Origin of the sequence: Shewanella litoralis, assembly GCF_009828585.1 — a bacterium.
Lineage (GTDB): Bacteria > Pseudomonadota > Gammaproteobacteria > Enterobacterales > Shewanellaceae > Shewanella > Shewanella litoralis.
In genome coordinates this window covers 1-57,671 of the sequence record NZ_WSRZ01000006.1, presented here as the reverse complement: position 1 = coordinate 57,671, position 57,671 = coordinate 1, and the positions used below count along the sequence as shown (strand labels likewise).

General features: G+C 43.8%; 51 protein-coding genes (1 of these 51 running past the window's edge). 25 read left to right on the top strand and 26 right to left on the bottom strand.

All coding sequences use genetic code 11. The annotated features are described in order from the left end of the window. From cobT to cobO, 4 genes are all read left to right on the top strand, one after another. A protein-coding gene (gene cobT / locus GQA99_RS07030) for a nicotinate-nucleotide--dimethylbenzimidazole phosphoribosyltransferase (protein WP_373291444.1) crosses the window boundary here: on the top strand, nt 1-1,036 show its 3' portion. It extends 59 nt beyond the left edge of the window; 1,036 of the gene's 1,095 nt are visible here — the last part of the coding sequence; its start codon lies off the left edge, out of view; it ends in the stop codon at nt 1,034-1,036. 9 nt (nt 1,037-1,045) lie between these two features. After that, nucleotides 1,046-1,831: an adenosylcobinamide-GDP ribazoletransferase gene (locus GQA99_RS07025; RefSeq protein ID WP_160053185.1), complete on the top strand. Its 786-nt coding sequence runs from the start codon at nt 1,046-1,048 to the stop codon at nt 1,829-1,831. Further along, complete coding sequence (cobU, locus tag GQA99_RS07020; RefSeq protein ID WP_160053184.1) at nt 1,831-2,361, top strand: bifunctional adenosylcobinamide kinase/adenosylcobinamide-phosphate guanylyltransferase; 531 nt, start codon at nt 1,831-1,833, stop codon at nt 2,359-2,361. Before GQA99_RS07025 ends, cobU begins: the two co-directional genes overlap by 1 nt. Before the next feature lie 142 nt (nt 2,362-2,503). After that, nucleotides 2,504-3,142, top strand: a complete 639-nt coding sequence (cobO, locus tag GQA99_RS07015) for a cob(I)yrinic acid a,c-diamide adenosyltransferase (protein ID WP_160053183.1) — start codon at nt 2,504-2,506, stop codon at nt 3,140-3,142. Nucleotides 3,143-3,422: 280 nt separating this feature from the next. Here the strand turns inward: cobO and GQA99_RS07010 are convergent, their stop codons facing one another. The 3 genes from GQA99_RS07010 to GQA99_RS07000 all read right to left on the bottom strand — a co-directional run bounded on the left by GQA99_RS07010 (nt 3,423) and on the right by GQA99_RS07000 (nt 5,313). Beyond that, entirely contained in the window at nt 3,423-3,761 is a 339-nt protein-coding gene (locus tag GQA99_RS07010) for a cytosolic protein (protein ID WP_160053282.1), read from the bottom strand. Nucleotides 3,762-3,999: 238 nt separating this feature from the next. After that, the gene (locus GQA99_RS07005; RefSeq protein ID WP_160053182.1) at nt 4,000-4,767 is read right to left on the bottom strand and encodes a substrate-binding periplasmic protein; all 768 of its coding nucleotides are present in this window, start codon (nt 4,765-4,767) and stop codon (nt 4,000-4,002) included. 189 nt (nt 4,768-4,956) lie between these two features. Next, complete coding sequence (locus tag GQA99_RS07000) at nt 4,957-5,313, bottom strand: winged helix-turn-helix transcriptional regulator (protein WP_160053181.1); 357 nt, start codon at nt 5,311-5,313, stop codon at nt 4,957-4,959. Between the two features lie 110 nt (nt 5,314-5,423). Here GQA99_RS07000 and GQA99_RS06995 point away from each other — a divergent pair, with 110 nt between their 5' ends. The 3 genes from GQA99_RS06995 (at nt 5,424) to GQA99_RS06985 (ending at nt 8,714) form a co-directional block, all read left to right on the top strand. Next, complete coding sequence (locus tag GQA99_RS06995) at nt 5,424-6,791, top strand: aldehyde dehydrogenase family protein (protein WP_160053180.1); 1,368 nt, start codon at nt 5,424-5,426, stop codon at nt 6,789-6,791. Nucleotides 6,792-6,856: 65 nt separating this feature from the next. Beyond that, nucleotides 6,857-7,636 carry a prolyl hydroxylase family protein gene (locus GQA99_RS06990; protein WP_160053179.1) on the top strand — a complete coding sequence of 260 codons (780 nt, stop codon included), beginning with the start codon at nt 6,857-6,859 and terminating at the stop codon, nt 7,634-7,636. A 496-nt stretch (nt 7,637-8,132) separates the two neighbouring features. Further along, a complete protein-coding gene (locus tag GQA99_RS06985) occupies nt 8,133-8,714 on the top strand; it encodes a hypothetical protein (protein ID WP_160053178.1) in 582 nt (193 codons plus the stop codon). Between the two features lie 85 nt (nt 8,715-8,799). On the opposite strand, the gene GQA99_RS06980 is transcribed toward GQA99_RS06985, so the two are convergent. From GQA99_RS06980 to GQA99_RS06965, 4 genes are all read right to left on the bottom strand, one after another. Further along, nucleotides 8,800-10,524: an RluA family pseudouridine synthase gene (locus GQA99_RS06980; protein ID WP_160053177.1), complete on the bottom strand. Its 1,725-nt coding sequence runs from the start codon at nt 10,522-10,524 to the stop codon at nt 8,800-8,802. 194 nt (nt 10,525-10,718) lie between these two features. Beyond that, nucleotides 10,719-11,096, bottom strand: coding sequence for a VOC family protein (locus tag GQA99_RS06975; protein ID WP_160053176.1), 378 nt, complete (start codon nt 11,094-11,096; stop codon nt 10,719-10,721). A 328-nt stretch (nt 11,097-11,424) separates the two neighbouring features. After that, a complete protein-coding gene (blaDIM, locus tag GQA99_RS06970) occupies nt 11,425-12,252 on the bottom strand; it encodes a DIM/SIM/IMP family subclass B1 metallo-beta-lactamase (protein WP_160053175.1) in 828 nt (275 codons plus the stop codon). Between the two features lie 54 nt (nt 12,253-12,306). Beyond that, nucleotides 12,307-13,617, bottom strand: coding sequence for an ABC1 kinase family protein (locus tag GQA99_RS06965; RefSeq protein ID WP_160053174.1), 1,311 nt, complete (start codon nt 13,615-13,617; stop codon nt 12,307-12,309). 254 nt (nt 13,618-13,871) lie between these two features. Here GQA99_RS06965 and GQA99_RS06960 point away from each other — a divergent pair, with 254 nt between their 5' ends. Beyond that, entirely contained in the window at nt 13,872-15,446 is a 1,575-nt protein-coding gene (locus GQA99_RS06960) for a tetratricopeptide repeat-containing sulfotransferase family protein (protein WP_229785921.1), read from the top strand. Nucleotides 15,447-15,547: 101 nt separating this feature from the next. On the opposite strand, the gene GQA99_RS06955 is transcribed toward GQA99_RS06960, so the two are convergent. From GQA99_RS06955 to GQA99_RS06945, 3 genes are all read right to left on the bottom strand, one after another. After that, nucleotides 15,548-16,723: an aspartyl/asparaginyl beta-hydroxylase domain-containing protein gene (locus GQA99_RS06955; protein ID WP_160053173.1), complete on the bottom strand. Its 1,176-nt coding sequence runs from the start codon at nt 16,721-16,723 to the stop codon at nt 15,548-15,550. A gap of 18 nt (nt 16,724-16,741) precedes the next feature. Further along, nucleotides 16,742-17,734: a sulfotransferase family protein gene (locus GQA99_RS06950; RefSeq protein WP_160053172.1), complete on the bottom strand. Its 993-nt coding sequence runs from the start codon at nt 17,732-17,734 to the stop codon at nt 16,742-16,744. 61 nt (nt 17,735-17,795) lie between these two features. Beyond that, on the bottom strand, nt 17,796-18,338 hold the full coding sequence (locus tag GQA99_RS06945) for an isochorismatase family protein (RefSeq protein WP_160053171.1): 543 nt from the start codon (nt 18,336-18,338) through the stop codon (nt 17,796-17,798). 132 nt (nt 18,339-18,470) lie between these two features. Between GQA99_RS06945 and GQA99_RS06940 the strand changes: the two genes are divergently transcribed. Beyond that, nucleotides 18,471-19,508, top strand: coding sequence for a T6SS phospholipase effector Tle1-like catalytic domain-containing protein (locus tag GQA99_RS06940; RefSeq protein ID WP_160053170.1), 1,038 nt, complete (start codon nt 18,471-18,473; stop codon nt 19,506-19,508). Between the two features lie 49 nt (nt 19,509-19,557). Further along, nucleotides 19,558-20,442: a cobalamin-binding protein gene (locus GQA99_RS06935; protein ID WP_268244224.1), complete on the top strand. Its 885-nt coding sequence runs from the start codon at nt 19,558-19,560 to the stop codon at nt 20,440-20,442. Nucleotides 20,443-21,050: 608 nt separating this feature from the next. Here GQA99_RS06935 and GQA99_RS06930 read toward each other — a convergent pair. Continuing rightward, nucleotides 21,051-21,590, bottom strand: coding sequence for a hypothetical protein (locus tag GQA99_RS06930; RefSeq protein ID WP_160053169.1), 540 nt, complete (start codon nt 21,588-21,590; stop codon nt 21,051-21,053). A 1,231-nt stretch (nt 21,591-22,821) separates the two neighbouring features. Between GQA99_RS06930 and GQA99_RS06925 the strand changes: the two genes are divergently transcribed. The 7 genes from GQA99_RS06925 (at nt 22,822) to GQA99_RS06895 (ending at nt 30,580) form a co-directional block, all read left to right on the top strand. Next, complete coding sequence (locus tag GQA99_RS06925; protein ID WP_160053168.1) at nt 22,822-24,081, top strand: efflux RND transporter periplasmic adaptor subunit; 1,260 nt, start codon at nt 22,822-22,824, stop codon at nt 24,079-24,081. 53 nt (nt 24,082-24,134) lie between these two features. Further along, a complete protein-coding gene (locus GQA99_RS06920) occupies nt 24,135-24,356 on the top strand; it encodes a hypothetical protein (RefSeq protein ID WP_160053167.1) in 222 nt (73 codons plus the stop codon). Between the two features lie 131 nt (nt 24,357-24,487). Next, nucleotides 24,488-25,186: an ABC transporter ATP-binding protein gene (locus tag GQA99_RS06915; protein WP_160053166.1), complete on the top strand. Its 699-nt coding sequence runs from the start codon at nt 24,488-24,490 to the stop codon at nt 25,184-25,186. Nucleotides 25,187-25,196: 10 nt separating this feature from the next. Beyond that, nucleotides 25,197-26,510 (top strand): ABC transporter permease, encoded by a 1,314-nt coding sequence (locus GQA99_RS06910; protein ID WP_160053165.1) that lies wholly within the window; start codon nt 25,197-25,199, stop codon nt 26,508-26,510. Nucleotides 26,511-26,532: 22 nt separating this feature from the next. Further along, nucleotides 26,533-27,741 (top strand): FtsX-like permease family protein, encoded by a 1,209-nt coding sequence (locus GQA99_RS06905; protein WP_160053164.1) that lies wholly within the window; start codon nt 26,533-26,535, stop codon nt 27,739-27,741. 92 nt (nt 27,742-27,833) lie between these two features. Next, a complete protein-coding gene (locus GQA99_RS06900) occupies nt 27,834-29,246 on the top strand; it encodes a sigma-54-dependent transcriptional regulator (RefSeq protein WP_160053163.1) in 1,413 nt (470 codons plus the stop codon). After that, entirely contained in the window at nt 29,246-30,580 is a 1,335-nt protein-coding gene (locus GQA99_RS06895) for a sensor histidine kinase (RefSeq protein WP_160053280.1), read from the top strand. The genes GQA99_RS06900 and GQA99_RS06895 overlap by 1 nt, the downstream gene beginning before the upstream one ends. An 88-nt stretch (nt 30,581-30,668) precedes the next feature. Here GQA99_RS06895 and GQA99_RS06890 read toward each other — a convergent pair whose 3' ends face one another. The 3 genes from GQA99_RS06890 to bufA2 all read right to left on the bottom strand — a co-directional run bounded on the left by GQA99_RS06890 (nt 30,669) and on the right by bufA2 (nt 32,985). Further along, nucleotides 30,669-31,478 (bottom strand): HvfC/BufC N-terminal domain-containing protein, encoded by an 810-nt coding sequence (locus GQA99_RS06890; RefSeq protein WP_160053162.1) that lies wholly within the window; start codon nt 31,476-31,478, stop codon nt 30,669-30,671. Next, complete coding sequence (gene bufB / locus GQA99_RS06885) at nt 31,475-32,419, bottom strand: MNIO family bufferin maturase (protein ID WP_229785922.1); 945 nt, start codon at nt 32,417-32,419, stop codon at nt 31,475-31,477. The genes GQA99_RS06890 and bufB overlap by 4 nt, the downstream gene beginning before the upstream one ends. A gap of 107 nt (nt 32,420-32,526) precedes the next feature. Continuing rightward, entirely contained in the window at nt 32,527-32,985 is a 459-nt protein-coding gene (gene bufA2 / locus GQA99_RS06880) for a BufA2 family periplasmic bufferin-type metallophore (RefSeq protein WP_160053161.1), read from the bottom strand. Between the two features lie 377 nt (nt 32,986-33,362). Here bufA2 and GQA99_RS06875 point away from each other — a divergent pair, with 377 nt between their 5' ends. Further along, a complete protein-coding gene (locus tag GQA99_RS06875) occupies nt 33,363-33,746 on the top strand; it encodes an MAPEG family protein (protein WP_160053160.1) in 384 nt (127 codons plus the stop codon). A gap of 91 nt (nt 33,747-33,837) precedes the next feature. On the opposite strand, the gene GQA99_RS06870 is transcribed toward GQA99_RS06875, so the two are convergent. Further along, nucleotides 33,838-34,110: a hypothetical protein gene (locus tag GQA99_RS06870; protein WP_160053159.1), complete on the bottom strand. Its 273-nt coding sequence runs from the start codon at nt 34,108-34,110 to the stop codon at nt 33,838-33,840. Between the two features lie 84 nt (nt 34,111-34,194). Between GQA99_RS06870 and GQA99_RS06865 the strand changes: the two genes are divergently transcribed. Beyond that, nucleotides 34,195-34,863: a uracil-DNA glycosylase family protein gene (locus GQA99_RS06865; RefSeq protein WP_160053158.1), complete on the top strand. Its 669-nt coding sequence runs from the start codon at nt 34,195-34,197 to the stop codon at nt 34,861-34,863. 6 nt (nt 34,864-34,869) lie between these two features. Here GQA99_RS06865 and GQA99_RS06860 read toward each other — a convergent pair whose 3' ends face one another. Both GQA99_RS06860 and glnD read right to left on the bottom strand, forming a co-directional pair. Continuing rightward, nucleotides 34,870-35,373 (bottom strand): YcxB family protein, encoded by a 504-nt coding sequence (locus GQA99_RS06860; RefSeq protein ID WP_160053157.1) that lies wholly within the window; start codon nt 35,371-35,373, stop codon nt 34,870-34,872. Between the two features lie 101 nt (nt 35,374-35,474). Continuing rightward, the gene (glnD, locus tag GQA99_RS06855) at nt 35,475-38,117 is read right to left on the bottom strand and encodes a [protein-PII] uridylyltransferase (RefSeq protein ID WP_160053156.1); all 2,643 of its coding nucleotides are present in this window, start codon (nt 38,115-38,117) and stop codon (nt 35,475-35,477) included. Nucleotides 38,118-38,194: 77 nt separating this feature from the next. Between glnD and GQA99_RS06850 the strand changes: the two genes are divergently transcribed. The 3 genes from GQA99_RS06850 (at nt 38,195) to GQA99_RS06840 (ending at nt 42,601) form a co-directional block, all read left to right on the top strand. Next, on the top strand, nt 38,195-38,908 hold the full coding sequence (locus tag GQA99_RS06850) for a 16S rRNA pseudouridine(516) synthase (RefSeq protein WP_160053155.1): 714 nt from the start codon (nt 38,195-38,197) through the stop codon (nt 38,906-38,908). A 64-nt stretch (nt 38,909-38,972) separates the two neighbouring features. Continuing rightward, nucleotides 38,973-39,929, top strand: a complete 957-nt coding sequence (locus GQA99_RS06845) for a LysR family transcriptional regulator (RefSeq protein ID WP_160053154.1) — start codon at nt 38,973-38,975, stop codon at nt 39,927-39,929. A 338-nt stretch (nt 39,930-40,267) separates the two neighbouring features. Further along, complete coding sequence (locus GQA99_RS06840) at nt 40,268-42,601, top strand: OmcA/MtrC family decaheme c-type cytochrome (protein WP_160053153.1); 2,334 nt, start codon at nt 40,268-40,270, stop codon at nt 42,599-42,601. A 316-nt stretch (nt 42,602-42,917) separates the two neighbouring features. On the opposite strand, the gene GQA99_RS06835 is transcribed toward GQA99_RS06840, so the two are convergent. The 8 genes from GQA99_RS06835 to punC form a co-directional block, all read right to left on the bottom strand. Then, on the bottom strand, nt 42,918-44,456 hold the full coding sequence (locus GQA99_RS06835) for an MFS transporter (protein ID WP_160053152.1): 1,539 nt from the start codon (nt 44,454-44,456) through the stop codon (nt 42,918-42,920). Between the two features lie 137 nt (nt 44,457-44,593). Continuing rightward, the gene (locus GQA99_RS06830; protein WP_160053151.1) at nt 44,594-44,932 is read right to left on the bottom strand and encodes a PBPRA1643 family SWIM/SEC-C metal-binding motif protein; all 339 of its coding nucleotides are present in this window, start codon (nt 44,930-44,932) and stop codon (nt 44,594-44,596) included. 134 nt (nt 44,933-45,066) lie between these two features. Then, entirely contained in the window at nt 45,067-47,979 is a 2,913-nt protein-coding gene (locus GQA99_RS06825) for a valine--tRNA ligase (RefSeq protein WP_160053150.1), read from the bottom strand. A gap of 33 nt (nt 47,980-48,012) precedes the next feature. Continuing rightward, a complete protein-coding gene (locus tag GQA99_RS06820) occupies nt 48,013-48,462 on the bottom strand; it encodes a DNA polymerase III subunit chi (protein ID WP_160053279.1) in 450 nt (149 codons plus the stop codon). Nucleotides 48,463-48,547: 85 nt separating this feature from the next. Continuing rightward, the gene (locus GQA99_RS06815) at nt 48,548-48,919 is read right to left on the bottom strand and encodes a hypothetical protein (protein ID WP_160053149.1); all 372 of its coding nucleotides are present in this window, start codon (nt 48,917-48,919) and stop codon (nt 48,548-48,550) included. A 9-nt stretch (nt 48,920-48,928) separates the two neighbouring features. Continuing rightward, entirely contained in the window at nt 48,929-49,621 is a 693-nt protein-coding gene (locus GQA99_RS06810; protein WP_160053148.1) for a hypothetical protein, read from the bottom strand. A 277-nt stretch (nt 49,622-49,898) separates the two neighbouring features. After that, on the bottom strand, nt 49,899-50,687 hold the full coding sequence (locus GQA99_RS06805) for a substrate-binding periplasmic protein (protein WP_160053147.1): 789 nt from the start codon (nt 50,685-50,687) through the stop codon (nt 49,899-49,901). Between the two features lie 195 nt (nt 50,688-50,882). Then, entirely contained in the window at nt 50,883-52,169 is a 1,287-nt protein-coding gene (gene punC / locus GQA99_RS06800; protein ID WP_160053146.1) for a purine nucleoside transporter PunC, read from the bottom strand. Between the two features lie 183 nt (nt 52,170-52,352). On the opposite strand from punC, the gene punR reads away from it, so the two are divergent. Next, nucleotides 52,353-53,255, top strand: a complete 903-nt coding sequence (punR, locus tag GQA99_RS06795) for a DNA-binding transcriptional activator PunR (protein WP_160053145.1) — start codon at nt 52,353-52,355, stop codon at nt 53,253-53,255. A gap of 294 nt (nt 53,256-53,549) precedes the next feature. Here punR and pepA read toward each other — a convergent pair whose 3' ends face one another. Then, a complete protein-coding gene (gene pepA, locus GQA99_RS06790; RefSeq protein WP_160053144.1) occupies nt 53,550-55,058 on the bottom strand; it encodes a leucyl aminopeptidase in 1,509 nt (502 codons plus the stop codon). A 273-nt stretch (nt 55,059-55,331) separates the two neighbouring features. Between pepA and lptF the strand changes: the two genes are divergently transcribed. Both lptF and lptG read left to right on the top strand, forming a co-directional pair. Beyond that, the gene (gene lptF, locus GQA99_RS06785) at nt 55,332-56,444 is read left to right on the top strand and encodes an LPS export ABC transporter permease LptF (RefSeq protein ID WP_160053143.1); all 1,113 of its coding nucleotides are present in this window, start codon (nt 55,332-55,334) and stop codon (nt 56,442-56,444) included. Further along, nucleotides 56,441-57,499 carry an LPS export ABC transporter permease LptG gene (gene lptG, locus GQA99_RS06780; RefSeq protein WP_160053142.1) on the top strand — a complete coding sequence of 353 codons (1,059 nt, stop codon included), beginning with the start codon at nt 56,441-56,443 and terminating at the stop codon, nt 57,497-57,499. The genes lptF and lptG overlap by 4 nt, the downstream gene beginning before the upstream one ends. The last annotated feature ends 172 nt before the right edge of the window (nt 57,500-57,671 follow it).

Sequence of the window (57,671 nt, the reverse complement as noted above, 5' to 3'; positions counted from 1 at the left end):
TGATGCAATTGAGCACAAAATTAATCAAAAAACCAAACCACTTGGTGCATTAGGGCAACTCGAGTCGTTGGCATTGCAAATTGCACGAGTGCAATACAGCCGTGATAAAACATCAATGAGTCATCAAGTTGCAGATGTGGCTTTGCACATCGCGAAGCCGACGTTGTTAGTGTTTGCTGCCGACCATGGTATCGCGGCATACGGTGTGTCAATTGCCCCGAGCGAAGTGACCACCCAAATGGTGCATAACTTTATTAATGGCGGCGCGGCAATTAATGTGTTTTGTCGTCAGGTAGGTTTTGCATTAGAAGTCATCGATTGTGGCATTTTACAGCCATTAACCACTGACTCAGGCGTGGTTAATCAACGCTTAGGTGCGCGTACCCAAGCCATGCATTTGCAACCTGCTATGTCGTTAGCTCAAGTCCGTCAGGGTTTTGAATTTGCAAAGCAATTAGTCGCAAGACATGTTGATAATGGCGCTACAATTATTGCCTTAGGCGAAATGGGTATTGGTAATACTAGTGCAGCTGCTGCGGTGATGGCGGCAGTGCTTAATCTTGATGTTCAATTGTGTGTCGGGCGCGGTACAGGTATTGACGATGCGACCTTGCTAAAAAAAGTCACATTAATTAATCAGGCAATTGATTTACATCGTAATGAACTGACGTCAATGGAGTCGATTCTAGCGCATTTAGGTGGTTTTGAGATCGTGCAAATGACGGGCACCATTTTGGCGGCTGCAGAGAAAAAAATATTAGTGGTAATTGATGGCTTTATCGCTACTGCTGCAGCATTAGTTGCGCTAAAATTGGCACCACAATCAAAAGATTATTTAGTGTTTGCTCATGAGTCGCACGAGCAAGGGCATAAGTTAATGCTGCAAACGTTGCAGGCAACACCGTTGTTGTCGTTAGGGTTAAGGTTAGGAGAGGGGACTGGTGCTGCATTAGCCTTACCTCTGATCCAAGCCGCTGCGAATTTTTACAATCAAATGGCCAGCTTTGATAACGCTGGCGTTAATAATGTGGTTTAAGGGAACAAGATGTCTGGCGATATAAAATGGTTGCGGCAGTTAAATTTATTTTTTGTGGCGATGAGTTTTTTTACTCGGATCCCGATGCCATCATGGGTTGTGATTGACAGTGATAAACTCAACAAGGCCAGTCGTTATTTTGGCCTAGTTGGTTTACTGATTGGCTTAATTTGCGCACTAGTGTTTTGGTTGGCGCAATTAATTTTGCCCGCCAGTATTGCGATTTTATTGTCGATGGTTGCGGGCGTGCTAATTACTGGTGCCTTTCATGAAGACGGCTTAGCCGATACCGCTGATGGTTTTGGCGGTGGCTGGACAGTGGAAGACAAGCTGCGCATCATGAAGGATTCGCGCCTGGGCAGTTATGGTGCCTTATCGTTAGGGTTGGTGTTATTGCTTAAATGGCAACTATTGGTTGAACTGGCGCTTTATAGCCCAATGGCTGCGGTTAGCGCGCTCGTTGCCGGACATACCCTGAGCCGCGTGGTGGCATCGAGCTTAATTTTCAGTGAGCAATATGTTCGCGATGATGCTAGCAGTAAATCAAAACCTATCGCCCAAGATCAACAATTAAACGATTTGTTTATTTTGATCGCCAGTGGCATTTTTGTGCTGTTATGGCTTAATGGCCTCGCGGCTTTCGTGTTGTTCATTACCCTGTGGTTAGTCCGTATTTTGTTGGGTGGTTTTTTCCGCAAACAGATTGGCGGTTACACCGGCGACACCTTGGGCGCCGCGCAACAAATTAGCGAAGTCTGCTGTTACCTGGTGATATTAGCGGTAGGGTTAAGCTAATGATCCATCTGGTGTTGGGCGGTGCGCGCAGTGGCAAAAGTCGATTTGCTGAGCAGCGTGTTGCCGAATACGCTGCCATCGGTTATTCGTGCGTTTATGTTGCAACCGCAACGGCGCTAGACCATGAAATGACTCAACGTATTGCCAAACACCAGCAAGACAGAGTGTTCAGCGCCCATAGCTGGACACTACACGAACAAGCTTTCGACGTTGCCCAAACCTTAAAGGCAATTGATAAGCCGCAACAAGTTATCTTAGTCGACTGCCTAACGCTGCTATTAACTAATCATTTACTCGACTCAAATCCAGAGCGTTGGCCACAACAAAAGTCGTTACTGCTTGAATGCCTCACTCAATTACACAGTGATGTGGTGTTAGTGAGTAACGAAGTCGGCTCAGGAATTGTGCCAATGGGCGAGCTCAATCGTCAATTTGTCGATGAAGCCGGTTGGTTAAATCAAGCTATCGCCAATATGGCCGATCAAGTAACGCTGGTGGTCGCTGGCTTGCCATTAGCATTAAAGGCATAGCATTAAAGCAATAATACTTCAGCGTACATGCAATCGATGTACAACAAATACCGCTTAATCAGATCCATTTGCAGCCAATCGCTCGTATTGTTGGCGTAATACAAGCGCATTTGGATATGAGCACATTGACAGGAATACAGCTATGACAACGGATAACCAACAAACTGAACAAACCAACGCTATTGATGCCACTAAAGCCGAGCGTCACAAAGCGCGCCAGCAAAAAGTAAAGCAAGGCGTAGATGCTCAAATTGCTGCCGCGCAAGATGAAAAGGGCATTTTGTTGGTGCTCACCGGTAACGGAAAAGGTAAATCAACCTCGGGTTTTGGCTCGGTTGCTCGCGCAGTGGGTCATGGTCATAAAGCGGCTGTAGTACAGTTTATTAAAGGCACCTGGGCTTGTGGTGAGCGTAATTTATTAGAAGGCGCAGGCGTTGAGTTTCATGTCATGGGAACCGGTTTTACCTGGGAAACTCAAGACAAAGAAACAGACACCCAAGCCGCAATGGAAGCTTGGATTGAAGCCGAAAAACTACTCAAAGACGAATCGATAAACATGGTGTTGTTAGATGAGTTAACTTATATGGTCAGTTATCACTATATCGACCTTGAGCGAGTGTTAACGGCTTTGAAAAACCGTCCTCCAATGCAGCATGTCATTATCACCGGCCGCGCCTGTCATCGCGACATTATTGAGTTAGCCGATACAGTGAGCGAGATTCAACCGATAAAGCACGCGTTTAATGACGGCATTAAAGCGCAACTTGGATTTGATTATTGATTTATTGCTGTTGTTTGATGTGATGTAGACCGCCGAATAGGCAGTCAAGCCTCTTCTCATTTTATGGGCAGAGGCTTTTTTATGATTTAAGTTTATTGATAAACATCATTTTTTCAAAGACTGCGCCCTTTTATCGTTGAACAAAGCAACGGAATTATCAATGTTTTCATTTGCAGCAAATTGGGTATATTGATTAGGTTTATTGATTAGGTATCTAGCTCATTTTGCCCCATTCCTAGCTAGGGGGGAGGCAATTCGCCGAATTCATACTGAATAATATTCAATCCATTCGAGTAATAAAGGTTTGTTCGCCATCCACAAAAGCCACAAAGCCATCGTAATAGATAAATACCCGGCCACGCCCCTCAACGAAGCAGGCAAGCTGTGGGTTCAAATCTTCTTCGATACCCTGTCTTTGTAACGTGCCGGTATCGGTGATTACGCCGCTGTGTGTAGGCAAATATCCATAAGTGCGCTTGGCTTGAGCAACCAAGCTCAATTCGCTGGCGGTAGAGAAGCAGGCGGGTATCGTACCGGCTTCTTCGATAAACATCGTTTTCAGTTCTTCAAAAGCTGTGATCACTAACCAGTCGATGCCGTTAACATGATGGATAAACATTGAGTTTCTCGGTAATTCTGTTGCGCAGATTTTAACATTATCAGAGGCAGAACCTAGTAGAGATTTAGTCATTCTGTGCAATTTACTGTCATTCACTAGGTCACTTTTAAACATACCTTTATCCAAAAGCGAGTTTCGGCCATAAAAGCAACAAGCAAACACCTGGGTCCCGGCTTAAAAGCATTGCCGGGACGACGAGAAGGGGTTACACGGTTTATTCCCAAATGAGTCTACTGAGTTATTCAGTAACAAGGGGGATAACACGAGGGGCGAACCAACGCGCGGTGATTTTTGCTAACTCGCCATTTTGTTTAAGCGTGTGAAGCGCCTGGCGCATGGTTTCGGCCAGTTTTTCGTCGGTGTCTTTGTGGGTAGAAATACCAATGGGCATGTTCACAACAGGTAATACAGCGGTAAAGTCGCTCAGTGTATAACCCATTTTTTTGATGTCTTCTGCAAAGCCAATTTCATTATTATAAATTAAATCAACGCGATCAAATTTGAGCATTTTTAGTGCTGCAGTTTGGCTTCTTACTAGGTACACATTAGGATGCTTACCATCAAGCTTTAGTCTATCTAACGCCGCATCATTGCGTGATAGTGCCAGGGTATAACGATTGATATCGCTTATTTTTTCAAGTTGAATGTCTGGACGATTACTTTTACGGTAAATCATGTCCTGTACAGTATAAAAGTCACCTATCCATTTAAAGTGCGCCAGGCGTTTATCGGTGTTGGCAATGGAGAAAATAAACGTATTTGGGTTGTGTTGGGCATTATAGTAAGCCCGGCTCCAGGGCATTATTTGGATGTCGATATCAAAATCGAGATAGGGCTGTGCTGCATGTAAAATATCGATAGCAAAACCGACTAATTCACCTTGTTGATTTTGCGATTGGAAGGGGGGATAAGATTCGGTATAAAAAATAATCTTGTCTTTCGCGCAAACCGTCGGTGGAATAAACACGCTTGCGACAATGATAAATACTAAGACAAATCTGATCATAAATACCTACTTCAATAAAATCAGCTGCGGATTGTAGGGTATGCCTACGTATATTAATAGCGACCATACAATTGTATTATTCGTTTACCTGTCTCATATTTTTTACTGCTTTGAATATTTGCTCTAACCGCTTTACGATATCAATGACTTAGATATTGTTCATTTTAGACGATACAACTGAAATCGCCATCACACGACATACTCATCCGCCCAGTCTTTTAAACGCTCTAAAATATCCAAAGCGGTGCGGCCTAGGTCAGTAATAGCATAAGCGACCGCAATTGGTCTGTCGTTAATCACATGACGTGTGACCAGCCCCTGTGCTTCAAGTTCTTTGAGGCGTTGGTCGACCATTTTTTTACTGGCGCCGCCTAACATGCGCGATAAATCATTAAAGCGTACTGGCTCATCTTGTAAGTGCCACAAAATAGACGCTTTCCATTTTCCGCCTAACACTCGCATTCCGCGTTCAACTGAGCAAGGTTCTGCGCATGGGTTGATAACTTTTTTTTGACCGTTATTCATTGTTTCAATTGTTGTTTTCATTATTCCAACTTGATTTACTCTAGGTTACTTAAAGTATACTGGTTGATTTTATATCCCACTGTATCAAAATAGGCGGTAATTAGACTAGTACCATTAAGGAATTTTTCTCCATGGCAGTATTAACTTCTTATGATGCAGGTAGCTACCATAAAGTGGTTGGGAGCGACACTATCCAAGCGACTGCAGTGGGCAGTGTTGATGCTTTAGCAATATCCGATCTTCCACAGGTTATAGCGCAAGCTAAAACAGCACAAAAAATATGGGCGAGCTTAACGTTAAGCGAGCGCCAACAGTATGTAGTTAAGGCTTATCAAGCCTTAGCCGAGGTGCAAGATGAACTGGCAGTATTAATTGGCCAGGAAATGGGTAAAGATTATCGCCGCGCCACTTATGAAGTAGGCGGCACGATTCAAAACGCGCCTTATTTTGCTGGTGAAATAGGCGATGCCTTGGCAGCTGAAGATCTTGGCAACAACACTCAATTGCAATATCGACCTTTAGGCATTGTCGCGGTTATTTCGCCTTGGAATTATCCGATAGCAATGGCAAATAACTTGCTGCTTCCTGCATTAATTGCCGGCAATAGTGTGATTTTAAAACCATCTGAACAAACGCCGCTAGTGGCACAGCTGTTTGTTGATACCTTAAATAAAGTGTTGCCTGCCCATGTATTGCAAGTGGCCCAAGGTGATAAAGCTCTCGGCCAGGCACTTGTGATCGCCGACATTAATATGGTGGCCTTTACCGGGTCGATGGCCGCAGGTAAGCATATTATGGCCAATGCAGCACCAGGGCTAAAACGCTTAGTGATGGAACTGGGTGGTAATGACCCAATGATTGTTATGGCCAGCGCCAATATTGATGCTGCAGTGCGTTTTGCGGTGGCAAGTTCGTTTGAGAATGCCGGACAAATGTGTACCTCAACCGAGCGTATTTACGTTGATGAGCGAATTGCCGATGAGTTTGAGCAAAAGGTGGTGCAACTGGCTAGCCGATATCAAGTGGGTAAATGGGACCAGGCACAAGTGAATATTGGCCCAATGGTTAATCCAACTCAGCACCAAAAAGTATTGCAACAATTGCAAGATGCTAAAGCCAAAGGCGCGCAATTTTTATTAGGCAGTGATGACTATCCTTTACCCTTTATTCAGCCAACTGTGGTCAGTGGATTAACCCCTGATATGCTGCTTGAGCGTGAAGAAACCTTTGGCCCAGTGGTGGCCATCAGCCGGTTTAATGACATTAACGATGCAATTACTCGAGCCAATGACAGTATTTATGGCTTAAGTGCGGCGGTATTTGGTGGGCAAGGTGCTAACGCGGTGGCCGAACAACTTGAAGCCGGCATGGTGGGCGTTAATCAGGGCGGTGGGGCAGGTAATGCGCCATGGGTTGGCGCTAAGCAAAGTGGTTTTGGCTTTCATGGTACGGCGGCGGGCCATCGACAGTTTGCCCAGGTAAGAGTGATGAGTTATTAGTTACTAGTCATTAGCTTATTGCTGGGTTCACAAAAAATCTTATTAAGTATTAAGGTCAGTTATTAATGAACAGCACAAATGAAAATTCAGCGTTTTATGTTATCGCCCACGAGCCGGGTGCCGAGCATCCAGCATTGCCTACCTGGGCAAATCATCAGGCTAATGCCGCGTCACTGAATGATGTTGGCGCAACGCCTGCAACTAAAAAAATGTTAGACGAAGTGCCAGGGGCGTTTCAGTTATTGAATGTATTGTCTGCCGATGAGTGCCAACGCTTAATTGCGGCAAGTGAGTCGATGGGCTTTTTGCCCGATGCTGCCGTGTCGTTACCGCGAGATGTTCGCCATAACGACAGTTTGACCTGGGTGGTTGATAACGCCACAGAGCAAGCCATTTGGAATAAAGTGAAGCACCTTATGACTGATGATTTGGGTATTTTTGCTGGCAAAGCGGCGCTGGGGTTAAACAATCGTTTTCGATTTTATCGTTACAATGAAGGGGATTATTTTAAACCGCATTCTGACGGTTCATGGCCTGGAAGCCAGGTGGTTGATGGCCAGCTAGTGCGTGATGCTTTTGGCGATCGTTATAGCCAATTAACCTTTTTAATCTTACTCACAGAAGACTTTGAGGGCGGCGCGACGCGCTTTTTAGTCAATGCCGACAATCCACATTTACCGGCAAAACGTGGCGATAATGTCAAACAAGTCGATGTAAGAACGCCTGCGGGGAGTGTATTGTGTTTTCCTCATGGCATGCATCCACTGCATTGTATTCACAGTTCTGAGCCGATTTATCATGGGGTTAAATACATCATTAGAACCGATGTCCTTTTTGAATTGTAATTATCGCTGAGTTGATGCTATTGAGCTCCTGTAATGATGTTGCAAATCAAAGTCTCATATTGAAAATGCCGCTATAAATAATGCGACACTTTTTGTTACTTTATCTATATAACTTGATATTCTTGCCATGACCTCCATGACCTCCATGACCTCCATGACAAGAGTATCAGGCTGAAAAGTAAATTAACTAGTTAAGAGTGTTATCGTGATAGTGCAGAGCAAAGAAATAAAAATATCAACACTGTAGGCAAAAAAATTGACCAAACAGATATTGAATATTGAAGCGAAAACGCAGGTTAACTGTTTGTTGCAAAGGCGTTTTTAATTATTGAAACATAGCATTTTAAAAGTACATTTGTGTTGATTGTGGATTGCTGATATACCGCGAGGGTACTGGGTTTGGTTAACGTTATTTAATGTAAAAACAATGCTTGCTATTTTTGTTGCGAGGCTGTTTAATTGCGCCGATTCTCACCCCGTATTATGGAGGCGTTAAATGAAATCAGTACTTTGTAGTTTGTTAATCGTTGGTGTTGCGAGCTTATCTGGATGTGCTTCAACTCAGAACACTTTTGCTTCAAAAATAAAAGCGGAAAGCGAAAAGAATCTAGATTTGTCCCAACAGTGGGAACAAGGTCAAAAGGACGTCAAAAAAGGCCAAGAACTACTTGCTGATGGTCGCGAAGCAATGGACAAAGGCAATGCACAAATTCGTGAAGGCGAAAAGTTGATGGCGCAAGCCGTACAAAATGCACAAAAGCAGCGCCAAGCATTTCAATCTATGGCGAGTTCGTTAACCGGTGCTCAAAATGGTAAGCGCGCAGCTGCAATCGTCGAGAGATTAGATGACATCGCAGACGATTGGGAAGATGCAGACGAAAATTATGTCGATGGCAAAGAGCTTGTCGAAGACGGCAATACCAATCTTGCTGAAGGCCAAAGTGAAACAGAACAAGGCCAAGCGCTGGTCACCAGTGGCAAGAGCAGAATGCAACAAGCTGAGTCTGCATATCAGCAACGCACAGGCCAGGGCCTTGTAGAGCAAATGCATTTAGAAGAGAAACCTAATAACTTCTAATTAGCCGTCGTTTTATTAACGCTAATGCATTAGTCAAAAACCGATATTGTTAATTCAATATCGGTTTTATTGTTTTTATCGTCCGTTATTCAAAATCCGCTTTAACTTCAAATACCATTGCTTCACCAGATTCTGGATGAGTTAACGCTAAATATTGAGCATGTAAATGTAAGCGGTTTGCTGCAACGCCATATAAATCGTCACCGACAATTGGCATGTGCAGACCATCATGATGAGCGCAATGCACACGTAATTGATGAGTCCGCCCCGTTTTAGGGTACAGATGCACTAAGGTGCGCTGGTTAAGGCGCTGATGCACTTGCCAAAATGTGTCCGCATGCTTGCCGTGTTCATAACACACTAGCTGTTTAGGTCGGTCATCTAAATCGACCCGCAATGGCAAACTAATATCGCCCTCACCCTGGCTCGGCACACCTTCAATTAATGCAATATAACGTTTGGTGACACTGCGCTGTATAAATTGCTGCTGTAAGGCTTTGTTGGCCTCTTTGGTTAATGCAATCACCATCAGCCCTGATGTTGACATGTCTAGGCGATGGACGATAAGCGGCCCTGTCGCATTGGGAAACTGTTGCTGCATGCGACTAAACACGCTGTCGGCAATATTTTTACCGGGTACTGATAATAGCTCGGCGGGTTTATTGATAATCGCCATCACATCATCTTGATAAATAATATCAATAGTTAAATCTTTGCCGGGATTAAGCAGCAATGGATCGGCGTCAACCTGCATACCCGCCAGCATGTGGGTTAAAATAGGCCGGCATTTTCCGTGGCAGGCTGGGTAGTAATTTTGATGCTGTTTTATTTCTGATTTTGGCGATGCGCCCCACCAAAACTCTGCCATCGCGACTGGGGTTAATTGCTGTTTAAAGGCATATTGCAGCAACTTAGGCGCAGCGCATTCGCCCGCACCGGCTGGCGGTAAGTGATTAGGTGCATCGTTAAATATATCGTTTAAGTCGCGTGCCTGGCCTGCAATATTTAAAAACTGATACTGGGCAAACAGCTTTTTTTGCAAGCTGTTAGACAGTTGTTTGCGTTGGCGCTTAAGGTGTTTTATTTGCTGCTGCAGCTCATTTAGCTGGGTTTGCGTTGCCGTGATTTGGCTTTGCCATTGCTGCTTTAATGCATTGAGCTGATGTTTTTGCTGCACGCTTTGGCGGCTAAGCTCAATTGATAAGGTTTTATGCTCATCATTGCTGATATCGGCCCAGGCTAATGCGTTATCGGCTTGCTCGCGGGCGAGCTTACGCTGTTTGCGGCTGTCGATTATCAAGGCACGTAATTGCTCAAGCTCACGTTCTGCTTGCTGTTGTTGCTGAGTTAACTGCGCGGTTAAGCTCGCCAGTAACGGGTCGCTTTCATGCTGGTGGAGTAACTGGTTAATCTGGTTAATCTGTTTGTTTTCTGCGTTAAAAAAACTGTCTTGGGTCAGCATATCAAACACTGGCGGCACAAAGGGCGGCAAGATATTTTGATCGGCTAATTTGCCTGAAAATGCCGCTAAAAATCCCAGTTGTCCGTGGGTGTTTTTCACCACCAACACCCCGAACATTTTACCAATTACCATGCCGCGATCGTTGTTGCTGTCTAGGCCAAAGTTATGCTGCCACGGATTAGCCTCAAGCAACTCCTGCTGTAATTGTTGAGCTGCCAGTATGGTTAATGGATGAGGTTGATAATAAAACGGGAAGGTAAAAGACTCAGGTAATCCTTGTTCTGCAACTGTGTTGTTGAACGCTATCGTATCAGTAAAAGGAATAAAACACGGATCGCTAACAGTCATTACATACACTCACAGCATAAAAGGGCGGCTATTTTACCCTGTCGTGCGTTGTGATGCATCAGTAACCTTGACTAAAGTGATGGCCTGACTGTGAACCAGGCAGGCCATCCTCGTTTATTAACTCTAGCTGAGCTAAGGTTAATTTTTGACGTTAATTCCTGAAGCTAATTTCTAAAGTGAATTCCTAAAGCTAATTACACTCGGTTCAGAGCACACAGCTTGTTGCCATCTGGGTCGCGCAGGTAGGCTAGGTATAATTCCATCCCTGCGCCTGATCGTATGCCTGGCGCGTCTTCACAGGCGGTGCCGCCATTAGCAACGCCAGCTGCATGCCATGCATCGGCTAATGCTGGGGTTTCTGCAGCAAAACCAAGGGTTGAGCCATTACCGTGGCATGCCGGCTCGCCATTAATCGGCTTTGTTAATAAAAATATGCCGGTTGGTGTCATGTAAACACAACGACCTTTTGGGTCAATTTTTCCTGGTGCAATGCCTAATGCGCCTAACGTGGCATCATAAAACTTTTTCGATATATTCATATCATTAACGCCGATCATAACGTGACTAAACATGGTGACTCTCCTTGTGTAAGTTCAATTGAACTGTAATTAACAAACTATTGTTATTGTGGTTTTGTCGCTAATCAATACTAATACCATTCCGCGTTAGTAAGTGATCTCTCAGCGAGAATTTAAAAGGGCTTAAACAAGGCGAATGACTGAATGAATAGTTATTCTCTTTCGAAGTCATGCAACGCAGTGTAAGCCCTTTTAAAACTCGCCTGAAAGGAATGCCCCAGCCGCTTTTGCTTTACGTTCTCGCTATTTGAAAGGGAACAACCATTACTACATAGCGACGCCTTAATCAAAAACCGCTGGACGCATTCTGAGTGGTCACTTATTAATGTGGAATGGTATAACCTTGAGGCTGTTGAGTCAGTAAATCCATGGTATGGCTTAGCAGTGAAGTATCACCTATTTTGCCATGCCCGGGGACGACAATTTTTGCTTGGGTAAATTGTGCTTGTACCTTTGCCACCGTCAGCGGCCATTGCTCTAGGTCTGCTTCGCCGGTATAGCCTAGCGTGCGAGAATTCAATGACTTAATCAAACAACCACCAAATAAAATCTGTTGCTTAGGCAGCCAAACTACTAGGTTATCGACCGTGTGACCAGCACCTAGGTCATACACTTCAATGAGTTGCTGCGCAAGCGTGTGTTGCTGAGTACTAAATGTGTGGCTTGCGCTGTTAAGCTTATTGGCGGTTAATAGACGTTGAGTTTTATCTGACACCCAGGTGGCGATACCTTGACTGTTAAGGTAGCCAATGCCACCTGCGCGGTCTTGATGTGAATGAGTCGATATACTGGCTGCAACAGTTAAACCTTGCTGGGTAATCCAATCAACAAGCTTAGCGGTATCGCTGTCTGTCCAGGGGGTATCAATAATAAACGCCTGCTTATCTTGCACCACTACGAGGCCATTGGACTCAACTAATCCAAAGCCGCTGACCTGTTTATATGACTGGTGTAAATACGCATCTGGCACAAGAGACAATAGGGTGAGTTCAGCGGGTTGCTGCTGTCGCTTTTGGGCTGCATCGGTGTTGCTTTGAGCAGGTTGTTGTTCGGTTTCATGGGCAAATGAAGGTGCACTGGTCATGAGTATCGACATGAGCATCGCTATGCTAATGATAGTGTAAAACCGCCAAAAATGATTCAATGTCATGATGATGCCTTGGTTGAGTATATGTGCAATTTAACAGGCATCATTACCGTGTTTTTAATCTCGATACTTAGAAAATAGCTCGCCAACGTTCACTTTAGCCTTGAGTTTAGCCGCCAGTAAATACATACCTGCTAATTTACGATGAATAAAAATAGCATCGGTTGGTGGTGTATGCCATTCATTTTGTTGAGTACTCATTGCTTTGCCTGCCTCGGTGATGCGTTTGGCTAAAGTGCTTTGGCCAAAATCATAGTCGCCATCAAAATATATTGGCTCGCAAGCTTGATAGAAAATATCAATGATTAATTGCTTATGCGCAGGGTCTATCGCATCTTGAAAAAAGCCAATTTGTTGCGCTGCAGCAGCCATTTGTGCTTTATCGTGCTTGAGTGCGCCCGCCATCAGCTGCTGATAACCTTGTGCTAATTTATCGCTAATACTGCGCGTAGCACCAAAGTCGAGTAAGACAATTTTCTCACTGTCAGCCTGATACTGAAAATTGGCAAAGTTAGGGTCCGATTGCAGTAACTTAAACTCAAATAACTCCTTAAAACACAATTCCATTAAGCGACTGGCAACGAGGTTGCGCACCTCTTGTGAGGCCTGGGCGACTGATTCAATGGGCGTACCTTCAACAAATTGCATGGTTAAGATGCTGTTATTGCTCAGCGCTGAGTACACTTTAGGCACAATAAAATGCGGATTATCACCAAGTTGCTGCTGATAAAGTGCGATTTGCTCAGCTTCAAAGTGATAGTCGGCCTCATTATGTAATTGCGCTTTGGCTTCGGCGAGTAAGGTATCAAGCTTAACGTTTGCCGGGATAAGCCTTGAAACTTTTAATAAGGTGGCAACGTTATCAATGTCGCTGTCGATGCTGTCTCGTACGCCGGGATATTGAATTTTTACCGCTAACTTTTCGCCCGTATCTAAATAAGCCAAATGCACCTGGCCAATAGATGCTGCGGCAAAAGGGCGCAATTCAAATTGGGCGAATGGCGCCAACCAATCGCGGCCCCATTGTTGTACCAGTAAGGTGGTTAATTGCTTGTGCGGCATGACTTTAGCGTCCGAGCGCAGTTTGGCGAGTACCTCTGCTAATTCTGGCGCGACGAGATCACCGGCATCCATTGACAACATTTGACCGACTTTCATGGCCGCACCGCGCAGTTGCGATAACTTTTCGGCCACATGACCAATGTTAGATGGCGTCATCACCAGTTGTTGTAGCTTAGGCGACTGGCCTTTACTAAGTTGCTTTGCCCCTTCAAATAATACGTTACCCGCCAAGCGCGATGCGAGCCCACCCATTTTTGATAAACGGGACAGACGGCCACTGGGGACTTTTACTTCATTATTTTTCATGGCAACTCACTATGCTTTGGGTGGCGAATATTAAAGACATGTATTTAACCTGAGCTTGGGATAATGGATGAGCTTTTGATATTTACAATACCATTGGAACATACAATGCTCTATGTCTATGTAATGCAATACGTAAGCATGGGCTATTTCGTTCAGTATTAAGATTAATATTGGGTTCAGTCGCCAGTGTGAGTTGTGATAACCTCCAAGACAATCAATTCAAGTTGATAAAATAATAATTAAAGGATCATGATGTGAGCGTTATTGAACAATATTTATCTCAGGCAGAGTCTCTTTTCCAATCTAAAAATTACTCGTCGGCTAGAATGTATGCTCGCAAAGTGGTTAAACGTGACCCTAATAATGCTTCAGCATTAACCATGTTGGGGTTAATTTATTTGCAGCAGCAACAACTGCAAGAGGCTGAATCACATCTTAAAGCGGCGCAAGCACTGGTGCCAACCTCAGTAAATGTACTGGCAGGTTTAGTGCGTATTAGTGAAGTAAAAGAAGACCATTTTGCGGCTTTGCAATTGTTACAGCAGCTATGTGAGCTTGAGCCGACTTCGCAGCAGTATCGTTATAAGCTGGCGATGGTTGCCACTAAAGTGGGAAACATGGCGCTGGCAGAGCAATGTTTTGACTGGTGTGTGAGCAATAATATGCCAGAACCTGCCGTAATGCTTAATTTAGGCCACATTCATAAAGCCAAAAGCAACACTGATATCGCCGCCGACTTTTACAAAAAATACATCAGCTTAAGCGGTAATCAATATGGTGTGGGGTATTGGAGTTTAGCCGATTTAAAGCGTTATCAATTTAGCGCTGATGATATTAGCGAGCTTGAACGCTGCGCAGGTGATACTCAGTTAAGTGCCAGCAATCATAGCTTGATACAATTTGCGTTATGTAAGGCTTTTGAGCAACACGAGCAAGTTGATAAAGCATGTCAGGCGATGTTAAAAGCCAATGAGTTAATGTCTTCTCAACGACCTTTTAAGCAGGCTCTGTTTTCAAACTTGGTGTTTTCATTGTTAAAACACCTGCCGTCAGCACAGATTGATCGACAGGCCGTGCATAGCCAAACCCCAATTTTTATCGTGGGTATGCCGCGATCTGGTACCACATTGGTGGAGCAAATTTTAGCGTGTCATACCCAGGTTGGTGCGACGGATGAACTGCCATTTATGGAGCGTTTTGCGCTGCAACTGGAAATGTCGGGCGGCTATCAAGCGCGGCTAAATAACTTAACCGCCACTGAGATGAATGCCTTTAAGGTAAAATATTTGGCTGAAGTGAATCACTATTTTGACGATGCACCTGTGTATGTGATTGATAAAAACCCAAATAACTTTTTGCATATTGGCTTGATTAAAAGCCTGTTTCCTCAAGCCAAAATCATCAATGTGGTGCGCAATACAGTCGATAATGGCTTAAGTGTGTTTAAACAATATTTTAGTCATGGTCATGACTATTCATACTCGCTCGATGGCATAAACACATATTGGGGCCACTATTTAGACATCATGGCGCATTGGGACACCCTATACCCTAATGACATCCTGCATGTGTGTTTTGAGCAGTTGGTTAATCAGCCACAGGCGCAAATTCAGCGAATGTTAGATTATTGCGGCTTAGAGACCCAGGCGCAGTGTTTTACGTTTTACGAGTCAAAGCGTGCGGTATTAACGCCAAGTGCCAGTCAGGTGAGGCAGCCGATGAACCCTAAGGCCATTGGCCAAAGTGATAAATACCGCGACTATCTGCCAGCTGAAATTGCCAAGCTAGACGCGATAGCTCAAAAAGCAGCGCAGCAGTTTTTTGGTTAACAACGATGTGACTTTATTCGCCAATACATAAACGATGGAATGTTAATAACAAAGGCGCCGATATGGCGCCTTTGTTATTTAATGATTTTTTAAGGGTGGTATTAACTCATTTTACCGTGGCAGGTTTTATAGCGCTTACCGCTGCCACAAGGGCAAGGGCTATTGCGTGTTGGCGGTGCTGTAATCTCCTGTTGATCTGCCGCCGTCGCCGAAGGTTTCATTACGCTCGCTTGAGATTGAGATTGAGATTGAGGTTCAGGTTTAGGTTGAGACGTAGGTCTAGGTTGAGCGGCTTGATGAGGCGGACTTTGACGAGTTTGGCTTAGTTCGATATTCATACACGCCACAATCACTAATTGCTCAAATGCTTTAACCGCAGAGCCAGAGTAGGTTAATTGTAGTGACGGCACCTGTTGCATGGCTTTTTTCATGGTGTGCTCACGCAGGGCATGATACTGCGGCCAACCTTGTTGCTGGCATTCAAACTGCAGCCATAGCATGCGCCAATCGGCAACAAAATCGGCAATTAATAGATTAAACGCATCAATTTCGGCCGCTGGATTTTGTGGATTATGCTTTACTTCTGCAAGCAGCTCGTTGGTTAAGTATTCCACTTCAGCGACCGGCATAATAATAGGCGCGTTATATTGCTCGGTGATGATTTCAGGCTGGGCCTCTGGCTGATAATCGAGACTGCTACAAGCTAATGGCGGCGTTTGCGAGGCAACAATTGCCCGTGAGTGGTTAAATATTGTTCGCCAGAATGCACTTGAACCTGCCAGGTCTATCACTAAATGAACTCGATATTGATCGCTGTTATTTTCAACTTTATGGTATTTCCACGAGTCGAAAATCCAACATTCTCCAGCTCCCATATGCACTTGCTTATCATGACAATAAAACTGAACCTGTTCGGTGGTGGTGATAGGAATATGCACTCGAACCCGTTTATACCAATGGTAATTAATGTCTGAATGCAATGGTACTTGTGCGCCTGGCGCTAAACGCATTAAGCGTGAACGACTCAATACTTCGCCAAATGAGGCCAATATTTGCTTAATATAGGGGCTTTTTTCAAGCGCGGCAGTTGGCTTCATTGGCCCTTTAAAATCGTTATTAAACTCACCATTGACCGATATTAATGGAATGGCCGAATTGCCTTGAAATCCCTCGTGGTGAGTCACCCAATCGTCTTCGGTAAATTGGCTAATTTCTTCAATGAGTTTAGGCACATCAAAGCGGTAAGGGAGCTGATAAAATTCATGAGGTAACTTCATTATATGACTCTCTATAAATTAACTTAATGCACCATGGCATTGTTTAAAACGTTTACCTGAGCCGCATGGGCATGGGCTATTACGTGGCACTGCAGCAAAGTCAGCCTTAGGCTGTGGCGGCGGTGCAACGTCATGCACTTGCCATTGTGCTTCAAAAACAGGTTGGTAATGTGCGCTCAAATGTTGATTAATATGATCAAGGGTATTGGCGATATTGGGCCATACTTTTTCAATGTCGTGATAATTGTCTAGCCACTTATTGGCTTTAGGTGTGGTAATCGTGTAGCGCGAATGCGGTAACGGTTGGCTGCATAGGGCGGCTAAATCTGGGTCAAACTCAATGCCAGTGAACTCACACAGTGCTTTCACTGTTTGCTCAGGTTGAGACACTAATTGGTCATACGACAACATGCACCAACGCTCGGTGGGTAACTTTTGCAATTGACTCATAATGGCATCGTTAGCCGCTTGCCATTGAAACGCCGCGATATTGTGCAACGGTTGTTGGTTTAATTTTTGCCAGTTTGGAGGTAATAACAGTGACCAGTGACGTTTATCCCAACCGGGAAGGTTAGGGTAGGTCACAAATTTATTAGAACGCCAGGCTTGCATAATGCTGCTGATATTTTCTTTGGGCTCGCGCACTAAGTATATAAACAACGCATCTGGAAATAGCGCATTAAAAAAATCAACTCGTAAGCTGTTTTTAGGGGTTTTCTCAAGCAGTCTAACCGATGATGTTTTAGGCTTTTGGCCTTTACTGTCTCGCAACTCATCACTAAAGCGTTGTTGTAATTGCTGAGCTAACTCATCGTCAATGTCGTCAGCGCTCAAGGCATTAGAGCTAAATTGACGATAGGCAATATTGAGTTTAGGAATGGTTTCAATCAATGCATGGCTTTCACCGCCAATAGTATGCAGCGATTGGCTTTTTGACAGCACTTCAAACAGTAGGGTACTGCCAGAACGTGGTGCGGATAAAATAATAATGGGCCGATCAAATGAGTGCATAGCAGTATGATGTTATTGTTATATTTGTGCTTAACATCATACTCATACTGGCATCATATGGCTACTTTATCAGCTTGAGTAATGCCTTAAAGCGCTCGCCTTGGGCAACATGTTGTAACTCAAACAATAGCGACTCAACGTTAGTGAGTTTAGCGCCATCGTTTAGCATCATTTGTACTCCTAGGGTTTTGTTTTCTAACTCTCTTGATGACACCGCATCGTTTACCACATGCACTTGAAAGTTGTTGGCCTGTAGGTCTTGGCAGGTTTGGTATACACACACGTGGGTTTCAATCCCTGCCAAAATAACGTTGCGACGGTTTAATGTGTTGAGCTGTTGCTTTACTTCATCACAATGCCAGCCGCTAAAATGTTGTTTTGCGATGGGTTGAGTCGTTTTTGAGAGTATTTGTGCTAACTCTTCACTCGTGTGGTCTAGTTTATCTGGCAGTTGCTCTAACCAAATAATAGGAATATCAAAAAGTTGCGCCCCTTGAATTAATACGGTCAGTTTTTGATGTAACATGGACGATTGTTGCATCACTTGGGCAAGCTTTCCTTGCACGTCAACAATCATTAATACACTTTGCTCTGCATTGATCATTTCGCGGTTCCTTATGCTGAGGGTTAATTGTCGAGTATTGGCCATTTTTTGTCGGGTTCAAATTGGCTTTTAGTCTATAGTGATGACAGGACGACTATGACTGGACGACTTAGGCAGGGAGCAAAGAAAGTGATGAAAAAACGAATTGTAATTTGTGCCGATGGTACATGGAATCGGCCTGAAAAGGATCTTGAAAAAGATCACGCGACCAATGTACTCAAACTTGCCCGAGCGATTAAACCACTAGGTGATGATGGTGTGCCGCAACAGGTGTTTTATGATTGGGGCATCGGCTCATATCATGACGCATTAATCGGCGGCGCAACGGGGCGTGGCTTACATAAAAACATTATGGATACCTACCGCTATATCGTGCAAAACTACTCCCCAGGTGATGACATTTATTTATTTGGCTTTAGCCGTGGCGCTTACACGGTGCGCTGTTTGTGCGGCTTAATTAATAATTGCGGAATAATCACTCGCCCCGATGCCAAATTGATTCAACAGGCATTTGAACACTATAAAATGAAATCGAAACCGTTTGCGCCAGAAGGTGAGCGCTCGGTTGAATTTAGACAACAACATTCTCATCCATCGCGCGAAGTGGCTTTTGTGGGCGTGTGGGATACCGTGGGCGCAATGGGCATCCCGGTGTCATTTTTAGGGCTATTTGAAGACAAAGATGAGTTTTACGACACCAAGCTTGGGCATAATGTTAAAGTGGCGCGCCATGCTTTGGCACTAGATGAACATCGTAGCGATTTTGAACCCACTATTTGGCAACCTCGCAGTGGCATTGATATTCAACAAGTGTGGTTTGCTGGAGCCCACAGTAATATTGGTGGTAGCTGTGCGCCTGATCGCGATGGTAGTACCTTGTCGGACATTGCCTTACAGTGGATGCTAAACCAAGCCAAAATGTTTAAGTTAACGGTTGAACTGCATTTGTCTGATACTTTGTTGCCTAATCCCATGGCTGATATTCACGATTCTTATCGTAGTTTTTATCGGGTTAAAAAACGTTTTCTACGTCAATTAGATCCAGAGTTAGTGCCGATTGTTTTACATAAATCAGTGAAAACTCGTTGGTTGAATGACAATAATTATCGACCTAAAAATTTAGTTAATTATATTGATCACTATGGTTGGCCAGATAAACTGGTCGAATAAGCCATTTTATCATTTTTGATCTGTTACTTAAGCTGTTAAGGATATCCTTTTGTTACGTTTATTTGTTTCGTTGTCGATGGCGTTTACGTTAATTATTTTACCAAGTGTACTCTCAACGGCTTTTGCAACAGTGTCGGCTAATGAGCTGTTGGTAAACGGTGCAGAGCCAGTAGTGCCCGCTAAACGAATTATTGCTTTGTCACCGCAAAGTGTTGAAATGCTTTACGCCATTGGTGCAGGGGATGCCATTGTTGCCACCACTGATTATGCCGATTACCCAGAACAAGCTAAAAATATCCCCAGCATAGGCGGGTATTACGGGGTGCAAATTGAGCGAGTCATTGAGTTAAATCCAGATTTAGTCGTCGTGTGGCAAAGCGGCAATAAAATGGAAGACATCAAGCAACTGCAAGATTTAGGCTTTAAGGTGGTTAATAGCGACCCTAAAACGTTAGCTGACGTCGCAAGCGACCTTGAACTGCTTGGCCAATTGACAGGACACGAAGCGATTGCCAATAAAGTCGCGGCAAATTATCGTCAGCAATTAGCCGATATAAAAAGTCAAAATCAAGCTAAGCCAGCGGTAAAAGTGTTTTATCAATTATGGTCAACCCCAGTTATGACAGTGGCTAAGGGGAGTTGGATCCAAAACTTGATTGAAGTGTGCCACGGTGAAAATGTATTTTATGACGCCGCCAGCGAATACCCACAAATTAGCATCGAAAATGTATTGCTAACCGGTGCAGAGGTGATTTTACAAAGCCAGGATGAAGGCAACGTATTAGGCATTAACTGGGCCGATTGGCCAGAGCTCCCCGCAGTAAAAAACCAGCATATTTATCAATTCGATGCAGACTTACTGCACCGCGCAACACCCAGAGCCATATTAGGTGTTAATGCGGTTTGTGAAGCGTTGGATAAAGTAAGAGGGTAGATGGGTTAAACTGGTGAGTTTGTGCACTGTTTCTTATGGCCTGCGGCCATACCAGAATGTTCAAACTTCGTTTGAAATAAGATCGCAAGGTTCCACCCTGCACGGGCCAAAAGGGGATCAACAGCAATCCCCTCTTGGATCACCCCTGCCGTTCCGGCAACATTTTCTGATGAGCGAAAAAATTGCGACGGAAAATTATTCAGCTTTTAACTTCGTCTGAGTGTTCTTCGGCCTTATTCGAAAATGCTAACGCTTCAGGTGGGGCGTCCCTTCCCCTCCAAAGCTAGCCCGCCATCCATGGCTAGCTCACGTCATTTTCTTCAACGGCCTCAAGTTCAGAGTTGAATTTGGACTGTTGCAAGCAAGATACGTATCTCATTTGTGCCCCAAAGTAGGTTACAGCCGGTAAGCAGCACAGCTAAATAACAAGCTATGTGGCCTACCTATACTAATCCATGAAAGGCACTAACTCATTGCTTTCAGAAAAACTGTGCAATTTAAACTTGATAATTACAGCGATGAGCATCAACACTTCTAACCGCTTAAGACAACGGCTTTTTCAATGTCTTAGTCCCATTCCGTATTGTGGCCTTTTTTAGCCTCTTATCCTAGAGCCTGTGTTCTATATAGAAGGAGTCTCGAATATTACAAATTTCTTTAAGCATTACATTTTGCTTTTCAAAGGCTTCCTCAAATATTGCAATGACCAGCTGCTCATCCGTAAATTTATCATCTGTATGCTCTTTTAGTAAGTACTGCTCAATCTCATTAATTAAATGGGGGGAAGCGTACTCATAAATTACTTTCACAATAATTGAATCTGCGGCAAGTAGTGCGTCGTAAACCTTGTGACTCGGGTATAACATTTCTACAGAGATGCCCGGTAAATTTTTGGTGAGGTTGAGTCTGTTTACAGCTAACTCCATCGCCTTATCTAAGTGTTCGGCTTTAAACTGAATTTTCCATTGGCTATACGCTAATACCGCCAAAATCAAACCTAGAAATGCCGCTCCGCCGCCCAGTATGGTGAATACCCATGACATTCTGTCGCTCCAAGTAGGGCTTACGGCGCCAATCAAGACAGCCAACAATGTTAAGCAGGTAACCGCTACTATTGCGAGTGCAGCGCCGTGTAATTTTTCCTTCATTCAATATTAATCCCTGTAATAGTAAGTTATACAATATGATGCTATTGAAGAGCTTTTACCAGTATTCCTTCTATTGTATCAATAGTGGTTTGATACAATAGAAGAACACCCAATCGATAACCGAATATATGCTCTAAATCTCCAATTGTTAAAAACTTTTGTAAAACTGAAAGATCGTTATAATGAACCAAATACATGTCATCTAGTGCGTAAATGGTATCGACATTATCTCATAGGTATTTTAATCCGAAACTCCTCGATTAGAGTTGGATATCTAACTAAACATTGTCCAAAAACGAGTTGGTCTTAGCTTTCAAATGCTCAAATTCAACTCTGAACTTGAGGCCGTTGAAGAAAATGACGTGAGCCCAGACATGGATGTCTGGCTAGCTTTAGAGGGGAAGGGACGCCCCATCTGAAGCGTTAGCATTTTCGAATAAGGCCGAAGCAGGCTACAAACGCGGTCAGAAGATGGATTGATCCACGTCGCGAAATTATCGCTTTTCAGATAATTTTGATGTGGCGGCTGGGAGCTCCAAGAGGGAACAGCCGTTGGTTTCCTCTTGGTCTGGTGTGGGCGAAGCGCCACGACGTTAGTGGCCGCAGGCCATAAAGCACATAAAGTACAAAGCAAAACAAACACCTGGATTCCGGCTCAAAAGCATTACCGGAAAGACGCCGTATTTGGCCGCTGTAAGGTGGAATCTTGCAGTCTTAAACATTAGTGGCCGCAGGCCATAAAGAACAAAAAGTATAAAGCAAAACAAACACCTGGATCCCGGCTTAAAAGCATTGCCGGGACGACGAGAAGGGGTTAATAAGTTTTGTTCAAAAACGAGTCAGTCGCTGGTGTGGGCGAAGCGCCACGACGTTAGTGGCCGCAGGCCATAAAGGACAAACACCTGGATTCCGGCTCAAAAACATTGCCGGAAAGACGCCGTATTTGGCCTGTGCAGGGTGGAACCTTGCGATCTTAAGCGTTAGTGGCCGTAGGCCATAGATACAAAAAGTACATAAGTACAAAGCAAACCAAGTGTCCGCTCGGACACTTTCCTCATTATCGGACAGTTTTTAAATCTGTCCGCGGACACTTTTAACGTGTTCGGCTATCGCTTTAAATCATTATCTTTATGAAAAATAACAACAAATAACTATTGGCATGGCTTGTGCTTTATCCTGGGTATAAACGTGAAGTAGTACGTGCTGTCAACGTGTTACCTAAGGATTTGAGATGATTAAAGACACAAGTAGCCAAGATACCCTTGTAGCGCCGAAGCTAGGGCGCAAGCTGCGCCTACCTTTAATAATAGGTTGTGGCGCCATATTGATGAGCGCGTTAGTGTGGGCAAGTTTTAGTCACGACAGTAACCAGCGTTCAGTTGATGGCGCCGATTTACGCATGGCAACGCTCACTCGTGGCACCCTAGTGAGAGACATTGCCACCACAGGTAAAATTGTCGCCGCCAATGCGCCGATTTTATACAGCACTGAAGAAGGTGTGGTGACGCTATTAAGCCAACCTGGTGATGAGGTTGAACTTGGGCAAGTGGTGGCGAAGGTTGAAAGCCCACGTTTGCAAAGCGAGTTGCAGCAACAGCAATCATTACTTGAAGGTATGCAAGGCAGCCTTGAGCGGGCTAAGTTAGATGCCCGCCGAGAGCAACTGCGCGTCAGCCAGATTTTAGACATGGCGAAAGTAGATTTAGAAGCGGCAGAACGTGAAAGCCGTCGTGGCGATCAACTGATTGAATCAAGCTTGATCAGCAGAATTGATTTTGAAAAAAGCAAAGATGATTTACATAAAGCCAAACTGTTGCACAAACATGCCCAGCAAGAAGTTGAGTTAATGCGCGATACCCTCAGTTTTGAAATTAAAAACCGTACCCTTGAAGTTCAGCGTCAGGCCTTAGTGGTACGCGAACTTACACGACAAGCGAATGCGCTGAATATTGTTGCGCCAGTGAACGGCATTATTGGCAACTGGCTGGTGGAACAAAAAGCCCGTATTGGTGCGAGTCAGCCGATGTTAACCGTTGTGGATTTAACCGCCTTTGAAGCAGAGCTTGCTGTACCCGAGTCTTATGCCGATGAACTGGGATTAGGCATGGATGTCGAGTTGAGTTTTGGCAACCTGAATGTGGTTGGGCAGTTGTCGTCTATTTCACCCGAAGTGAGAAACCGCGAAGTGACTGCAAGAGTGCGTTTTGCTAACAGTGACAGCTTGTCTTTACGTCAAAACCAGCGCCTGTCTGCCCGAGTCTTACTGGAAAACAAACCTAATGTATTAATCGTCAAACGCGGTGATTTTCTCAATATGGGCGGCGAAGTGGCTTACCAAGTTAACGAGGCTATCGCCCAAAAGAAAGCCGTTAAATTGGGCGCTCGCAGTATGAGCCAGGTTGAAGTGCTTGAAGGTGGTGAAGAAGGTGATGTATGGGTGATATCTGGCACCGAAACCTTTAAAAATGATCCCACGATTCAAATCAGATAGCTAAGTCGATAAACAAGTAAATTAACAGACACTTAACTGAGTAAGGACATTCCATGACTTTTATTCAACGTAGACAGCTTATCGCGCTAGCGGCGTTATTTATTCTTGCAATGGCTGTGAGTTATCGTATTGATAATCATACAGATTGGTTATCGGTTAGTTTGCAATTAATTGATATTAGCAGCCATGCCAGCACGCGATTAATAGACATCAATTCAGCGTTTAGCTTGCACATTAATATTAACGACATGCTTAAAGTTAATCTGCAGTTTTAGCCCATTTAGAGTAATAACATCGCCTTAGCGCTGTTCTTACATGACTCAATTGAGCATTAGTATTCAGACGAGTAAGACATTCGCAGTAGAAGCACTGGAATGCAACAACCTAATAAACCAAGGAAGCCAATATGTTATCGATGAAAAATATCAGCAAGGTGTTTAAAACCGACCTCGTTGAAACCCACGCGCTACGCGATTTTAACCTTGAAGTGAATGAGGGCGAGTTTGTTGCGGTAACAGGGCCTTCTGGTTCAGGTAAAACCACCTTTTTGAATATTGCAGGTTTGCTCGAAGGCTTTAGTTCGGGCGAATACAGCCTTGATGGCGTGAATGTGTCTAATTTAAGTGATAACCACAGCGCTAAAGTGCGTAATGAAAAAATTGGTTTTATCTTTCAGGGTTTTAATTTAATTCCCGATCTTAATTTAGCCGAAAACGTTGAGGTGCCTTTGCGTTATCGCGGTATGAATGCCAGCGAGCGTAAGCGCCGAGTTGAGTCCGCGTTAGAGCAAGTCGGCTTAGGTGCGCGGATGAAGCATTTACCGACACAATTGTCTGGCGGACAACAGCAGCGGGTGGCCATTGCGCGAGCGTTAGCAGGCGAACCACGCTTTTTACTCGCCGATGAACCCACAGGAAATTTAGACAGTTTAATGGCGCGCCAGGTGATGGAGCTTTTAGAGAATATTAATCAACAAGGCACCACCATTATTATGGTGACACATGACTCGGAATTGGCACGCCGTGCTCAGCGCAATATTCAAATTGTCGATGGCCAAGTGTGTGATTTTTCGATGTACCAATCAGCGGCTACCGGCACTCGCTAAGGGGAACACTATGTTTTTTTATTATTGCGATTTAGCCTGGCGAAGTATACGTAAAACACCGATGTTATCGATGTTAATGGTGTTGGCTATTTCGATTGGGATCGGCATTACCATTACCACGTTAAATGTGTATAAAACCATGTCTTATAACCCGGCTGGTGAGCGTAGTGAAGTGATTAATTCGGTGCAGCTTTGGAGCCAAGGCCTAGATACCTGGGATGAGTTTATTTCAAGCATCACCTACACCGATGCAATGAACTTGCGTAATAACGATGAATTAAACCTAAAAGCGGCGACTTATCGGACCGGTTTAGCGTTGCAGTCTGACAACCCAAAAATTGAGCCAGTTTTACAAAGTGTGCGGGTGACCGACAGAGACTTTTTCAGGATTTTTTCGGTGCCATTTTTATATGGCAGTTATTGGGACGCCAGCGTTGATTTGCGCCCCGCGTATCAAGTGGTGATTAGCCAAAAGTTAAACCTACGCTTTTTTGAAGGCAAAAACAGTGTGGGTAAAACAGTATTTTTAGACCGTAAACCGTACCAGATTGTGGGGGTGATTGAAGACTGGAATCCACAACCTAAATATTACGATCCGCTCAATGGTGCCTTTAATGACGCAGAAGAAATATTTATTCCGTTCTCGTTAACAGGACAGGAAGAATTTGATGTGTGGGGTAACACTAGTGGTTGGAAGTTCGAACCCATGCTCACTTACAGCGACCGCTTAGCATCAGAGAAAGTGTGGATTCAGTTTTGGACAGAGCTTAACAGCGAAGATGAAAAGCAAAACTACCACAGTTGGTTAACCCGTTATGTTGAGCAGCAACGTGCTATTGGTCGCTTTACTGATACCGCTAAAACCCCTGCAGAAGCCGTGCAAATTAGCGATATCGATAAATGGCTTGAAGACAGTAATGTGGTGCCAGAAGACAACAAAATTCTGGTCGGTTTAAGCTTGCTGTTTTTAAGCGTGTGCCTGGTCAATATTCTTGGGCTGTTACTGACTAAATTTTTAAAGCGCGCACCAGAAGTGGGTGTTCGACGCGCTATTGGTGCCAGCCGTGGGCAGATATTTAGTCAGTACATGGTTGAGGTGGGCATGATTGGCTTTATTGGTGGAGTGGTAGGGTTGTTATGGGCTTGGGGCTCGTTAACCGCGCTACACAGTTATTTTTCAATGGACCAAAGTGTCACCGGCCTTGATGCAAGTATGTGGATTATTACCCCGTTAATTGCTATTTCTACCGCGGTTTTGGCAGGAGTTTATCCTGCATGGGTGGTGTGCCGCACTAAACCTAGTGTGTATTTAAAAACTCAATAACGGATTAAATAAGGACATCACCATGTTACATATCAAACCGATTTTATCCAGTTTAATGCGCAGTAAAAGCGCGCCGATTTTATTACTGTTGCAGATCATTTTATCTGTGGCGATTGTGTCCAATGCGAGTTTTATTATTAACGAACGCTTGTCGTTAATGCAGCGTGAATCGGGTTATGCAGAAGAACAAATACTCACGTTTAGTATGTACAACTTTGATCCTGCAATCGACAACATAAAACAAAACCAAGTAGACCAACAAATTTTACGTTCGCTGCCCAATGTGATTGATGCCAGTTATAGCAATATGTTGCCATTAAGCGACAGCGGTTGGATGGATCGCTATGTTGATGGCCCTGATGCTGACACGGCTAAAGGCACCCCTGGTTTTGCCTTTTACTTAGGTAATGAGCACTTACTCAATGTGATGGGCGCTAAGTTAATTGCCGGGCGAAACTTTACCGCCGATGAAATTAATACCAACCTAGATGACAGCGGCATGATGGCGTTAGTATCGCAGCCCCTCGCTAAGGCTTTTTGGGGGGAAGAATCACCGCTGGGTAAAACCATGTATCAGGGCGCACAAGCCGTCACCATTATTGGTGTGGTCGATAAGCTACAAGGGGCTTGGATTGACCATGAAAACTTTGAATACAGCGTGATCCAAAATATCGATTTTGGTGGCAGCAGCAGTAATAAATCTTATATGGTGCGGGCATTGCCTGAGCATATTCCTGCATTAGAAGAAACCATCCGTAAAGCGCTGCATGCTGAAAATCCAAACCGAGTGTTAGATCATTTTCAAACACTCAGTGAGATAAAAAATCTCACCTACAGTAACCATCGTTTAATGGCGACAGTATTAAGTATTATGGTGATCTTACTGTTACTGATTACCGCGCTAGGATTAACGGGTATGGTGATGTTTAATATTCAACGTCGCACCAAACAAATTGGTACTCGACGTGCCCTTGGCGCTAAAAAAAGAGACATCATTCAATATTTTATGGTGGAAAACTACTTGATATGTATTGTGGGTGGCGTGATTGGTGGCATGTTAGCCTTAGTCTTGGGTCAGCAATTAATGTCGCTATATAGTTTACCTATGGTGCCAGTGATTTATCCGCTTGTCTCAGTGATTGGCTTACTAGTGGTAACAACGTTGGCGGTAATCGTGCCTGCATCTAAAGCTGCGAATATTTCGCCTGCCATGGCAACGCGCAGTGTGTAAGTTCGCGATTGTTATTCGAATTTTATGTTGTTTTACGGTAGCTTAATGCTACCGTTATTTACAAATTACTCAATGAGAGCCATATCATCGTAATGGATACTATTTTAATTGTTGATGACAACCACGCTATTTGCCAGGCACTTGCACTGATGATTGAGTTGCATGGCTATGATGCCATTTATTGTCATTCGCCCGATGATGCCATTGATATTGTTAGCAATAAAGAGATCTGCCTGGTCATTCAAGACATGAACTTTAGCCGCGACACCACCTCGGGTGAAGAAGGCAAGCAACTGTTTTATGCTTTGCGTCAGTTACAGCCAAATTTACCAATTATTTTAATGACCGCCTGGACTCAGTTAGAAACCGCAGTGGAGTTGGTTAAAGCCGGTGCGGCCGATTACATGGGTAAACCCTGGGATGATGCCAAGTTATTAACCAGCATCGCTAATTTGTTGTCGATATACCGTTTATCACAACAAAACAATCAACTAACCCGGGTCCACAGTGACCGAATGTCGGCCATTAATGGTGCTGAGTTATGTGGGCTTGTGTTTGCCAGTGGGGCAATGCAGCGTTGTGTCGATTTAGCCTTACAAGTGGCACGCTCTGATGTGTCGGTGATGATCACTGGTCCAAATGGCGCCGGCAAAGACAAAATAGCCGACATTTTACAGGCTAACTCGCCGCTTAAAGATAAGCCTTTTATTAAGGTCAACATTGGGGCGTTACCAATGGACTTATTAGAAGCAGAGCTGTTTGGTGCTGAAGCTGGCGCATTTACCGGCGCCAATAAAACCCGCATGGGCCGATTTGAAGCCGCCGATGGGGGCACATTATTTTTAGACGAGATTGGTAATTTGCCATTGTCTGGCCAAGTAAAACTATTGCGGGTATTGCAAACTGGTGAGTTTGAACGTTTAGGTAGTCATCAAACCCGTAAAGTGAACGTGCGGGTGATTAGTGCGACCAACGCTGACCTTGCCGATGACATTGCCAATGGACGCTTTCGTGAAGATTTGTTTTATCGTTTAAACGTGATTGAGCTCAGTGTGCCGCCGCTTAAACAGCGCCAAGATGATATTTTACCGCTTATTAGTCATTTTATGGGCGAGCAGTTTACGCTAGATAAAGTAACCCAACAGGCGTTAATTACTCATTGCTGGTCTGGTAATGTACGCGAGCTTGAAAATGCCTGCAAACGGGCGTCATTACTGGCCACATCGGCACAGTTAACCATTCATGACTTTGGTTTAAACACATTGCCTGCAGATCAAATTGAAGCGGGTGCGAGCCATAATAATCTAAGCCCATCTTTTTCTACTCCACCCGTTGAGTTGCAAGATAATGCGCCCTTAATCAATGAGCCTGATAAACAGCAAATAGAAGCGGCATTAACTCAACATAATGGTGTTATTGCCAGAGTGGCTAAGTCATTTGGTTTAAGCCGTCAGGCCTTGTATCGGCGTATGGATAAATTTGGTATTCGAGACACTAAATCATGATGTTGTCGCTGCGAACTAAACTGGTGTTAACCAATATGCTTAGCTGCCTGCTAGGGGTACTTTCTGGCGCGCTAGTATGGTTTAGCCTGGGTGACAGCGCCTTATGGTTAGCGCTGATTGTGATGCTGGTGGTTTGCTATTTTTGCAGCACCTGGCTAACAAAACGATTAAGCGATAGCTTGCAAGCACTTGAAATCGGTTTACTTAATTTTAAAGACAACGATTTTAGCGTGTCTTTGCATCCTTATGGTGAACCACAGCTTGATAACCTAGTGCATTTATATAACCAAGCGTCTGCCAAGCTGCGCAGTGAGCGTCAATTTATTTACCAGCGTGAGTTAATGCTAGATAAAGTCATCCAGAACTCGCCAAATGTGATGTTATTGATTGATGATTCTCAGCGGGTTATTTATGCCAATGGCGCCGCAAGACATTTATTTAACCATGGGGTTAACGTTGAAGGTATGTTAATGCCAGAGTTGGCTGAAATGTTACCTGACTCGCTCAAAAATGCCTTAAACAGCGAGCAAGAAGGGCTGTTTGCAATGACGGATAACGAGGCAGGTGAAGCTGGGGATAATGTAACAGACGGCGATGTTGAAACCTGGCATATTTCCCGTGGTCGTTTTACCCAGAATAACCAACAACATCATTTAATTTTGCTCAACCAACTGACCAAAGAGCTAAATCGCCAAGAAGTGGCGGTATGGAAAAAGGTGATTCGGATTATCAGCCATGAGCTTAATAATTCGGTTGCGCCAATCGCGTCGATGGTGAACTCGGGTAAGTTGTTAACTCAGCATTTAGATAATTCTAAATTGCAGCTCATTTTTGACACCATCGAAAACCGCACCAGTCACTTAAGTCAGTTTATCTCTCACTATGCACAATTTGCTAAGTTACCTTTACCGCAAAAAGTGCTGGTCGACTGGGCGCGTATGACGCAACAATTGACCCAGCAATATTCGTTTAAGCTATTAACGCCGCTGCCAACCTTAGACATCAAGCTCGACGCGGTGCAATTAGAGCAAGTGTTAATTAATTTACTTAAAAATGCCCATGAATCGGGAGCAGACAAAGACAGCGTGTCATTGGCATTTGAAGAAACTACTCACCCTGTGAGCGGATTATTGATTAAGGTAGATGATCTCGGCTCTGGCATGTCTTCAGAGGTATTGTCACAAGCCTTGTTACCTTTTTATTCCACCAAACAGTCGGGTACTGGCATTGGCTTACCATTGTGCCGTGAAATAATAGAAGCGCATGGCGGGCGAATGAGTATGCAAAACCGCCCAGAAGGCGGTTTAAGTGTTAAAGTATGGTTGCCACTTTAGCGAGGACTTGAAGGTTAGTTCAAGACGTTTCTTTGGCGACTATCGGAGCTCAATTGTGGACTAACTGCCCGCCTTTTATCAATCACAGTTAATCACTCACTACCGCGCGAATTAATCCCTGTTGAAACCAGGTTTGCATGGTCTGCAATACCATCATTGGGGCTGATTGTTCGTCGTGCCATTCGAGCATTTGTTCGCACTGCTCGGCAAAGTTGTTGCCCTGAATAAAGCCCAGTAATAAGGCATGTTGTGCTGCGGTGAGGGAGGCAAATTCGGTTAAGCGTGTTTGGCCGCGCCATAGTAACCAGGCTCTAGTTGACTGGTAATCAGGTGCGGGTGGCGTGGAATCGGCTTTTAATGCTTGCCAGGCTTCGACGGCATTACTGCTACAAGTAAATATTTGTACGCTGGGATGAAAGCGCAAACAACAATTAGGCCACAACTCTGGCGATATAGCCTGCAAATCACTAAAGCTCGCGCTAGTGCTGTCGGCGGCGTCAAAAGCATTAAGTAAGCGTCGTTCAAATCGTGCTAAATCGGCAATAATAGGATGTTGTTTAAAAAATAAATCTTGCTGTAAAAAATCGGGCAAAGCATCACAAAATTGCCTCAGAGATTGATTGGCCGATGGATGCGCGCGCGTGTAGTCAGCAGCCATCTTATCGAACAGATCATCACCTAAATAGCGGCCCAGTATTTCATGGTCGGTTTCAATGGTTTCTTTTAGTCGAATTCGATATGCATTGGCGTAAATCGCTAAGCGAATATCTGCGCTTATCCCTGCTTGTTGAGACATATTAGCCTGCATAGCGGATTGACATTTATTGTGGTCGTTGTTGGTCTCATCTGACAATAAATACGCCATAAACTGCTGCTGTATTTCAGCTAAGCGGCTCATGATGGTACCCGCAATATTGGCTTATTATCTACTTTATGATCACTTGTTTGTGATTGATGACCAAATCGAGACTGACTTAAGGTGTGAAATTCTGCTTGGGCACTGTCTGCAAAGGTGAGTTCGGCAATGTGTTTAGCCTGGCGTAATTCATCATAAAGCGCAGGAAATTGCGGAATATTGGCATCGCGTTCTATCATGGTACTAATGGGACCAAAGCGCTCAAGTGCTGCCTGGTATAGTGTCCAAACAGACGTCGGCACATCGTGGTCATGGGTGTCGATAACATAATCGCCGTAATCGCTGTGGCCTGCTAAATGAAATTGTTGTACCCGGCGAGGGTCGATTTTTTTAAGATAGTCGAGTGGATTAAAATGATGATTACGGGCGCTGACATAAATATTATTAATATCGAGTAACACTAGGCAATCTGCCGCTTCAGCTACTTGGCTTAAAAAGTCCCATTCGTCCATAGTTGAATCTTGATAGGACAAATAGCTCGACACATTTTCGAGTAATATTCGGCGGCCTAACACATCTTGAACCTGGCGCACTCGCTCTGCCACATGGTTAACGGTTTCTTCGGTATAGGGGAGAGGCAATAAATCGTGGCTATTAACACCATGAATGGATGTCCAACAAATATGGTCTGAAATCCATTTTGGTTGAATGTCGTTACTGAGTTTTTTTAAGGCTTTAAGATAGTCCATATCTAAGGGGTCGGTGCTGCCAATTGACATCGACACGCCATGCATTACCACAGGATATTGTTCGGCAATCGCTTCTAGATAGTAACGCGGTTTACCGCCGGCAACTAAGAAGTTTTCAGACAACACCTCAAACCAATCAATATCTGGTTGGTGTTGTAAAATATGCTCGAAATGATCGGTGCGTAACCCCAATCCAAATCCGAGAAAGTCTTGTTTTATTATTGATTCTGGCATTGAGCGATCCCATCATTATGGTTAACAGGTTGATGCCCTAGTTGGAATCGGGGCGCTAGGGCCATCAACCTTAAGTTTAACTATTGAGATAAACTAACTTAAAACAATTAGCTTGTTTTACCGCCAATATCGGCACAAGATTTTGCTGTAGTGTTAACAAAACCAGTGCCTTTACAGCTTGCCATGCCACCACAGGCGTTATCAGCGCCTTTACAATCATTATGGCCTTTGCAGACATTAACGCCGTAACAATGTACTAAATCAGCTTTAGTGACCTTGCCAACCCAGTCATCTTTTTGTGTGCCACCCACATCGGCACACGCTTTAGATGGCATGCCCACAAAGCCTGTACCTTTACAGCTCGCTTGACCGCCACAGGCGTTGTCGGTTGTTTTACAATCGTTGTGACCCTTACAGACGTTAACGCCGTAACAATGTACTAGATCTGTTTCACCAGCGGCCATTGGCGCCGTACTGGTTTCTGCAGCCATTGCCTGACCCGATAAACTGGCCATAGCCAATGCGAGTGCTGCGCCAGTTAAGCTGGTTTGTGCTTTGGTATTCATATTGTCTTCCTTACAATGTTGATTGTGTGATTACTGCTTATTCTTGTTGACTCGTGACAAGTTTGATTTGCTGCAGCTACCACACTTGTTAGGAGTTATCAGTATTGACCGTGCTGGGGGGGGATAACTTTCAAGATAAAGTATAGATAGACCTATCAATCAGGTTGGTATTTGTGTCTAAATCATATAGTTTAGCTAGCGTTAATATTTAACCGTTTGATAAAAAACAATTTAAAGATAGGTGTTTTGTTGGTGGAAGAATGCGCTGCAATATCGAAAAATACCACACAGCATTTGTTTAACGAGTGATTACAGGCCATTGTTTTGATGATCATCAAGACCTTAATAACTTAAAAAAGAAATACAGAAGGGATACCATGCAAACCATTTTGATTTGTTTACTGATTGCCATGTTACTGCCATATGCCGCCAAAGTGCCGGTTGCGATGGCGATGGCTAAGTTAGGCCGTTATGACAATAACCATCCGCGTGCGCAGCAAGCGCAATTAACCGGTTTTGGCGCTCGAGCAGTCGCTGGGCATCAAAATGCATTTGAGTCGTTAATTGTATTTGGGGTTGCAGTGCTAACAGCATTAGTCACCAATAACGTCACTGATGTGGTGGCCATATTAGCGATTGTGCATGTTGTAGCGAGAGTGGTTTACCATGCCATGTATTTACTTAATTACGGCACGTTACGATCGTTATCTTGGTTTGTGGCCATTGGTGCATCGATAACAATTTTTTGCCAGGCTTTTTAAAGGTTTTATATGCTGTAATAGCCATAAAAAAACGCCTTAACGGCGTTTTTCAGTATGGTAAGCGACTGTGTGCTTAATCTTGGCTGGAAATTTAATCTAGGCTGGCTATGCGCTCGTAGCCCATTTCGGTTAATTGGTCATTTACGCAATCTAATAAAAATGCACTCACTTCAGCTTCTGGCAGTTGGTCTTCAATGGCGATTTGTTGGCAGGCTTCTTTTAATGATAAAACATCTTTCAGCGGTGCGGCGGGTAATGCGCTAGCGGTAAAGCTGACAGCGACGCAACTGGCAAATAATGCAGCGAGGCTAGTGCGGATAATCGTTTTGCTAGTAATCGTTGTGCTAGTAATAAGAGATGGCATGGTTGTTCCTTCTTGGGAGAACTTTGTTATTTTGACAAATACTACTGCAGCTTAGTTCCTTTGGATAGAGTGTAAAATATTTATATGACCGATTTTGAGATGTTACTCAAGCAGGTTAATCAATGTCAGCTTTGTGCGGCTTCATTAACTCATGGCGTGCGCCCTGTGGTGCAACTCGACCCTCAAGCAAAAATATTGATAATTGGCCAGGCGCCAGGGCGTAAAGTGCATGAAACGGGCATTCCTTTCAATGATGCCAGTGGCGATAGATTGCGTGAGTGGTTAGGCGTAAGCCGTGAGGTGTTTTACGATGCTAAGCAGGTTGCCATTATGCCAATGGGTTTTTGTTATCCAGGGAGTTATAGCGCGGCTACAGCTAAAAAAGGTCAATCGGGTGATTTGCCACCAAGGCCTGAGTGCGCGCCTAAGTGGCATGCATTATTATTAGCTCACTTAACTCAAGTCGAATTAGTGTTATTAGTTGGCCAATATGCGCAACAGTATTATTTAAGTGAGCATCGCTTAACGATTAATGCATTAACTAATAGTGAGTTAGTTGATTTCGATATCGCTAACAAACCTAAAACCCTCACCGAAACGGTAAAGCAATGGCGCAGCTTTGGGCCACTTTGTCTCCCTCTACCGCACCCAAGTCCGCGTAATAATATCTGGCTGAGCCGCAACCCCTGGTTTGAACAGGATGTGCTCAGCCATATTCAGCAACGCGTTAGCAAGGCATTATCATTATCTTAGCGTTTTTTACGATTGTTTACTGGCAATAAAGTCGATACTTGCAGCATCTAAGCAGCGTTTAGATAAGTAGGTGGTACTTTTTTGTAAGGCAATTAAAAAGCCTGCTTCAGTCTGGGTGACACGATAAACATCAGTCCATAAAATCTGTTGATTCACATGAGTTGATTGGCTGTGGATGCCGTTATCGTCGATGACCAGTGTAACTGTGTCTCCAGCCGCTTTACTCATCATTTGTCGCCATAACCACCAGGTTTTTTTAAAGCGAATGCTTAGCCATTCGACCACGGCTAAACCAATAAAAAAGTACCCTAAATAATAAGTTTCTTTACTGCTAATGCTTAACTGGCTGATGTTGTCGAGCAGCAATATAGCTAAACCAATCAACGCAAATATCACCGTTTTAAGATATTGCTTAGGGGGCGCTTTGGCGGGGACTGATTGGGTATAGCATTCTTCAAAGTAAGCTTTATCGAGTACATATTCGCTGGTGTACGTAAACGCTGATGACATGATGACCTAAAAATCGACAATGGAGTTGTTGTGATTATCGCATAGCCATTGGTTTGCTCAAAGCAAAGTGCAAATCAATGGCTACCTTTGTTGTATTTTGGCTAACCCGTAATGGCATTCGCCAATTCTAGGGTTAATTGTTGTTGCTCTTCAGGAGTTAATTGTTGGTCTTGTTTGTTGGATATTGAGAACACGTTATCGGCGCGCTCACCGACCGTACTGATGGTGGCCGAATGAATGTTAAGATCAAGTGTTCTAAAGGCACTGGCTATTTGCTCCATAAAATCACTGGTGTCTAGTGCTGATACATTGACTAAGGTGCGAGTGGATTTGCGTGAATACAAAAATTCGATACTCGGTTGGTTGTCGAAACTTTGATGACGCCTCGATTCACGCTTTTTAGGTAGGGTGACATCAAAGTCTAATACCTGATGTAATTTATTCATTACCTGTTTACGACGTTGGGCGCTAGTGATCGGTTTTTCATCAAAATCGAGCACTTTAAAGGCTTCAACGACATAGCCATCTTTAGTACGAGCAATTTGCGCTTGTTTTACCGAAATACGCAATGCCGCGAGAGTATTAAATAATTTAACAAATAACCCATGTCTGTCTTTGGTATACACAAATACGTCACTACAACCTTTGACTACTGCGTCATCGAGTAATATTAAGGTGTTGTATTCGCCGTCAGTCACTGGGGTTTGGTTGTGCAGCAATATCGCTTGAGTGTATCTGGCAATATCTTCTGCTTCGGCATTACTAAAAAACGCGATGGGTAAGCGTTTCCATAAGGTTTTAATGGCTACGGTTGTAGTTTCGTCTGCATTTAATAGGTTTAACGCCTCCTGTTTGTGCTCGCGTACCAGAGTACGAATTTGCAATACATTTTCAAAGCCGCCACGTAATGCCTTACGGGTAATAAAGTACAAATCTTTTAATAATGATGCTTTCCAATCGTTCCATAAATCATCGTTAGTCGCCTGAATATCGGCAATGGTAAGACAATATAAGGCATCTAGGCGGGTTAATGTGCCGACTTTTTTGGCAAAGGTGTTCACCACTTCAGGGTCGTAAATGTCCATACGCTGAGAGGTGATAGACATGAGTAAATGGTTTTCTACCAACCAGCTTATGAGCTTTTGCTGCGACACTTTTAAGCCATGAAATACCGCAAACATGTTGGCGTCTACCGCGCCGAGTTCACTGTGATCGCCGCCGCGGCCTTTGGCTAAATCGTGAAATAATGCCCCAAATAACAAGGTCGATTTGTTGGACATTTTTTGGTAAATATCTGCTGCTAATGCTAAATCTTTATCGAGCGTTTTAATGTCTTTCCCGTAGGCATAAATGTTTTTAAGCACTTTATGTGTGTGTTCATCGACCGTATAAGCATGAAATAAATCAAATTGCATTTGGCCGACAACTTCACGCCACTGCGGCAAATAGGAGGCCAAAATACCATGCTGGTGCATTAATGTTATAGCTAATCCCATGCCTTGAGGATGGTTAAAAATGGCTTTAAATTGTTCTCGGCAACGCTGAAAATCTTGTAAGTCGCCCATTAAGCGACGTCTTACTTGACGCAGCGAGCGTAAGGTTTCGGCGGTAATGCCAATAATTTTGTCATGATGAATCGCGATAAACTCAAACAACGCCATGATTTGAGTGCGATCAATAAATACCGTTTCATCACGCACGTGGATGTATTGGTCGACAATTTCAAAGTTATCGTTAATTGGGATGATTTGTGGATTGAGCTGCGGGATGATTTCCCGCTGAAAATACGCCATTAAAATTTTGTTTAATTCACCAATGCGTTTCATGGCCCTAAACAGCTGACGCATCATTTTTTCTATGGCGATATTGCCGCTTTCACCAATAGGCATGCTATCGCCAAACCCCATTAACCTGGCGACTTCTGCTTGATGTTGCAGTAATAAACGGTTTTCTGAGCGTTGCGCTGCTTGGTGCAATGCAAAACGCACCCTAAACAAAAAGTGTTGGCATTCCATTAACTCTGAGTATTCATCGTTGGTTAAAAAACCAAAGCGACGTAATGACTGCATGCTGGCTACACCAAAATGCTTACGGGCAACCCAGGTGAGGGTTTGAATATCGCGAATTCCACCCGGGCTGGTTTTTAAATTAGGCTCAATACTAAATGAAGTACCTTGAGCTTTGGCATGGCGTTCTTGTTGCTCGCTCAGTTTGGCATTAAAAAATGCTTGGCTTCGCCATAAATCCTGGCCGTACAAAGCCTCTAACACAATTTGTTGGTGCTTGGTGTTACCGTATAAATGACGAATTTCAAGCAAGCTGGTGGCAATGGTGACATCTTCTTTACAGGCTTTGAAGGTATCTTCTAGGCTACGTACCGCGTGGCCCAGGTCGAGGCCTATGTCCCATAATTGGGTTAAAAAACCGCTGACTTTGGCGCCGTCGTTGGCAGACAGTTGCCCGTCGTGGATGATGCAGATATCAATGTCTGAAAACGGATGCAAGGTTTGCCGGCCATAACCGCCAACGGCGTTGAGCGAAATATGATTATCATCTAGTTCGAGAGCTTGCCAGAGGAGGCATAATAGAGAGTCGAAAAACTGCGATCGCTTATTTAAAGTGTCGTTAATGGCACTTTGAAATATGTTCTCTTGTAAAAATAAGTCCAGTGACTTTATCGCCTGTTTAAATTCGGCTGTGGTCATGTCTGGGCGCAAATCTGTACTAGCAGGTTGCGAAAGCATGTTACTCCTTATTAATGTAGTCCTGTTACAGAATAAGGTATTCTTAATAAAATTGGTATCACTCTTAATGAGGTTTTATGGCGTCTAAGCGTGGTCGGTTAGATCAGTTTATTGCTCGTGCATTACAGGTGTCGAAAAAAGCGGTGCGTCAGTTATTGATTGACAATAAAGTCCTGGTTGATGGCAAATTAGCTAAAGCACCAGACTTACAAATTGATGAGTTTAGTCATATTGTTTGTAATGAGGTGATTCTACAGCAATACCAAAAGCAATATTACATGCTCAACAAGCCTGATGGTGTCGTGAGTGCAACCGTGGATGATAAGCACCCCACTGCCTTGAGTTTGCTTGCTGGTATTAACCCTGACATGCTGCATATTGCGGGGCGATTGGATTTACATTCAACGGGATTATTGTTAATCACAAACGATGCAAAGTGGTCTGCTGCGCTTATGGCGCCGGATCATAAAGTGGATAAGCATTATCTTGTCACGTTAGCAAACCCAATTGATGAAAGCTATATCGACGCCTTTGCTAATGGGATGTATTTTGAGTTTGAAGACATCACCACTTTGCCGGCGCAATTAACCATTTTGTCGACGTACCAGGCAAGGGTGGTATTGCGGGAAGGAAAGTATCATCAAATTAAGCGCATGTTTGGCCGATTTCGTAATCCAGTGGTAGCCCTGCATCGTGAATCCGTAGGGAACATTATGCTTGATAACACCTTATTGCCCGGTGAGTATCGTGTATTAACAAAAGCTGAAGTAGATTGCATAATTCAGCACTAGATCAACTTTTTATTGTTTGTAACATGCTAATTTATGGTCAACTTTGCCGCTCATTAGGTGACATGTGGATTTACAAGCCCTAAAAAAAGTCAGTGAACTAGATGTGTTTAGTTTAATGGTGTTTAAAATTATTTATGAAACCGGTTTTGCCAATATTGCGGCAAAAGAGCTCAGTGTTTCTGCACCTAAAATTAGCCGTTGCTTAACCTCATTGCGGATTATTTTTAATGATGAGCTGTTTTTTCGCCGTCAACAAGGGCTTAAACCTACACCATTAGCCGAGCGCTTATATCAGCCGATTTGCCAATTGTGCGATATGTTGAGTCAAATTGAGCGATTAGCTGAAGATAAAACCAATCTCCAGCAACGCTCGGTGCTTCATTTGGCGGTGTCGCCAAGTATTATTACCAGCGTCGCTGTAGCCTTGAGCTTATGTCCACGTGATAGCATTGGCAAAGTTAAATTACACAGTTGGCAAGCCGATACCGAAGAGCTTATTTATAATGGTGATTTAGACTTTGGCATTGGCTTTGAAACCCAAGACACCCATGGATTAGAGGCGCATCCGATTGGCAGTGCGACATCACTATGCGTGGTGGGCCACGCTCAACATGCATTTTGGAATAATGCTGAAGCGATCAAACTCGAAGATATTATCCAGTATTCGATTGTGTATTTACGTTGCCGTGGATTTAATAACCGTATCGATCCATTAGAGCTTTATTGCCAAACCGAAGGTTTGCTTTTAGAGGACATTGAGTGTGTTAAAAAGCTCGAAGATTGGTACTGGCATATGCTGACCATGGACAGTTTAGCGTTGACTATTTGTCATGAGGGTTCCTTTGCAGAGCAAATACCACAGTTGCGAGTTGAGCGTTTACCCGACTCAGAGTTTGAGCGACTTAACTCTGTGATGCCTATGCCAAATTATTGTTTAATTGAACGAGCAGAGCATTACCGCCGTTATTCTGCAGATGTGAAACAAATGATAATCGATATCACTCGCTCGCTTTTGGTTTGATGGGTTTGTTTATTATAACAACACATTAGCACTCGCTTATTTTGGGGTGCGCTTTTGAGTAAAAGTTGTTTAAGTTGTTTTTAATCAGTTACTTATCTGTATTTTTTGTTCTGCGTCATTATTGCTGCTTTTATTCTTTATTCTAAATACCTCTTTAGGGTTACAAAATATAAAACTGCCTATTTCATATTTTGGGATACTCAAAAGTAAAATAACCAATTTCTGTTAACGAATTTGCAACCAAGCATCACAGGTTTGTTACACCGCACGGGTATTTCTCTCTAAATCCTTATATTTTGTATGTGTAAAACCTACACATTTAAATCGGGGGATTTAAAATGAAAAACTATAATAGAACACTACTTGCTGCGGCCTTTGCTGCAGTGTTGGGTGTAACAGGATGTGGTTCTGACGGCAGTGATGGTGCCGACGGTGCTGCAGGTACTCCTGGTACACCAGGAATTCCAGGTGCTGATGGTGCAGATGGCACTTCTGCGGGATTAACCGTCACAACTGTTAACAATGCATATGACTATACCTTACAACTTGATCCAGCAGATATTGTGGTGATGGGTAGCGAGCCATTCAGTATTAAATTTACTGTATCGGGTAAAGGCACGGGTAATGCTGATGTGCCATTTTCTGGTCTTGAGAGAGTGGCGTTATATGTCACCAGTCAGTCTGAGAATACCACTGACACTGGTGCGCCAATGTTATGGACTAACCATGCTTTAGCCAATGATTTTGGTAGCAGCATGTATTGTAATTTAACCGGTAGTACCACAGCACGTGATGGTTCAGTGGTCAATGCTTGTACATTAACTGAAGATGCCGCAAACCCTGGTACTTACATCGGTACTTGGACACATGAAGGTAATGCACCTGTTGTATTGGCTGATGGTAATGTTAATGATTTAGTACGTGTCATGATCCGCACCTATGATGTGGTCGACGCTGATGGTACTGATATCAGTGATAAAATTTTATCGACACCGTTAGATTTTATTCCCGCTACTGGTGAACTTGCGGTATCAGCAAAAGACTCTGTGTCTAATGCGGCATGTATTAATTGTCACGGTGAGTTAACTGGCTACGATGACAGCGATAAGCGTATTTCAAAAATTGCTGCCCATCATAACTACCAAAAAGTTGAAAACTGCGTAGCGTGTCATAATCCTGCTTATGCGGCCGACCAAAACGACCCTGAATTAGGATTTAACCCTAACTTTAATGCCATGATCCATACTATTCATGCTGGTGGACATCTTGCTGAGTGGGGCGTATTACAAGGTGATGCAGAAGAGTTTGCTGAAGTTCATTTCCCTACGGAATTGAATGAATGTACTGCTTGTCATGACAACGGTAATCAGTGGAAAGAGAACATCTATCGTGAAGCATGTGTTGGCTGTCACGTTACGGTTAACTTTGAAACTGGCGTTGGCCATTCTGACTATGAAATTCCACAGGCTGATGATTCACAATGTATGAATTGCCATGTGGGTGGATTAAGTCCTGCAACCGCGCATAAAGTCGGTAAACGTGCTGAGTATGCTGATCTATTAACGGTAGACTTTACGAGCATCACAGCAGTGCCTTCAGCAACTGCTGGAATGCAAACACTAACGATTAAAGCAAATGTGACAATGAATGGTGCTGTTATTGCTGATGGTACAAGTTTAGCGACTTACAATGCGACAAGTAACCCTACTGGTATGTTACCTGCTAACAGTCTTCTTATTGGTAACGTTGATGCAACCGGTAAGGTGAATTCATGGCGCGACCTAAGCATAAGCTTAAATTTAGCGAGTGGTACCTTATCTGGTGGCGTACTTACCATTGTAAGAGATGTACCTGATGCACAAGCTACTGGCACGATATATATTGGTTCAGAAGCCAATGTGTGTGTGAAAGCTGGCAAAGTTGCTGGTTGTGGTGAAGACGACTTAGAGTATGCCAACGATACTCCAATTGGTAACACTTCTGCCATTAAGTACTTTGATTTGGCTGGTGGCTCTGTCAACTTGATGCGTACAACCGATGCGGACCGCATTACTGTAACAGAAGCGAAGTGTAATTCTTGTCATGGCACACTTGATTATATCAAGGGTTACAGACATGGTACTTACACATTTGACCAATGCCAAAACTGTCACAACGAAACAAACGGCGCTTCAGGCCATGATGCATCATGGACAAAAGGTGAAGATGGTTCAACAGTGATTACACCTAATGTTTCATATGATAACAAAGACTTGGTTACAGTATCTCACCGTTTCCACAGCGGTAACTGGAACACAATCGAAGGTATCTATAGAGATCATACTGGTGAACTGATTGGTTACCCAAGTAATGAAACGGATTGTGCCGCATGTCACAAAGATGGTGCGACATTCTTTGCTGATGATGGTGGATTAACCTCTGGTAAACGTGCGATTAAAGTTGCGGCAACGTCTACCAACCCAGGTTATTACATCTCTCCAGTGGCTGAATCATGCCGTAGCTGTCACGCTCACTCAAATGGTGCAGCTCTTGCTCACTTTAAGAGTAATGGCGCTATCGTAGAAAGCGACGCAATGACTGATTCGGATCTACCAGTAGAATCTTGTGCAACTTGTCATGCTGAAGGTAAAACTTACGGTCTTGATAAAGTTCACGCGACGACCTCTCACTAGGTAAGTGAATAAAAACAACCATTTCTTAATCATCACTTAAGAAACTAAGCAAGAGGGAGGCAGCAATGCCTCCCTTTTTTTTGTTTGATTTTTCATCCATAAGAGCAGCTAGGGTCGCTTCGCTGCTAGGGCGGACGTTGTCCTGCTAGGGGCGCTTCGCTGTTAAGATTTTATAGATTCTAGCCGCGCAGCGTCCTAGCAGCGTAGCGCTCTAGATTCGATAAAGCCTGTCATTTTATCGTAGATAGCAAAAGGGAGGCATTGCTGCCTCCCTTGTTGGTATTGATGATAAAGAATCATCTGGTACTACTGGCGATTACGCTGCCGCTTGTTGGCGCTGCATGGTCAATAACCATTTACCGTAAATAAAGATACCCACAGCTGAAATAATCCCGATAGCAGCAATGATGTACCATGCCATGCCGATGTTATTGGCTTCATACAGCATATGCGTTAACGGCTGAGCTTCCATGCCAGTAAAATCCACTAAGCGCATAAAGGCTTCACCTTGTGGAATCGCATCAACGTCGCTTTGGCTCATGCCGCGGCTGACCAATTCATTCCGTGAGATAATCTCTTTAGAGGCATAAATTTGGTAAAGCTTAGGAGCAAAGTAGCCTTCTAGTGTCCAACCAATCCCTTGCGGTAACATCACAAAACCCAGGTACATGGCTTTTTTACCTTCAGGGGCAATATTACCCATAAATTCGTTTTTCTTCGGGCTAATCATCATTTCGCCAAAAGAGAACATGGCAATGGCCAGCACTATCATCCACGCGGCATTGAATGCACCTACTAGCATGATAGCGGTAATACTTAAGATACAACCCACCAGCATGGCGGTGGTAATGCGATATTTTGCGGTAAATGCAGCAACCAAGAAGCAGGTGGTCATGATCATACCGGCGTTAAGGTTTAGCATGCCTTCCGGCATCACCTTGGTACCGTCGTTATTTAGGCCAAGCCAAAATTGCAATATGCCGTTACTGGTGCCTTCTGGGCCAAATAATGAGGTGACAATGATACTGGTATCAACCCACTCGGCAATATGAATTGGCAGCACGTCAAATAACGAGTTATATAAAAACCAAAAGCCAGCAAACACTAGCATGTAGTAAAGCACGATCGGCTTTTTCAGTTCACGTAAGGCATCTTTCCATAATGCTTCTTGTTGGATTTCACCTGATTTTACTTTAGCCGCTCTGGCTAAACGCTCATCTTTACCTGGTTCTTTATAGGCCAATAAAAATAAGAAGTTAAATGAGATAATCGCAGCACAAGCATAAAACACATTGTCCCACGATAACTGACGCATATGCACAGCCACTAGCGGACCTAGGAAACCACCAATATTCACAACTTGATAAAATATACCCCAGGCCATAGAGGTGTTTTCGCGCTTTGTCGACAACACGAGCGTGCCTTGAATACCGGGTTTAAACACCCCTGTACCTGCAGCAAGCAACATGGCTCCGGCTAAAAATCCCCAAAAGTCTGGGAAAAACGCCATGGTGAGATAACCCATGATTTTAATGATGGTAGAAACAAAAATAGTTTCTTTATAGCCGACACGGTCAGAAATACCGCCGGTAAACACCGGAATAAAGGTTTGTAGCATGGCCCATACAGCAATGATGATGCCGTAATCGTGCAAGTCGATGCCTAAGCCGCCTTCTGACACAGGGGATTTTGCATACAAACCCGCGGAGGCTTTTACGCCGTAATAAGCTATTCGCTCAACCAGCTCCATGCCGCCGACAAGCCAAAATATATACCCTAAACTGGTGATTGATGCCCACATCCCCAGTTGTTTTACTTCACGCAGGTCGTTGCCTGAATGTGAATTAGTGCTCATAAGTCACCCTTTATTATTGTGTATTGAGTTAACGCCAGACACTCTACCTAAGTTGAGGGAAAATATCCAAAAACAAAAAGCGGATCGTGAGATCCGCTTTGTTTATTGTATTTTGCTTTATATTAAGCGTGGAGCGTTTAAGCACCACAGCATTTTTTATATTTTTTGCCACTGCCGCAAGTGCAAACGTCATTACGGTTAGGCTTGGCTTCAAAACTTACTGACTTAGGTTTATTCAATAACCCTGTTAGCTCAATAATGTTTTCTGCTTTTTCTGCATCGACAGTAATGTTGGCAAATAACTGGTTGTCGGCGACCAATGCCGCGACTTCGACTTTACGCGCTTCAGTTTGCACCGATAACAGTAATGGCGACAGTTCCGTGCCAGGTTTAGTCGCACGTTTGGTGTTATAACCGCTTTCGCCATATGCAGGCTTTGGGGTTTTACGACCTTTAAAAAAGAATTTATCAGACATGGTGGTGACCCATTAAATAGAATGATGATATTGGCGCAAGCTTATACAGCAAAAACGCAAAATGAGATATAAAAGTTTAAATAAAAAACCAGCGACGCATCGCTGGTTTTTTTTGTATCAATTTAACTGATTGATTAGGCTTCTATTTTGGCCAACTCAATTTTTTGCTCGTTTAATTTTTCAATATCGCGAGTTAAGTCGGTCATTTTAGCGCGTTCTTTATCAATGACTGCAGCAGGGGCTTTAGCCACAAAACCTTCATTAGAAAGCTTGCCTTCAATACGGGCAATTTCTTGCGCCAGTTTTTCTAACTGTTTGTCGATACGGGCCATTTCAGCGGCAACATCGATTAAGCCTGCCATTGGGATAAGCAGCTCCATATTGCCCACTAACTGCGTGGTCGACATTGGCGCTGTTTCACCTTCTTCAAGCACTGTGATGGTTTCAAGCTTAGCAAGACTTGCAAAGAAAGCCTGATTGGCTTCAAGGCGGATACGGTCTTGGTAGCTTACACCACGCACTAATGCATTAAGTGGCTTAGACGGTGCAATGTTAAGTTCGGCGCGAATGTTACGCACTGCCACAATCACTTGCTTAACCCATTCTAAATCAGCCATTGCGGTGGCATCAACTTGATCTGCTTGATAGGTTGGGAAAGTGGCCAACATCAAGGTATCACCAGTTACGCCAGCTAAAGGCTTAACACGTTGCCAAATGGTTTCGGTAATGTACGGCATGATTGGGTGCATTAAACGCTGCATTTTTTCAAGCACGGTCACCAAGGTATGGCGAGTACCGCGCATTTGCGCTTCGCTGCCATGTTGCATTACAGGCTTGGTTAACTCTAAATACCAGTCACAGAATTGGTTCCAGGTGAACTCGTATAAGGTGTTAGCCGCTAAGTCAAAACGGTATGCAGCCATGTAGTCGTCGAAGGTTTTAACGGTTTGATTAAATAAACCAATAATCCAACGGTCGGCTAATGACAGTTCCATTTCACCTGGTTTGCCATCAACTAAGATTTGGCCGCAATCAAGTGGCGTGCCGGCTTCGTCGCTGTCTGGGTTTGTTTGAGTTTCGGTGTTCATCAGCACGTAGCGTGATGCGTTCCATAACTTATTACAGAAACTGCGGTAACCGTCTAGGCGCTTCATGTCCCAGTTAATGTCACGACCGGTTGATGCCATTGCAGCTAAAGTAAAGCGCAGTGCGTCAGTGCCGTGAGCTTCAATGCCGTCAGCAAATTCTTTGCGAGTGCTTTTTTCAATTTTTGCGGCCAGCTGTGGCTGCATCATATTGCCGGTACGTTTTTCAACTAGCGTTTCGAGTTCAATACCGTCAATCATGTCTAATGGGTCAAGTACGTTACCTTTCGATTTTGACATCTTGTTACCGGCTTCGTCACGGATAAGACCGGTCACGTAAACGGTTTTAAAAGGCACCTGTGGTTTGCCGTTTTCATCTTTAATGAAATGCATGGTCATCATGATCATGCGGGCAACCCAGAAGAAAATAATGTCAAAACCTGTGACCAACACGTCGGTTGGGTGGAAGGTTTTTAAGTCTTCTAAATTGTCTGGCCAACCTAGGGTTGAGAAGGTCCATAATGCTGAACTGAACCAGGTATCAAGTACGTCATCGTCCTGGCGCAGTACTGCTGAATCGGCAAGCTTATGTTTGGCGCGCACTTCTGCTTCGTTACGACCTACATACACTTTACCATTTTCGTCGTACCAGGCTGGAATGCGGTGTCCCCACCATAACTGACGTGAAATACACCAGTCGTTAATGTCGCGCATCCACGAAAAATACATGTTTTCGTATTGCTGTGGCACAAATTTGATTTCGCCGGTTTCAACCGCTTCAATGGCGGTTTTGGCCATAGACTCAACCGCAACATACCATTGGTCTGTTAGTAATGGTTCAATGACCACACCAGAGCGATCGCCATAAGGCACTTTTAAGCCATGTGGTGCGACTTTTTCAAGTAAACCTAAGGTGTCAAACTCTGCCACGATAGCGTCACGTGCTTTAAAACGGTCCAGCCCAACATAACGCTCAGGTAGTGCCATTTCGACGTCTTTGTTTGGCGTGCCGTCGGTGTTAATCACTTCAACAAAGCTACGTACAGATGCATCTAGGGTGAAGATGTTGTACATAGGCAATGCATGACGTTTACCCACTTCATAGTCGTTAAAGTCATGTGCTGGGGTGATTTTTACGCAGCCGGTACCAAATTCCATGTCGACATAATCGTCAGCCACAATGGGCACCAGACGGTTAACGATTGGCAGTAAAATGAATTTTCCAATGAGTGACTGATAACGCTCGTCATCTGGGTGCACGGCAACTGCGCTGTCACCTAACATGGTTTCAGGGCGGGTAGTTGCAACTTCTAAATAATCTTTACCGTCTGCGGTAAGTGCGCCTTGCGCCAAAGGATAGCGAAAGTGCCACATGTGGCCTTGCTTCTCTTTGTTTTCAACTTCCAGGTCTGAAATGGCGGTGTGTAGTTTTGGATCCCAGTTCACCAGGCGCTTACCGCGATAAATTAATTCATCATCATATAGGCGTACAAACACTTCTTGCACAGCTTTTGATAAGCCTTCGTCCATGGTAAAACGTTCACGATCCCAATCAACAGAGGCGCCCATACGACGAAGTTGTTTGGTGATAGTACCGCCAGACTGTGCTTTCCAGTCCCATACTTTGTCGATAAATGCATCACGGCCTAAATCATGGCGTGTTTTGCCTTCTTCCGCTTCAAGTTTACGCTCAACTAACATTTGAGTCGCAATACCTGCATGGTCGGTACCCACTTGCCAAAGGGTGTTTTTGCCCTTCATACGTTGATAGCGGGTAAGGGTATCCATGATCGTGTCTTGGAATGCATGACCCATGTGTAAGCTACCGGTTACGTTCGGTGGCGGGATCATGATGCAATAGTTGCCTTGTGATTCATCGCCATGCGGCTTGAAGTAACCTTGCTCTTCCCAGTTTTGGTAAAGGGCTTGTTCGATAGACTTTGGGTTGTATGTTTTTTCCATAGGAGCGTTATGTTCTCTATCTAAATTAAGTGTTTATTCTGCTAATGCTTGAGTGCTAGGTGTAATGCCTGCACTTTGATATTGACGGTAGCGATTGCGGGCAATGCGCTTGAGCTCATCGTCATTAGCGACAAAATCGATAATATGGGGCAAGTTTACCGCAAAAGTGGGCATGTGGTCTGCAAGATTAATCAGAACTTGGCGACTTTTATTTGGCCCTAAGGTGTCAAAACCAATTTCGACCGGCGCCCCTGTCACTGGGCCTTCACCTTTTAAATTGTGCGGCACAAAGGCATTGGGCTCAAATTGCCACAGTAACTCGTCAATTGCATAGGCTTGTTGCTTGTCTTTGCAGTGAATATAGACGGTTTTTTGTTGACGATAGTGTTGTTCAGCTAACCGGCAGGCAGCCAAATAAAGCGCATCTAATGCACTCATTTGATTATGATTATCAGGCATAAGGTAAAACAAGGCTTGAGTCATGTTGTGCAGCTTTTTACCGGTTAATAATTTGGCCACGAGTTTACACTAAAATCGCTTGCGGGTTAATGGCTGTCTGCAGTGGTTTTTATAGGATGTTGGACTCGCTGAGTATCCCTAACGTCAGTTTAATTGTGCTGATTAAGCCGATATAGAGCGCGATCATAATGGATTTTCTACGCCGTTGAGGTAACAGCTCTGTGATGAAGGGCCGTTGAAGAGATGATTGCTGTGGCGTTAAGCTTGAACGCCACAGCACAAACCATCTAATTGTTAAAGAGTAAGGAGTATCATTAATCATTAGCTGCTGTTTACGCCATGGGCCTAGCAGCAGTAGTCGGGTATAAACCCGTTGCTCATTAATGGATAAGTTAAAACGAGTCGTAAAGCGGTCGTAACTGACCTCTATTTTGTGATTATCAATTAGATGTGTTTTGTGTTGCTGACGCTCAAATCGCATTGGGTACCCCTAACGAATGAATTCACATTTTACATGAGTAGGGCTTGTGCCTTTGGTGCACTCATTTAATGCTCTGCGTTGCGCTTTTAACATTGAGTCATAACCAAAACCGTAGCCATAGCGAATATGACCACTATCGCTCACTGATACGGCAAGTGCTTTATTGTTTTTAAAGTCTTTAAATTGAATTAACACATCAATCAGCTTTTGATCATTTGTGATGAATTGACATGCTTTAGCTTGCGGGTTTTGTTCACAGACTACTGGATATTGCTCAAATACAGAGTAGGAAATATCGATACTGTCAAACCAAGAGGACCAGCTGGTTGCTTGAGTCTCAATTGTAATGTCAGCAGGAACCTGAATTTGCAGATGTTGATCGTCAGAATCTTGTTGCCCTAACCAGACTAAGTTGAGTTTATTGTCGTTAGGATGGCCATTGGCAACGAGCACGTCGCCAGCGCAATTGTCACACAGTTGCTCGTCAGCTTTGATGATTGAGACTTGGGTTGAATGGCCAGTAGCGCCACCGCAGCTTCGTTCAAAGATAACAGCCTTATACATTTTATCTAATGAAAGTGATTCGGTGTAAACGCTGTTACCGCACATGGAACTGAGTAGCCAGCCCAATAAAATTGCCACTAATCCATAAAGCGCCAATGCACTAACGATTGTAATGATGATGACTTTTAGCGCTTTCATCTGAAGATCCCTTTCAGCGAGATTATATTAATAATTATGCGGTTATCATATTTGCAAACGAGAGAATAAACTTGTTACGAATGCGTAACAAGTTAACAATTGTTTAGGCTATTTTGTTCGCTTAAATGTTTGCCGAACGGCGTAGTCGATAGCGGTATTTTTAGCGAATAGAATGAGTAGATGATTAATACCATTGCGCATTAATAAGCGCCCCTGGTTAACGTGTTTAACATAATGGCGCTGGATTTAAGATGTTGAGTTTTGGCAGTTTGGTTTTTTAGTGCTGAGCAATACTGATCTCTTGGGTAAAGTATCGGTCATAGATTGCTTGATACTGCCCTGATGTTTTTAGTTCATCAAATGCTTGTTGCCAGAGTGCCACTACCTCGTCACTGGTGTCGTTTGAAAAAGCAATGTACAAGGTTGAGTCGTAAAGCTTAACCGGCGTACGCTCAATGGTATCAATATCGATATTTGCCGCTTTGGCTAAAAATGGCATCACTAATTCGCTCATTGGCGCTACGTCTACACGGCCATAGCTGAGCATCTTTAGCGATTGTAACTGCGCTTTATCGGTACTGAGGTTGGTAAATCCTTGAGCGTTTAAGTAAGTATGATCGGCATTATCAAGCACCACGCCAATATTTTGTACTCGCTTGAGATCTGTTAAGTGATTGATTGTTAATTGCGAGCTTCGCTTTTTATAAAAATATACGCCGCTAGTAATGATAGGCCCGACCCACTTCATGCTCTGCTCGCGCTCAGGTCTTTTCGCGATAGCAAACAAGGCCGTATTGGATTGTGACTTTAACAACTGAAAAGCTCTATTAAAAGGGTATATTTCAATATCAGTTTTAGCATCAACGCGGCTGTTTTGTATCATCGCCTGAATAATGTCGACAGAAAATCCACTTAGCACTCCGTTATTTTGGTAACTAAAAGGCCGTAGTGGGTGGGTAATAAATTGGGTGTGGTTGAGCGATTGTGCTGCTAGCTTGTTTAAAGGCGTTAAGGTCGCAAGCGCACACATTAATATGGTGAAGAGGCTTAATTGAGAGTATTTCATCAATTAATGGCCGATTGTAGGGGACTAGAGTGTTGAGCATGCCGTGCCATTCAATCAATTCCTTCTGATTGTTGAGTCAGTATATAACGTCGTTTTTAGCGATGTTGTTCGATGATATTGTTCGATATTTAATCTACCATGTAATGAGGTTATAAAACAAACTATAACCTCACCATTATTGCGTTTACTTATGCGTTATTCTGAAGCATCTTCGCTTGATATTTGACTTAGTCTTGCCGGATCGGGGAAAACAAAGTGTTGTTTGATTTGTTCCCAAGAATCATGACGTTTAACGATATATCCCACTGAGACTAATATTGAGCAAACTAAAATACCCCATCCAATCGCGTTGTCACCTAAGTCTGCCCAAAGCACGACTAAGCTGGATGCGCCGAAGGCAATCGAAATTTGAATGAAATTCTGTAATCCAGCGGCTTTTGACGCGTTGTGTTTAAATTCTTGCAGCGCATTGTTAACGACGATGGGATAAATTGCACCATTACTACCAGCAAGTAGTGAAAACGCAATTAATAACGGCCAAATGGTGTCGGAGTTGATTAACACGCTTGATACAAAAATGGCTGCGGTGCAATAACCAAAGAAAATCAGTAAGCAAGTTAATGTGGCTTGGGGTCCCAGCTTTTTGATGAATATTTTACTGGAGTAGCCACCGACGATAAACATGATTGTTTGTGGAATAAAACTTAAACCAATTTCAGTTGCGGCATAACCATATTGTTCCATTACCGCCGGCCATAAGGTTAAGTAGGCAAAAAAAGCCCCTGAGCATGCGCCAAATATTAATACATTACCCAAGTAGCGAGTATTGCTGAGTAGTTGCACATAGCTAATATGTGCTTTATTTTCTTGGGCAAGTTTTGACTCTTTAGGCACAAAAATACAGGTCATTGCAATCAGCATAACGGCGATGATACACAAACAGATAAACACTGCTCGCCAACCAAAACTGTTTAATACAAATGCACCCACAATAGGGGCTAGCGCAGGAGAAAGAGCAACTAACGGCATGATATTAGAAAATATGTTTTGCGCTTTATCTGCTGGGTATTGTTCAATCACAATCGCCTGCCAAATTACTGCGGTGCTACACGCTCCAATGGCTTGAAAAAAGCGCGCAATGTTCATTGTCATGATGTTGTCACTGGTTGCAATCAATGCACTTGCCAACATAAATAAACCTAAGCCAACCAGTAGGGCGTTTCGTTTGCCTATTTTATGGACTAACGGACCATACAGTAACTGACCTATTGCAAGCCCAGCTAAAAAGCTGGTTAGCGAAATAGCCACTTCTGAGGTGGTGGCATTAAATGTCCCTTCAATGGATTTGAATGAAGGTAGGTACATGTCTGTTGCAATAAACCCTAACATACTCAGCAAAGCTAAATAAAAAAGAAAAAAATAAAACATTAATTTTGTTGATTTAGTGTTAGTAATTATATTGTTGCTGCTAAATTCTGACATCTTTAGTTCTATTGGCCTGAATAAAAAACAGTAGCTTAATAGCTTACTAAATTAGCGGGAAACGTTTATTTTTGACTATTGCTATCAAAAATATTGATGGATTAGAGCGAGGTATTTATTTAGGATATATTTTTATGTTTGTTGATTTTAGATAAATATCCATTTTTAATGAGTTAAATCAATATGCTTTCACAGCAAACTTTCGAATTAATTGATGTTGTTGCCCAAACAGGCAGCTTTACTGCGGCGGCAAAAAAATTACATAAAGTGCCATCTGCTATTAGTTATTCAATTAAACAAATTGAAACGGAATTAGGTGTTGAGCTATTTATTCGCCACCATCGCAGTGTGACGTTAACCCCTGCTGGTAAGCATTTTGCAGCCAAAGCTCGTGTCTTTTTGGCTGATATGGCGCTGATGAAGCGCGACACTCAACGAGTGGCGAACGGCTGGAAGCCCACTTTGTCAATTGCGCTTGATAACATCGCGAGAACCGACAGTGTACACGCCTTAATTGCTGACTTTTATAGGCAGTTTCAAGATGTTGAGTTAATTATTCGTATCGAAGTGTTTAATGGCGTATGGGAGGCGCTTGCTACTGGTCGTAGTGATATTGCGATTGGTGCCACTACCGCCAATCCGGTTGGCGGGGCTTATAAGTTTACTTATATGGGCGACATTGATTGGTTGTTTGTTGTCAGTGCTGGGCATCCGTTAACCGATATTGTGCGGCCTTTGATTGATGATGAACTTAAAGTGTTTCCGTCTATTTGTTTGGAGGATACTTCACGAGAAATTCCTAAACGAACCGATTGGCTGTTAAATGGTCAGCGACGTTTGGTTGTGCCCGACTGGCACAGTGCGATTAATTGTTTTGTCGAAGGGCTTGGCGTTGGCTATATGCCTGCTCATTTAGCACAACCATTAATTGAATCGGGTAGGTTAGTGAGCAAGGTGTTGAGTCGAGTTAAGCAACCGAGTCCATGTTGTCTGGCATGGAATGATGAACAAATGTCACCCGCATTGGCCTGGGTATTAGATTATCTTGGTGATGGCGAACAGTTACATCGTCAATGGCTGGCCTAACTTGAGGGCTAATTTGAGAGCTAATTTAAGTCGTCTAATTCTGGTTGCCCACTCAATAACACTAAGCTCAATAAAGCTTTACTCAATAGCACTTCGCTCAATAGCACTACGCTTAATAAAACTATATTCAACGTGACTATATTCAACGTGACTACCTTCAACGTCTCTAAACTGAAGCTCTCTAATCTTAAAGTCATGCGACTTGACGTGATAATAATCTACCATCCCAATAAAACCGTAACAAAAAAGGGTAAAGCTTGCGCTTTACCCTTTTGTTATGCGTTAAGCCCAAGCTTACTCGCTAATTTCAACACCAGCACGATTAATTAAGAACTGGCTTAAAATCGGCACCGGACGACCGGTTGAACCTTTGTTTGCGCCGCTATTCCAAGCAGTACCAGCCACGTCTAAATGCGCCCAGTTGTACTTTTTAGCAAAGCGAGACAAGAAACACGCCGCAGTGATTGAACCCGCAGGGCGACCACCAAGGTTCGTCATGTCAGCAAATGGGCTATCTAGCATGTCTTGGTACTCATCCCACAATGGCATGCGCCATGCGCGATCACCACTTTGCTCACCAGCATTAAGCAATTCATGTGCTAATGGATTATGCGAGCTAAACAAGCCTGAAGCGTGTTTGCCTAATGCAATCACACATGCACCGGTTAGGGTCGCCGTGTCAATGACAAGCTCAGGATCGAAGCGTTCAACGTAAGTTAATACGTCACATAATACTAAGCGGCCTTCAGCGTCAGTATTTAGCACTTCAACCGTTTGACCAGACATAGTGGTCAAAATGTCACCAGGGCGATAAGCATTGCCCGCAGGCATGTTTTCACATCCGGCCAGCACACCAATCACATTGATAGGCAACTTCATTTCACATAATGCTTTCATGGTGCCAATAACACCGGCAGCGCCGCCCATGTCGTATTTCATTTCATCCATGCCTTCGCCTGGTTTTAATGAAATTCCGCCAGAGTCAAAGGTTAACCCTTTACCGACAAGTACAATCGGTTTTTCTGTGCTGTTGACTGCGCCTTGATATTCCATCACTGTCATGATTGATTCATTGCTGCTGGCACGGCCGACAGCAAGGTATGAGTTCATGCCCAACTTTGCCATTTGCTCTTCGCCGACAGTTGTCACTTTAAGGTTTTCGTACACTTCAGCCATTTGACGTGCTTGTGACGCTAAATAAGCAGGGTTACAAATGTTTGGTGGCATGTTAGCCACGTCGCGGCATAAATGCATACCTGCTGACACAGCTGCTCCGTGCTCAATAGCGCGCTCACCAATGGTGAGTTCACGGCGTGTCGGTACATTAAACACCATTTTACGCAGTGGACGACGAGTTTCACCCTTGCGGGTTTTTAATGCGTCAAACGAATATAAGCTGTTTTGAGTGGTTTCAACGGCTTGGCGAACTTTCCAGTAGGTGTCGCGGCCTTTGACATGCAACTCAGTTAAGAAGCATACTGCTTCCATTGAGCCTGTTTCGTTCAATGTGCTAATGGTTTTGGTGATGATTTGTTTGTATTGGCGCTCGTCTAGCTCGCGCTCTTTACCACAGCCAACTAATAATACTCGCTCACTCAATACGTTGGGTACGTGATGCAATAGCAACATCTGTCCTGGCTTACCTTCAAGGTCACCACGACGAAGTAGGTTACTAATATAACCTTCACTGATTTTATCCAATTGCTCTGCGATACCAGATAAACGGCGAGGTTCGTAGACACCAACAACGATACAGGCTGAACGTTGCTTTTCGGGGCTGCCGCTCTTTACGCTAAACTCCATGAGCACTCCTAGATTCTTAAAGACAAATTTTTATATTTATTAGATAATGTTTGCATTAGGCCATCTGGCATATATTCAACGAAAAGGTGTTAACTGTTTGGGATTATTAACTAAAAATAGGCGAAAAGTGACTGCCCAAATAGATGTTAATCACGACCCCAAAGCACCTTCCGCGCTGGTCAGAAAACTAGCAAAACTGCTGAAAGTAGACAGTTTACATGAAAGTTACTCTGATACCAGTAAAAAGATAAGTTTAGCCACCGGATCCTACTTGTGATTGTATTTAGATACCTGATTGGTGAAGTTTTAAAAGCGCAATTTGCGGTACTTTTGGTACTGTTAACTATTTTTATTAGCCAACAATTTGTGCGCGTGTTGGCCGACGCTTCTGACGGCGAATTTCCAGCATCATTAGTGATGACATTGCTGGGGTTAAACCTGCCTCAATTAACCGTATTAGTGTTGCCGCTGAGTTTCTTTTTAGCCATTTTGTTGGCTCATGGCCGTATGTATGCCGAGAATGAAATGGTGGTATTGCATGGCGTAGGGGTTAGCGAATGGTATGTCACCCGCGTCACATTGCTTGTTGCGCTTGGTAATTTGATTTTTACCGCTTATCTGTCGGTTTATGTTGGCCCATGGGCAGAAGAGCGCCAAAACCAAGTATTAGAGAAAGCCCAGTCGGAGGCAGGCCTTGCCGCCTTGACTCAAGGTCGCTTCCAGGCCAGTCCCAACGGGCGTGCGGTGCTGTTTGTTGAACGCATAAATAAAGATAACTCGTTAGAAAATGTTTTTGTGGCGCAGTTGCCAGATCCTGAAGATGAAGATGGCTTAACCAATATTGTTGTTGCTCAGCAAGGCCGAGTGATAGAAGACAATATCGGGAGTCAACAATTGCAACTTGAAAGCGGGGTGCGTTACCAAGGTAGTCCAAATTCTCTTGATTTACAGACCATTGAGTTTGGCGGTTATAAAATGGAAATTAAAGAGCAAGAAGTGGATGAGCGGCGTCGCAAATTGTCTGCTCTGCCTGTAGATGAACTATTGGCCACACCAGGGCCAGAAGCTGCCGCAGAGTTTCAATGGCGTTTGGCGATTCCGATAGCGATTCCATTAATGACATTAATTGCTGTGCCTTTAGCGCGAGTTAACGTTCGTCAGGGTAAGTTTGCCAAAATGTTCCCAGCAATTTTATTGTACTTAGGTTATTTTGGCTTGATGGTAGCGGGACGTAAGGCCTTGCAAGATGAGGTGGTACCCCAATATTTAGGCATGTGGTGGATCCACGGTTGTGCATTGATATTAGGGTTACTGTTATTAATTAAAGAGCGGCCATCAGGTAAAAAGTTGCTGGGCTTATTTAAACGTAAGCAGGTGGCTGCATGAGAATTTTAGATCTTTATATCGCCCGAATGATTATTAGTACGTCGGCGTTGTGTTTGCTCATTTTAACTGGCCTGTCGGGCATTATTAAATGGGTTGATCAGCTACGTGTTGTCGGGCGTGGCACTTACACGTTAATTGATGCGGGCATCTACGTGTTATTTTTAGTGCCACGAGACATTGAAATGTTTTTCCCGATGGCCGTGCTGCTTGGCGCGTTAATCGGCATGGGGATGTTGGCGTCTAACTCTGAGCTTGTGGTGATGCAGGCTTCAGGTATGTCGCGTTTACAAATCACTCAATCGGCGATGAAAACCGCTATTCCACTGATGATTATGGTGATGGCGTTAGGAGAGTGGGGCGCTCCCATAGCGGAAAAAAGCGCTAAAGAATTACAAGCGGTTAAAACCTCAGGTGGCAGCTTAATTAAATCTCATCGCGGTGTTTGGGCTAAAGATGGCGATATGTTCGTCAATATTGGTGAAGTGATCAATGTCGATTCACTCAATAATGTCACTTTGTATCGATTTAATGATGAGCTAGCAATTACCAGTGTGACGCATGCAGAACAAGCCTTATTTAAAGGTGATGTTTGGAAGCTCATTGGCGTTAATCATACCTCGATACAAGATGAAAGGGTCGTTCGAGATTATCTAGACAGCGATATTTGGCGCTCTTCACTGACACCAGATAAATTGAGTGTCGTATCTGTTAAGCCTGAGTCGTTATCCATTAGAGGCCTACTCGATTATTTAGACTATTTAGAGATTAACCAGCAAGACTCAAGTCGATATGATTTGGCATTATGGCGCAAGATTATGCAGCCAGTGACGGTGGCAGTAATGATGCTGGTGGCCTTATCGTTTGTGTTTGGTCCATTGCGTACGGTCACCATGGGCGCGAGGGTGTTATTAGGCGTGGTCGCAGGCTTTAGTTTTTACATTAGTAACCAAATATTTGGCCCAATGAGTATTGTTTACGAGATACCTGCATTTATTGGGGCTGTTGCACCTAGTGTGCTATTTACTGGCTTTGCGTTGTACTACATCCGAAAATAAATGTTTGGCTAACGCTATAAACAAAAATGGCAACCAGTTGGTTGCCATCAGACTGCTGACAAAGCTCTAGACATTCGTCTAGGGCTTTGATCTAATAGAAGTACAGATAATAACCAAGTTTATCATCATGCTTCGAGAGCCTAGTCCACAGCAATATGAATTAGAGATGGTG

Excerpts from the sequence above, each read along its gene's own strand:
- GQA99_RS06825 (WP_160053150.1), bottom strand. The coding sequence starts at position 47,979 with ATGGAAAAAACATACAACCCAAAGTCTATCGAACAAGCCCTTTACCAA.
- GQA99_RS06875 (WP_160053160.1), top strand. The coding sequence starts at position 33,363 with ATGCAAACCATTTTGATTTGTTTACTGATTGCCATGTTACTGCCATAT.
- GQA99_RS06940 (WP_160053170.1), top strand. The coding sequence starts at position 18,471 with ATGAAAAAACGAATTGTAATTTGTGCCGATGGTACATGGAATCGGCCT.
- GQA99_RS06865 (WP_160053158.1), top strand. The coding sequence starts at position 34,195 with ATGACCGATTTTGAGATGTTACTCAAGCAGGTTAATCAATGTCAGCTT.
- GQA99_RS06870 (WP_160053159.1), bottom strand. The coding sequence starts at position 34,110 with ATGCCATCTCTTATTACTAGCACAACGATTACTAGCAAAACGATTATC.
- GQA99_RS06815 (WP_160053149.1), bottom strand. The coding sequence starts at position 48,919 with ATGCGATTTGAGCGTCAGCAACACAAAACACATCTAATTGATAATCAC.
- GQA99_RS06955 (WP_160053173.1), bottom strand. The coding sequence starts at position 16,723 with ATGAAGTTACCTCATGAATTTTATCAGCTCCCTTACCGCTTTGATGTG.
- GQA99_RS06925 (WP_160053168.1), top strand. The coding sequence starts at position 22,822 with ATGATTAAAGACACAAGTAGCCAAGATACCCTTGTAGCGCCGAAGCTA.
- lptG (WP_160053142.1), top strand. The coding sequence starts at position 56,441 with ATGAGAATTTTAGATCTTTATATCGCCCGAATGATTATTAGTACGTCG.
- GQA99_RS06990 (WP_160053179.1), top strand. The coding sequence starts at position 6,857 with ATGAACAGCACAAATGAAAATTCAGCGTTTTATGTTATCGCCCACGAG.
- pepA (WP_160053144.1), bottom strand. The coding sequence starts at position 55,058 with ATGGAGTTTAGCGTAAAGAGCGGCAGCCCCGAAAAGCAACGTTCAGCC.
- GQA99_RS06980 (WP_160053177.1), bottom strand. The coding sequence starts at position 10,524 with ATGACTGTTAGCGATCCGTGTTTTATTCCTTTTACTGATACGATAGCG.
- GQA99_RS06895 (WP_160053280.1), top strand. The coding sequence starts at position 29,246 with ATGTTGTCGCTGCGAACTAAACTGGTGTTAACCAATATGCTTAGCTGC.
- punC (WP_160053146.1), bottom strand. The coding sequence starts at position 52,169 with ATGTCAGAATTTAGCAGCAACAATATAATTACTAACACTAAATCAACA.
- GQA99_RS06860 (WP_160053157.1), bottom strand. The coding sequence starts at position 35,373 with ATGTCATCAGCGTTTACGTACACCAGCGAATATGTACTCGATAAAGCT.
- GQA99_RS06950 (WP_160053172.1), bottom strand. The coding sequence starts at position 17,734 with ATGCACTCATTTGATCGGCCCATTATTATTTTATCCGCACCACGTTCT.
- GQA99_RS06900 (WP_160053163.1), top strand. The coding sequence starts at position 27,834 with ATGGATACTATTTTAATTGTTGATGACAACCACGCTATTTGCCAGGCA.
- GQA99_RS06835 (WP_160053152.1), bottom strand. The coding sequence starts at position 44,456 with ATGAGCACTAATTCACATTCAGGCAACGACCTGCGTGAAGTAAAACAA.
- glnD (WP_160053156.1), bottom strand. The coding sequence starts at position 38,117 with ATGCTTTCGCAACCTGCTAGTACAGATTTGCGCCCAGACATGACCACA.
- bufA2 (WP_160053161.1), bottom strand. The coding sequence starts at position 32,985 with ATGAATACCAAAGCACAAACCAGCTTAACTGGCGCAGCACTCGCATTG.
- bufB (WP_229785922.1), bottom strand. The coding sequence starts at position 32,419 with ATGCCAGAATCAATAATAAAACAAGACTTTCTCGGATTTGGATTGGGG.
- cobO (WP_160053183.1), top strand. The coding sequence starts at position 2,504 with ATGACAACGGATAACCAACAAACTGAACAAACCAACGCTATTGATGCC.
- GQA99_RS06930 (WP_160053169.1), bottom strand. The coding sequence starts at position 21,590 with ATGAAGGAAAAATTACACGGCGCTGCACTCGCAATAGTAGCGGTTACC.
- GQA99_RS06945 (WP_160053171.1), bottom strand. The coding sequence starts at position 18,338 with ATGATCAATGCAGAGCAAAGTGTATTAATGATTGTTGACGTGCAAGGA.
- GQA99_RS06920 (WP_160053167.1), top strand. The coding sequence starts at position 24,135 with ATGACTTTTATTCAACGTAGACAGCTTATCGCGCTAGCGGCGTTATTT.
- GQA99_RS06805 (WP_160053147.1), bottom strand. The coding sequence starts at position 50,687 with ATGAAATACTCTCAATTAAGCCTCTTCACCATATTAATGTGTGCGCTT.
- GQA99_RS06910 (WP_160053165.1), top strand. The coding sequence starts at position 25,197 with ATGTTTTTTTATTATTGCGATTTAGCCTGGCGAAGTATACGTAAAACA.
- cobU (WP_160053184.1), top strand. The coding sequence starts at position 1,831 with ATGATCCATCTGGTGTTGGGCGGTGCGCGCAGTGGCAAAAGTCGATTT.
- punR (WP_160053145.1), top strand. The coding sequence starts at position 52,353 with ATGCTTTCACAGCAAACTTTCGAATTAATTGATGTTGTTGCCCAAACA.
- blaDIM (WP_160053175.1), bottom strand. The coding sequence starts at position 12,252 with ATGACATTGAATCATTTTTGGCGGTTTTACACTATCATTAGCATAGCG.
- GQA99_RS06890 (WP_160053162.1), bottom strand. The coding sequence starts at position 31,478 with ATGAGCCGCTTAGCTGAAATACAGCAGCAGTTTATGGCGTATTTATTG.
- GQA99_RS06975 (WP_160053176.1), bottom strand. The coding sequence starts at position 11,096 with ATGTTTAGTCACGTTATGATCGGCGTTAATGATATGAATATATCGAAA.
- GQA99_RS06850 (WP_160053155.1), top strand. The coding sequence starts at position 38,195 with ATGGCGTCTAAGCGTGGTCGGTTAGATCAGTTTATTGCTCGTGCATTA.
- GQA99_RS06810 (WP_160053148.1), bottom strand. The coding sequence starts at position 49,621 with ATGAAAGCGCTAAAAGTCATCATCATTACAATCGTTAGTGCATTGGCG.
- GQA99_RS06830 (WP_160053151.1), bottom strand. The coding sequence starts at position 44,932 with ATGTCTGATAAATTCTTTTTTAAAGGTCGTAAAACCCCAAAGCCTGCA.
- GQA99_RS07005 (WP_160053182.1), bottom strand. The coding sequence starts at position 4,767 with ATGATCAGATTTGTCTTAGTATTTATCATTGTCGCAAGCGTGTTTATT.
- GQA99_RS07025 (WP_160053185.1), top strand. The coding sequence starts at position 1,046 with ATGTCTGGCGATATAAAATGGTTGCGGCAGTTAAATTTATTTTTTGTG.
- GQA99_RS07010 (WP_160053282.1), bottom strand. The coding sequence starts at position 3,761 with ATGTTTATCCATCATGTTAACGGCATCGACTGGTTAGTGATCACAGCT.
- GQA99_RS06965 (WP_160053174.1), bottom strand. The coding sequence starts at position 13,617 with ATGAAAAATAATGAAGTAAAAGTCCCCAGTGGCCGTCTGTCCCGTTTA.
- GQA99_RS06985 (WP_160053178.1), top strand. The coding sequence starts at position 8,133 with ATGAAATCAGTACTTTGTAGTTTGTTAATCGTTGGTGTTGCGAGCTTA.
- GQA99_RS06840 (WP_160053153.1), top strand. The coding sequence starts at position 40,268 with ATGAAAAACTATAATAGAACACTACTTGCTGCGGCCTTTGCTGCAGTG.
- GQA99_RS07000 (WP_160053181.1), bottom strand. The coding sequence starts at position 5,313 with ATGAAAACAACAATTGAAACAATGAATAACGGTCAAAAAAAAGTTATC.
- GQA99_RS06915 (WP_160053166.1), top strand. The coding sequence starts at position 24,488 with ATGTTATCGATGAAAAATATCAGCAAGGTGTTTAAAACCGACCTCGTT.
- GQA99_RS06820 (WP_160053279.1), bottom strand. The coding sequence starts at position 48,462 with ATGACTCAAGCCTTGTTTTACCTTATGCCTGATAATCATAATCAAATG.
- GQA99_RS06995 (WP_160053180.1), top strand. The coding sequence starts at position 5,424 with ATGGCAGTATTAACTTCTTATGATGCAGGTAGCTACCATAAAGTGGTT.
- GQA99_RS06905 (WP_160053164.1), top strand. The coding sequence starts at position 26,533 with ATGTTACATATCAAACCGATTTTATCCAGTTTAATGCGCAGTAAAAGC.